This is a genomic window from Mycobacterium sp. NPDC050853, from assembly GCF_040653875.1.
In the GTDB taxonomy this organism is placed as follows: domain Bacteria; phylum Actinomycetota; class Actinomycetes; order Mycobacteriales; family Mycobacteriaceae; genus Mycobacterium.
In genome coordinates this window covers 414323-470743 of record NZ_JBFAGW010000002.1, presented here as the reverse complement: position 1 = coordinate 470743, position 56421 = coordinate 414323, and the positions used below count along the sequence as shown (strand labels likewise).

Here is a 56421-nt window from a genome sequence, read left to right as displayed (position 1 = left end):
CGCGGGCCGCTCGGGCACGGCGGTGTTGTTCGTGTCTCCGCGTGAACGGCATCTGCTCAAGGCCATCGAGAAGGCGACCGGAGCTAATCTTGCCGAGGAGGCGCTGCCATCGGTCGACGATGTCAATGCCCAGCGTGTGACTAAATTCCGCGATGCCATCACGGCCGCGCTCTCGGCACCGGAGGTCGAGCTCTTCCGTCGGCTCGTGGAGGACTACGAACGCGATAACGATGTGCCGGTGGCCGATATAGCCGCCGCGCTGGCGGTGCTTTCGCGTGACGGTGAGCAGTTCCTGCTGAAACCGGATCCTCCCCGCGACCCACGCCAGGAGCGCGGGGAGCGCCCCGAGCGCGGGCCCCGTGAGGCACGTCCAGGAACTCCTGGTCTGGCGACGTACCGCATCGCCGTCGGCAAGCGGCACAAGGTGATGCCCGGCGCCATCGTGGGGGCGATAGCCAACGAAGGCGGTTTGCACCGCAGCGACTTCGGCCACATCACGATCCGGCCTGACCATTCACTTGTCGAGTTGCCTGCCAAAATGTCGCCCAAGACGCTGAAGGCTCTGGAGAGCACGCGGATCTCAGGTGTGCTCATCGAACTGCGCCCCGCGGGCCCGTCCGACGGCGCGGCACGCCCCGACCGCAAATTCACGGACCGCAAGCATTCCGACCGTAAACACACCAGCCACGAGCATTCGGGGGCGAAGAGGCCAAAGCGGTCCCCGAAGAAGCCGTGACGGCGGTGTCCGAGGCCCGTCGCGCCCCGGTAGCCACCGGAGCGGGACGTGTCGCGGCGCTTACCGGGATCCGGGCGGTGGCCGCGACCCTCGTGGTGGCCACCCACGCGGCCTACAGCACCGGGAACTATGTGGTCGATGGGGTTTCCCCATGGCGGGCCTATCTGAATTTGTTGCAGTCTCGCCTGGAGATCGGTGTGCCGATCTTTTTCGTGCTGTCGGGGTTTCTGCTGTTCCTGCCCTGGGTGCGGGCGACCGCCGACGGTAACGCGTCACCCTCGGTGAAACGGTATGCCTGGCACAGGTTTCGGCGCATCATGCCGGCCTACTGGATTCTGGTGGCGATCGCCTACATCTGGTATCACATCCGGGACCAGTACCCCAACCCCGGACACACCTGGCTGGGTCTGTTCCGGAATCTCACGCTCACCCAGATCTACACCTCCAACTACGGATATCGCTATATCCACCAAGGGATGACGCAGATCTGGAGCCTCGCCGTGGAGGCGGCGTTCTATGTCGCGTTGCCCTTCCTGGCGTGGCTGCTCGTCAAGAAACTCTGTGGGGGACAGTGGCACCCGGGGCGCCTATTAGGCGGCCTGGCTGTGCTCGCCCTGGTGACTCCGGTGTGGATGACGCTGGTGTACACCATTAGTGCTTTTCCGGATGGGTCGAAGCTGTGGCTGCCGGCCTATCTGTCGTGGTTCGTGGGCGGCATGATTTTGTCCGTTCTGTCTGTCATGGGTGTGCGCTGCTACGCGCTGGTGACGGTGCCGCTGGCGATCATCTGCTACCTCATCGTGTCGACGCGGATCGCGGGAGATCCCACCACCTCACCGTGGGCGCTGCCGCAGGCGTTGACGAAATCGATCTTCTACGTGGTGATCGCGACGCTGTTGGTCGCTCCTGCGGGGCTCGGCGACACCGGCTGGTATGTGAGGTTCCTGGCCTCGCGGCCCATGGTGTGGCTGGGTGAGATCTCCTATGAGCTGTTCCTCATCCACATGATCCTGCAGGAGATCGTGATGGTCGACCTGCTGCACTATCACGTCTACACCGGGTCGGTGGTGATCGTGTTCCTGGTATCGATGCTGGTCAGCGTGCCCGCTGCGTGGCTGATCCACCGGACCGTGCAGGTGCTGCTGAGGTGGGGTTCACGTCTGAGGCAAGCAGCGGCGCAACGAACTCGGTGATCAGCGTCCGCTCGTCCTCCGGATTGTCCTCGGGGTGGGCGAGCAGTGAGATGATCACCCGGACATACCATTTCGCCTTGAGGTGAGTTTCGGTGGTGACGCCGTCGGCTGCCACGAATGCCGACACCATGGCGTTGATGACCTCGGAGTGCAAGCCAAGCGATCCGCCGAAGTACTCACCGGGCCGGAACCAAGCCGATAACGCGGGATTTTCTCGCACCAGTTGCAGTGAGATGAGCATCGCTTCCACCAGACGCTCCGTCGGATCGTCGACTCCGGCGACGGCCGTGGCGACCTTCCCGGTGATGGACCCGGCTTCACGGTGCACATACGCAATATGCAGCGCCTCGCGATTCTCGAAATACCGGTACAGCGTTGCGCGGGAACACCCAGCGGCCTTGGCGATTTCGTTCATGCCGACGGTAGCGACGCCGTCGCGCACGAACAGCTCGGCGGCGGCGTCGAGAATCTTCTCCGCGGCCACCGACGAGCGGGTATCAGCCAGCCAACTCACAAGAGGATCATCGCACGCGGATGGGCACCGTCAGGGGCCTCCGCACGTACGAGCCGTCCGCCCAGGTGACCCCGTCGAGGTCGATCTCGAAATCGGGTATGCGGGTGAGAAGTTCTTCGAGTGCAATGCGCGATTGCATACGCGCCGCCGCGGCGCCCAGGCAATGGTGATTCCCATGGCTGAAGGTGAGGATATTGCGCGGCTTCCGGAGGACGTCCAATTCGCCTGCATCATTGCCATATTCACGCTCGTCCCGGTTGCCACTGCCGTAGAGCAGCAGCGCGCGCCTTCCCGCCGGGATGGTGGTATCGCCGATGGTGACGTCACGGGTTGCGGTACGTGCCAAGCCCTGCACCGGAGAGGTGAGGCGCAGGAATTCCTCCACCGCGCCCGGGATAAGCGATTGATCGTCGATCAGCCGCTGGCGCTGCTCCGGGTTTTGTTGCAGCAGTTGTATTGCGCCGCCCAGCATTCCGGTAGTGGTGTCATTACCTCCAGTGACCATGGTGAAGGCGAAGCCGAGGATCTGGAGCGTCCCGCTGATGTCACCGTCGGCGCCGACTCCTGCGGCGACCAGGTGTGAGACGGTGTCGTCCTCGGGCTTGGCGCGTCGCCGCTCGATGAGCCCGGTGAAGTACATCATCAGCTCGCCGATGGTCTGTGCGACCTCGCCTTGCATGGCCTCGATGTCGATGGCGCCGCCGGATGCCGCCGCGACGATGCCGTCGGTCCAGATATCGAACTGTTGGCGGTCCTCTTCGGGCACCCCTAGATAATGTGCGACGACCATCGAGGGCAGCGGTTTGAAAAGTTCGACGACGATATCGCCCTCGCCGCGTTCCTTAAGGCGCTCAAGGCGTTCCACCACGAACTCGCGCACCTTGGGTTCGACGGACGTGACCTGACGCGGCGTGAATCCGCGGGATACCAGCTTGCGGAAGTCGGTGTGTGTGGGCGGGTCCTGCATCACGAAGGGCGGATTGTCGCCCATTCCGGTCTTTTCCAGGTCGCCATACATGATGGTGAGGCCCTTCGCGGAGGAGAAGGTCTCCCAGTCGCGAGCGGCCTCGTAGATATCGGAATGCCGGGTGAGCACGTAGTAGTCGTCTGTCGGCGCGTGCTCGGGCACCACGTGGTGCACCGGATCGTGATCGCGGAGCGCCGTGTACATCGGCCATGGATTGGTCCAGTTGTCGGAGGCCCCGGGGATGTAGCGCGGCACAACGGTATGAGACACATCAACTGACATGTCTTATGTGTAAGGCATATCAGTGAAAGTGTCAATACCGGTTTTCCTCGCGAGCAGACGCTTAGTGCACAGAAAGCCCTGGTGGGGTGTGCACTAAACGTCTGCTCGCGAGAACTAGATCAGCGTGCCCGGGTTGAGGATGCCCTCAGGGTCGAGTGCTTGCTTGATGCGGCGGTTGACTTCCAGCACCTCGGGGCCGACCTGATTGCCCAGCCATGGCTTCTTGAGCCGTCCGACTCCGTGCTCGCCGGTGATGGTGCCGCCGAGCGATATCGCCAGATCCATGATCTGGCCGAACGCGGTATGGGCGCGTTGGGATTCATCGGGGTCATTGGGGTCGTGCACGATGAGCGGATGCGTGTTGCCGTCGCCGGCGTGCGCGATCACCGAGATAAGCAACCGCTGTTGTGCGGCAATGGCTTCCACGCCTTCCACCAGCTCGGCGAGCCTTGGCAGTGGGACGCCCACGTCCTCGAGTAGCAACGGACCCTTGGCCTCCACCGCCGGGATCGCGAACCTTCGTGCTGCAACAAATGCTTCCCCCTCGCCCGGATCGTCGGTGGAGAAGACCTCGGCGGCATGGTGATCGGTGAAGATCTGGCTCATGAGCTGTGCATCGTCGGCGGAGGCGCGCCCACGCTCGTCCGAGCGGGCCACGAGCATGGCGGCGGCGTCGCGGGCCAGCCCCATTTTCAGTTTGTCCTCGACGGCGTTGATCGCCACCGAGTCCATGAACTCCAGCATCGACGGCCGGATCTGCGCGGTGATCGTGAGCACCGCATCGGCGGCCTCTGTCACCGAATTGAACGTCGCCACCACGGTGCACGGTGGCGGCTGCGGGGGCAGTAGCCGCAGCGTGACCTCGGTGATAACACCCAATGTGCCCTCGCTGCCCACAAAGAGTTTGGTAAGGCTCAGTCCGGCAACGTCTTTGAGCCGTGGGCCGCCAAGTTTCAGGATCGTGCCATCGGCCAACACAATGTGCATGCCCAGCACGTAGTCGGTGGTGACGCCGTACTTCACACAACACAGTCCGCCGGCATTGGTGGCGATATTGCCGCCGATACTGCAGATCTCGAATGACGACGGGTCCGGCGGATACCAGAGCCCATGCTCGGCGGCGGCCGCCTTGACCTCGGCGTTGAGGGCTCCGGGCTGTGCAATGGCCACCCGGGTGGTGGTGTCGATCGCGATGGTGCGCATCCGTTCGGTCGACAGCACGATGGCGCCGTCCTGGGCGGTGGCACCGCCCGACAACCCCGTTCCGGCGCCACGAGGTATGACGGGGATGCGATATGCGCTGGCCCAAAGCAGTGTCTGCGAAACCTCTTCTGTGCTGCCAGGACGCACCACCGCCAGCGGCGAACCCGCTTCCGGATCGAAGGCGCGGTCCTGCCGGTAGGAGGCGGTGATATCGGGATCGGTGATGACCGCCCCCTCGCCGAGGGTGGTCGCGAGCTCGTTGAGGGCGGTCTGGCTCATATCATCCGTGCCGTCGCGCCGGCGTCGATCGGCAGCACGGTGCCGGTGATATGCGAGCTGCCTTCGTGGGCCAAGAACAGCACGGCACGGGTGACTTCCTCGGGTTTGAGGAAGGGTGCGTATTGCAGGTGCAGCGAGGCGAAGACGGACTCGACATCCTTGAGGGTGGGCTTCTCCAGATCGGGTCGCATGATTCCGAACACGAAATCGTTTTGCGTCATGGGGGTTTCGATATTGCCCGGTGCGACGGCGTTGACGGTGATGCCATATCCCACGAGGTCGTGCGCGGCGACCTTCGTCAGTCCGATGACACCCCATTTGGACGAAACATAAGCGGCCTGAGCCCATGTCGCGCTGTGCCCGAGCATCGAGGAGACGGTGATGATCCGGCCGTAGTTGCGTTTGATCATCCCGGGCGCGACCGCCGAGATGGTGTTGAAGGTTCCGGTCAGATTGGTGCCGATCACCTCGTCCCATTGCGCCGATTCGACATCCGGCAGCAGCGCGATGGTGCTGACCCCGGCATTGGCGATCGCGATATCGATACCGCCGAGCGAGTCTTCGACCTCGGCAACAAACGATTCCAGCGCCGGTCGGTCGGTGACGTTGAGCTTCGCGGAGATACACCGGCGTCCGGTGGCTTTCACCAATTCGACCGTCTCGGCGAGGTCGGCCTCGGTCGCCAGCGGATACCCGACGACATCGCTGTTTTCGCAGCGGTCGCAGAGCGCGATATCGGCGCCCGCCTGGGCCAGAGCGAGGGCGTGTGAGCGGCCCATGCCGCGCGCGCCGCCGGTGATCAGTGCAATTTTTCCCTCGAAGTCAGCCACGGAGCCGACCCTACCGAGTCGGCTTCTATTGGGGCCGCTGTTCCTCCCGGTCCAACTCTCGCAAGACGGGCATGCGGATGCTGGCGACCGCGATGAGCAGCATGGGCACCCCGAGGATGGTCAGGGTCGAGGCGACGCTGAACTTGTCGGCGATGGGTCCGGCAAGCATGAACCCGAGCGGCCCGGCGCAGTACGCGGTGGACGTCATGACACCCACCACCCGCCCGCGCATGTGTTCGGGGGAGCGGGTCTGCATCACGTAGTTGGCGATCGGTGCCACTGGCCCATAGATGAAGCCCAGGCATGCGCCGAGCACCAGCAGTACGGCAATCGGCGGGAGGAGCGACATGCCCAGTGTGGTGATGCCGGCGGTGAAGGTGGCGCACACCATGATGGTGCGGCGTTGGACGTGGCGCACCATGGTGGCGTACCCGAGAGCGCCGAGCAGCCCGCCGACAGAGATCGCCATGAGTATCCAGCCGAGCTGCTGGGGTGTCCCGGCATCGCTGAAGTGCTTGGGCAGCAGCACACTTTCGATCGGCAGATACAACGCCGTGATGGCCATGTCGATGAGCGCCAAGGTGCGCAGGATCTTGACGTTCCAGACGAATTTCAATCCCTCGACCACACCGCTGACGACGCCGGTGGGCTTGGTTTCGGCGGCCGGTTTCCCGGCACCTTCGACCTTGAGGAAGGCGATTGCCAGGGCGGACACGACGAAGGTCGAAGCAGTGGCCCACATGGTGTTGACGCCGCCGATGGAGGCGATCAGCAGACCGCCCAGACCGGGGCCCACGATGTACGCGACGTTGAATACCGCCTCGTACATGCTGTTCATCCGGTCGAGCGACCAGCCGGCAGCCTTCGCGGCGGCGGGCAGCATCGATTCGCGTGCGGTGATTCCGGCGGGATCGAAGATGGCGCCGATTGCGGCGAGGGCCGCGAGCAGAGGCACGCTGAGTCCGGTCGTCATGGCCAGAATCGGTATGGCTGAGACGGATAACAGAGAAAGGACATCGGAGATGATCGACATCTTGCGGCGTCCGAAGAAGTCGACTGCGGTTCCCGAGATCAGGGTGGAGAAGACCAGCGGCAGGGTTCCGGCGGCGGCAACGATGGCGGCATCCGCAGCGGAGCCGGTGCGCTGCAGGACCAGCCAGGGGAGTGCGACGATCGACACGCCGTTGCCGATGGCGGCCACAACGGATGCGAAGAGCAGCAGGAAGACCGGCCGGCGATTCACCTGATCGATTGTCGGCGAATCCGCCGTCGGAGTGGACATGTCGCCGAAAACGTAGCAGCGGCCGGTGCGGCCGGTCGAGCGATTTTTCTTTGGTTGGACCGGCGCCTGGCTAGTTGGCGTGCACTGCCTCGCGGATGATGCGGGCGGTCCCTTCCAGGTCAGGATCACGACGGACGACGAATCCCTTTGCGAAGGCCAGTTTGTCGCCGCCGCGGCGGGGCACCACATGCAGGTGTGCGTGCATGACCGTTTGGAATGCGACACGGCCATCGTTGAGCGCCAGGTTGGTGCCGTCACTGCGTAGTTCCGAACCCCGGATGGCGTTGGCGATGCGCTGGCCGACCGTCATGATGGCGGCGGCGTCATCGGGCTTCAGGTCCACGAGGTCCTGTGCATGGGCCTTCGGGATCACCAGCGTGTGCCCGCGGGTGATGGGGCGAATGTCGAGGAAGGCGAGCGTGGCCTCGTCCTCGTACACGCGGAACGACGGGGACTCGCCGGCGACAATGGCGCAAAAGACACACGACATGAGCACACCGTAGCGGGGCGTCGGTTGGCCAACTATGTCGGCCGATTCCCGCCAGCGCACTTGCCGCGGCGTTTCTAGCGTTGCCGCCATGGATACCGAGTTACGTCCTCCGCCCGCCGCCATCGTGCTTTCTCGCCCCACGGTGTGGTTCATGGCCCTTGCGGCTGCTGTCGGTACTGCCGCGATCTATCCGCTTCAGCCGGCCATCGCCACAGTGGCGGGGTCGGTCCATGGCTCGATCACCGACGTCGGTGTGGCTCTGGCTTGCGGTCCGGTCGGCTACCTGATCGGCCTGGCGGTCTTGGTGCCGCTGGTCGATCGATTCGCACCCCGAAAGGTCGTGTGTCTTCAGTTCGTGGTGATGGCGCTGGGTTTGGTGATGAACGCGGCCGCAGGACGCGCGTGGATCCTTGGGATCGCCATCGGTGTGGTCGGGGCCGTGTCATCGGTTGGGGCCCAGCTCAGTTCGGTGGCTGGGCGTTTCGCCGAAACCCGTCGTCGCGCCACCGACCTAGGAATCGTTACTGCCGGAATCTCGGCTGGAATTCTCGCCGGCCGAATCGTCGGAGGCTGGCTGGTAGAACTGATCGGTTGGCGCGGAATGATTCTGGTGTTCGCGTCCGCCTGTGCAATTCTTGCGGTCGCCGCGTTGGTTGTGCTGCCGGGCGCGTCCGGAACTGTGAACACGGGGTATCTCGCGACCCTGCGGGGCATTCCCGGGCTTTACCTTCGATGGAGTGCGCTGCGGCTTGCGGCAGGGCGGGGCGCCTTGTGGTTCTTCGCTTTCTGCGCGATCTGGTCGGGGTTAGCCGTAGCGCTGTCCCAGCCGCCCTACTCGTTTTCCCCGGAACAGATCGGTCTCTATGCTCTCGCCGGGCTGGCCGGGATTGGCGCGACACGGATTGCGGGGGCATGGACCGACCGCGTCGGGGCACACCGGGTCGTCGTCATCGGCTTGGCGATGGCTCTTGTTGCCTCGCTGGGGCTTTGCGTGGCGCTGTCCAACAGTGCGGTGGTGTTCGTGTGCCTTGGTCTTTTCGACGCTGGACTGTTCGCGGCTCAGGTGGCGAACCAGAGCACCGTGTTGGCCATCCAGCCGAACGCGCCGGCGCAGTTCAACAGCGCCTACATGGTTGTCTACTTCGTCGGCGGAAGCATCGGCACCGCGTTCGGCGCCACCGCGGTCGAATGGTTCGGATGGGCGGCCACTGCCGCCGTCGCGGCGGGTGCGATTGCGTTGGCAGAGTTGATTACCGTTGCGGCCCGCTCCCTTGCGGCTCGCTAATTCACTTCTGTCACACCGTTTCAGGCGTCGGGGGCTTGTCGGTGGGTCAAGTTATTATTCGAACATGGGTTCGATTGGGGTGTTGGAGGCGGCGGCCGATGCCTTTTGTGCTGAGTCGGTTGAGGAGCTGACCGCCGTTGAGGCGTTGGCGGTGATGGCGCGGTTGGAGGTGGTGCAGCGTCGGTTGTCTTCGCATGGGTTGGGTTTGGTTCCCGCGGTGACAATCCAGGCCTGCCCGGTGGAGCTGGGCGGCACTTCGTATTCGGAGGTGATTGCGCGACGGCTGCATATCGGCAGGGGTGCGGCCCGTCGCCGGATCGCCGACGCGCAGCAACTGGCCCCGCGGCGTGCGTTGACCGGGGAGCGGCTAGAACCGGTGCTACCGAATGTGGCTGCCGCACTGGGTCGAGGTGAGGTCGGTGAGGAACACGTGCGGATTGTGCGCTCGTTTTTTGATCGGCTGCCGGTGCTGGTCGACATGCCGACCCGCGAAGCCGCCGAAGAACAGCTCGCCGTGTTGGCGGCCCGGTTCGGTCCCGAATCGTTGCGGATCGCGACCGAGCGGATGATGGCGTTGTTGAATCCCGACGGCGAGTTCTCCGATATCGACCGCGCCCGGCGCCGCGGGGTGACGATCGGGCGACAGGGTTTCGATGGGATGTCGGCGATCTCGGGACTATTGGATCCGGAAACCCGCGCCTACCTCGATGCCGTGTTCTCCAAGCTCGCCGCCCCCGGCATGTGCAACCCCACCGATGAAAGCCCCATCGTGGACGGGGAGGTATCCCCCGAGGCTGCCGAACAAGATCGGCGCACCAACGCCCAACGTGGCCACGACGCCCTGCGCGCCTGTCTGCGCGCGACTCTGGCTTCCGCAGACTTAGGTTCCCACCACGGCTTACCGGTCACCGTCGTGGTCACCACCACCTTGACCGAACTGGAATCAGCAGCAGGTGTTGGCGTTACCGGCGGCGGCACCCTGCTACCGATGCGCGATGTGATCCGGATGGCTACTCACGCCCACCACTACCTGAGCATCGTCGACGACGACGGCCGACCGTTGTATCTCGGACGCACCAAACGCATCGCATCGGCCGATCAGCGGATCGTGCTGCACGCCAAAGACCGCAGCTGCACCCACCCCGAATGCTCCGTCCCCGGATATCTGTGCCAGGTCCACCACATCAACGAATGGGCCACCGGCGGCCCCACCAACATCGACAACCTCACCTTCGCCTGCGCACCACACCACCGACTCCTCAACAACGGCTGGACCACCCAAAAACAACGCGACGGCACCACCAAATGGACACCACCACCACACCTCCAATTCGGAGAGCCAACCACCAACACCCACCACCACCCCGACCGGCTTATCCCAGAACCGTTATGAGTGCGCGCACCTCGCCCACCTGGCATGCTGGTGATATGCCTGGTAAAGAAATCGATAAGCAGCGGGCAAGTGCCGCGCTGGCGGTGATCCGTCAGCACCCCGGGATGGCGCTGTTCGCCGCCGTTCCGGTGTTGGCAGTGCTCGGAGCGGTGTGGTGGATCGCGGGTCTCGGCTGGGCGCTGGTGCTCACCGTCGTCATCGTGCTCGCCGGTGGCGCCGCGATCGTCATGCGCCGCAGCTGATTTAGCTCGCGATTATTGGGTGCGAGCTCGCGCCCAGCTTCTCTCTCGCTGTTCGCTGTAGGCGAACGCCCTGCCGGTTGTAAGTATGTAATCTTGTAATCATGAAACGAGATCAACAATCCGACGCTTCCGACGCCGCGGATTGGTTCGCCGGGCGCCTGCCCGACGGCTGGTTCAGCGGTGACCCCGAAGTGGTCGTTGACCGCGAAGAAATCACCGTCATTGGTCGGCTGCCCGCCGATGAGGACGACAAAGAAAGCGAGGCTCGCGCATCGGGCCGTGCCTCTCGCTTCCGGGAAGAGACTCGCTCTCATCGAATGCGCATCGCCGACGAGGCGCAGGCCCGGTATGGACGCAAGGTTTCCTGGGGTGTCGATGTTGGCGCCGCTGAGGCAACAGAGCGAATCCTGTTCACCCACATCGCCGTTCCGGTGATGACGCGGCTGCGACAGCCCGAGCGTCAGGTGCTCGACACTCTGGTCGAGGCCGGAGTCGCCCGCTCCCGCGCCGACGCGCTGGCCTGGGCGGTGCGGCTGGTCGGTGAGCACACCGAGGACTGGCTGGACAAGCTACGCGGCGCCATGACGGAGGTTCGGGATCTGCGAACCCAGGGTCCGCAGCTCTAGGCCTGCGTCATCGCGAAGTAGGCGCCTCGGCGCGCCAGGAGTTCAGCATGGGTGCCGCTCTCGACGACGCTGCCGCCATCCATCACCACGATCCGGTCGGCATCACGAATGGTGGAAAGCCGATGGGCGATAATGAAACTCGTCCTATCTCGGCGCAGCTCGGCCATGGCCTGCTGGATCCGCAGCTCGGTTCGGGTATCCACCGAACTCGTTGCCTCATCGAGTATTAGCAGCTGTGGACGCGCCAGGAACGCCCGCGCGATAGTGATCAACTGTTTCTCGCCGGCGCTGATGTTCTCACCGTCGTCGGCGATCCTGGTGTCATATCCGTCGGGAAGTGTCTGCACGAACCGGTCCACATAGGCGGCACGTGCCGCTTCCCGAACGTCGTCTTCGGAGGCCCCGGGCCGCCCATAGGCAATGTTCTCGGCAATGGATCCGCCGAACAGCCAGGTGTCCTGCAGTACCATCCCCATCCGCGACCGCAGGTCATGACGGCTCATCATCGAGATATCCACGCCGTCAAGCAGTATTCGCCCTGAGTCGACGTCGTAGAAGCGCATCAGCAGGTTCACCAGAGTGGTCTTTCCCGCCCCGGTCGGCCCGACGATCGCGACCGTCTGCCCCGGTTCGACGGTGAGTGACAGTCCGTCGATCACCGGGGTATCGGGGGAGTAGCCAAAGCTGATGTTCTCGAACTCGACACTGGGAGACCCGACAGGAATCGAGGCCGGAGATACCGGATCCGCCGATTCTTCGTCGGCATCGAGCAGCTCGAAAACCCTTTCGGCGCTGGCGAGTCCGGACTGCAAAGTGTTGTACATGGCGGCCACCTGCGTCAGCGGCATATTGAATTGCCGCACATACTGCGTGAATGCCTGGATGCTGCCCAGGGTCAGATCGCCCGAGGCGACCTTGAGGCCGCCCACCACGGCCACCGCCACATAGCTCAGATTTCCGATGAACGCCGTTGCCGGTGATACCAACCCCGAGAAGAACTGCGCACCAAAGGAACTTCGGTATACTTTGGCGTTTCGATCCGCGAAGATCGCCTCCGCTTCCGCGCGATGCCCGTACGTCTTGACGATGGTGAAACCGCTGTACGTCTCCTCGATATGCGCGTTCAGTTTCCCGGTGTTGGCCCATTGAGCCACGAACAGCCGTTGCGACCTGCGGGCGATCGTGCGTGTCACCCATAGGGACATCGGCACCGTCGCGAGCGTGATCGCGGCCAGCAGCGGCGAAATGCTGAGCATCATTGCCAGCACCGCCACCAGCGTCAACATCGAGCTCAGCAGTTGGTTGATGCTCATCTGCAGAGATGTCTGGATATTGTCCACATCGTTGGTGACGCGACTGAGAATCTCACCGCGCTGCCGGGAATCGAAGTACGACAATGGAAGCCGGTGCAGTTTGTCTTCTACGTCGGCGCGGAGGGCCACCACGGTCCGCTGCACGGTGACGTTGAGAAGCCGCGCCTGCGCCCACGCCAACAACCCGGCCACCAGATACAAACTCAAAGCCATCGCCAACGTCATCCCCACCGCACGGAAGTCGACACCCGTCCCGGGTATGACGTTCATGCCGGACAGCATCTGCGCGAACTGGCCGTCCCCCCGGGCGCGGGCGGCCTCGACGGCCTGTTCCTTGGTGAGCCCCGCGGGCAGCTCCCGTCCGATTACTCCGTTGAACAACAGATCGGTGGCGTGCCCCAGGATGCGCGGCCCGATTACCCCGATCGCGATACCCGTCATCGAGAGGGTAATCACCGCGGCGGTCAGAAGCCGTTGCGGAGCGAGACGCTTCACCATCCGTATGGCGGTGCCGCGGAAGTCTCGGGAACGTTCAGCGGGCCCCTGCTGTACGCCCCGAAATCCGATCGCTCGAGTCATACCTGCAACACCGCCTGCGAGTCGCAGATCTCCCGGTACATTCCGCAGCGCCCCAGCAGCTCGGCATGGGTACCCACCGCGGCGACGCGGCCATCCTCCAGTACTACGATCTGGTCGGCATCCATGATCGTCGAAATACGTTGTGCCACTACGACAATAGTCGCGCTCGAGGAAACGCCGCGCAACGCTTCTCTCAGTCGCGCGTCGGTGCGCACGTCCAGTGCCGAGAACGCGTCATCGAATAGGTAGATACTCGGACGACGAACCACCGCGCGTGCGATCGCAATGCGCTGACGCTGCCCGCCCGAGAAGTTGATGCCGCCCTGCGATACCGGCATCTGTAGGCCTGCGCCATGTGCTCGGACGAAATCCGCAGCCTGCGCAACCTGCAGTGCCTCCCACATCTCATCCTCGGTGGCATCCGCCTTGCCGTAACGCAGATTGCTTTCCACCGTCCCGGAGAACAGGTATCCCCGTTGTGGAACCAAACCGATTACGGTCCAGAGGTTCTCGGGGTCATACCGCCGGACATCGTTACCGCCCACGAGTACCGAACCGGCCGTCACATCGTGCAAGCGGGGGACCAGCGACACCAGCGTGCTTTTGCCGCATCCGGTCGCGCCGACCACGGCGGTGACCGTTCCGGGCCGTGCCGTGAAGGAAACCCCGTCCAGAACAGCGCGTTCGGCGCCGGGATAGCGGAACCCTGCATCGGAGAACTCAACGGTCGGATCCATGGTGTCGACGCGGACAGGATCCGCCGGGGCCGTGATGGATCCGACCGTTTCGAACACTTCGGTAATCCGTTCGGCGCACGCCGATGCGCGCGGCACCATGATGGCGAGCATCGTGAGCATCATCATCGACATGAGGATCTGCAAGAAGTAGGACAGGAAGGCCACCAGCGATCCCACCTGCATCTGGCCCTGGTCGATGCGCAGCCCGCCGAACCAGATCAGCGCCACGCTGGAGGTGTTGATGACCAGCGAGGTGGTGGGCAACATCAGGGCTTGCCACCGGCCCGCAGCTAGGGCCGCCTCGGATACTTCAGCGTTGGCCGCGCCAAATCTGGTGCGCTCCACCGCTTCCCGGGTAAATGCGCGTACCACCCGAATGCCGGTCAATTGTTCACGCATGACTCGGTTGATGCCGTCGATGAGTCGCTGCATTCTGCGGAAGATCGGCAGCATCGACCGCACGATGTACCAGTTGGCCAAACCGAGCGCCGGCATGCTCACGATGAGCAGCCAGGACAGCCCTGCGTTCTGGTGAATCGCCATGGCGATACCGCCGATGCACATGATCGGCGCCGTCACCAGCATGGTGCAGGTGACCTGGACCAGCAGCTGCAGCTGCTGCACGTCATTGGTGGTGCGGGTCAATAACGTAGGTGCACCGAATCCGGCCGACTCCTCGGCGGAGAAGCCGGTGATGTGGTGGAACAGCGCCCACCGCATATCGCGGCCGAACCCCATACCCGTCCTGGACCCGAAATACACCGCGCCGATCGAGCAGACGATCTGCACCAGCGTCACCCCGAGCATTGCCACGCCCAGCCGCATGATCGTGGGCGTATCGCCTTGTGCCACCCCGTCGTCGATGATCGCTGCATTGACGGTCGGCAGATACAGCGACGCCAGTGTGCTGACGATCTGCAGCGTGACGACGACGGCGACCAGGCTGCGGTAGGGGCGGACATAACGTGACAGGAGGGCCCGCAACTGACCCTGAGGCATGGGCACAACTGTCGCACACGACTCCGGCAACAAACCCGCAGCTCAGTGGTTGACTCGGGTTTGTGCCGCTACAGTGCACATGTGAGGTTGGGCCTGGATTCACGCAACGTGTTGAGCAAGTGTGTTGTCGCATTGGCGATGGTCGCACTGGTGTTGACTGCCTGCTCGGGCGGCGATAAGTCCGATCCGCCCAATGGCACCGGGCCGAACGCCACGTCACCTCAGCAGACCAAGTCCAAGGGCGTTGAAGGCCCGATGTTCGCGGAGTGTGGCGGGGTCAGCGACCAGGCAATGATGCAGCTGACCAAGGTCATGGGTCTGGTGGGCACCGCCAAGAATTCTGTGGGCTGTGTCTGGCTCCGGGGTGGCAGCATCGCGGGACCGCACTTCTCATTCAACTGGTATCGCGGCAGCCCTATCGGCCGGGAGCGGGCGACGGAAGAGCGGACGCGCCCGAGCGTCGAAGACGTCGAGATTGCCGGGTACAAGGGATTCATCGCGACCAACGGCTACCCGGGCACCGCGACCACCCTGTGTGAGATCGGCATGGACTTCGGAAACGACTTCATCGAATGGTCAATCAACTTCGAGCCCGGAACCGGTGCCCCCGACTCCTGCGATGTCGCCAAACAGCTGACCGAGACATCCATCAAGGCGGCCAAGAAATGACATATCGGATGACAAAGTCATTGTTCGCGACGTTGTGCGCGGCACTTATCGTGTTCACGTCGGCGGGCTGCGGCGGCACCGTTGACGGCGAGGCGGTAATGCCCGGCAGTGGCGACACGGGGGACGGCACCAACGCCGAGCAGAAGTACCCCAACCTGCTCAAGGAATGTGAAGTGCTCACCACGGACATCCTCGCCAAGGTCGTCGACGCGGACCCCAAGGACATCCAGAGCACATTCGTGGGTGCCGTGTGCCGGTGGCAGGCGATGAGCAAGAGCGGTGGCCTGGTCGATATCACCCGCTTCTGGTTCGAGACCGGCAGCCTCGACGCCGAGAAGGCCACAGCGAACAGCCTGAAATACAACGTCCAGGAACGGGCGATACAAGGAATTCCGTCGATCGTGATGAGGCCGCCGGATCAGCCGGGTGCCTGTGGAGTTGCCAGTGACACCGCAGGTGTTGTTGGATGGTGGGTCAACCCGCAGGGCCAAGGCGGAGACTCATGCACGCAGGCAATCAAATTGATGGAGATGACGCTGTCAGTGAACATCTGACGCGTCATGTTCGCTCGTCCCGGATCGTCGGGATACTTCTGTGTGCCGTGTTGGCCCCGGGAATCCTGTTCAGCGCCGGATGTTCTGGCCACCACCGTGAACTCGGCGGCCACGAGGTAACGACCGCGAATGACGTTCGGGTGGGTCCGGCGTACTCCGAGTGCGGCAGCCTCACCACTCCTGATGTCGCGGCGGTGGTGCGTCGTACCGACCTCAAATTGATTGCGAAAACCCCCGCAGGTTGCACGTGGTCTCCCAGCGGATCCTGGAGCACATTGCCGAACGTCGCTCTCACCTGGTATCGAGGCAGCCCGATTGGGCGCGAACGTGAGGGGGAGGAACGGACGAGGGACGAGGTCAAGGACTTCTCGGCCGGGGGTAAGCGCGGTTTCATCAGCTCGACCTACGGGATGTGCGTCACCGCCCTCGAATATGGGGACGGCCAGTTCTTTGAATTGGCGGTCACCCTGCTCGGCGCCGGTCACGGCACCTCATCAGATGCGTGCCACTGTGCGATGAAGTTGTCCACCCAGGTGGCGGAGAAGGTCTGAGTACGCCTCTAGCGCGGCACGTGGAACGTCGTGAGCGAGGCTCCGCCCAGTTCGAGCCGCGACCACGGCGAACGAGTCGTCAGGACCGCCAATGCCGAGGTCGGAAACTTGGTGGAGATGCGGTTCGCGGCGTCGGCGCTACTCGTACCCGCGTCGGCGAGTGCGAGTGCCAGCTGCGATGTGGTGGGTTCGTGCCCGACGACAAGCACGGTGATCGCGGAATCAGGCACCGCGTTGATCTCGCCGAGGGTGATCCCCACCGTCGAGTCGTACAACTTGTTGCTGAATCTGACGAGTTGACTGTGGACCCCGGTCTGAGTCAGCGTCGCGCGGGTCCGGGTGGCGGTGGAACACAGCACCGCGTCGATCCGATTGAAATTGTCCTGCAGCCAGGTTCCGGCCTGAGTGGCTTGGCGGCTGCCGCGCAGGTTCAGTGGACGCTCGTGGTCGTCCACCCCGGGTGGGTAGGCCGACTTCGCGTGTCGCATCAGGATGAGGGTGCGTTTCACCAACTGGTCCTCCGACATGAGTCGTACCGTAGCCCGGCTACGTGACGAGCACCGGGCAAATGCGCGACCTGTGGATAGGCTGTATTGCAGGGTCCAAGGGATCGGGCGCTGCCTCCCCGGGGTTGTCGGTCGGCGGCCATAGACTTCGGCATGTGAAGTTCCTGCACACCGCTGACTGGCAGCTGGGCATGACGCGGCATTTCCTTGCCGGCGAGGCCCAGCCGCAGTACTCAGCCGCGCGTCGGGAGGCTATTGCCTCTCTTGGTGACGTTGCTGTGGAGCAGGGTTGCGACTTCATGGTGGTGTGCGGAGACGTCTTCGAGTCCAATCAGCTGGCGCCGCGCGTCATCAGCCAGGCGTTGGAGGTGATGCGCGGGGTCGGCGTGGATATCTATCTGCTGCCTGGCAATCATGATCCGTTAGACGCCGCCTCGGTGTACACCAGTGAGCTGTTCCTGGCCGAAAAACCCGCGAACGTCCACGTGCTCGATACCGCCGGGGTACATCGGGTGGCCGACGGTGTGGAGCTGGTCGCGGTGCCGTGGCGATCGAAGGCGCCCACACACGATCTCGTTGCCGAACAGCTGGAGGGACTGCCCGTCGACGGCACCCGACGCATCGTGGTGGCCCACGGCGGTATCGACATACTCGACCCCGACCCGACGAAACCGGCGCTCATCGCGCTGAAGGCCGTCGAGGACGCCGTTGCCCGGGGTGCGGTCCACTATGTGGCATTGGGTGATAAGCACTCCCGTACTCAGGTGGGTGCCAGCGGGCGGGTCTGGTACTCGGGGGCACCCGAGGTCACCAACTACGACGATATCGAGTCCGACCCGGGGCACGCCCTTGTGGTGAATCTGGACGAATCGGGTGCGGTTCAGGTGGATGCCCATCATGTGGGCCGGTGGCGGTTTGTGACGCTGCGACGGTCGGTGGACCACGCGCGCGATATCGCCGATCTGGGACTCAACCTCGAACTGTTGCCGGATAAGGAGCGCACGGTGGTGCGGTTGGCGCTTACCGGCACGCTCAGTGTGACCGATAACGCCGTGCTCGAAGAGTGCCTGGACAAGTACACCCGCCTTTTCGCGAGTGTGCGGACGTGGGAGCGGCATACCGATATTGCGGTGATACCCGTCGACGGCGAGTTCAGCGATCTCGGTGTCGGCGGTTTCGCCGGCTCGGCGATCGCCGAGCTTAAGGAGATGGCGGCCGCCGGTGGGGCAGCGTCCGCAGATGCTCAGGGCGCGCTGTCGTTGCTACTGCGCCTCACCTCTAGTGCTGGACTGGGCGGCCCGGCACTGGGCAGTTCAACGAAAAGAGGGTCGGCGGCGTGAAGCTGCATCGGCTCTCTGTCACCAACTATCGCGGAATCGCACACCGCGACATCACCTTTCCTGATCGAGGGGTGGTGGTGGTGAGTGGTGCGAACGAGATCGGCAAGACGTCCATGATCGAGGCGTTGGACCTGCTGATCGAATCGAAGGACCGCTCCACCAAGAAGGACGTAAAACAGGTCAAGCCCACCTTCGCCGATGTCGGCTCCGAGATTGAGGCCGAGATCAGTTGTGGTCCTTACCGGTTCGTGTATCACAAGCGTTTCCACAAGCGTGCTGAGACACACCTGACGATCATCGAACCGCGACGCGAACAGCTCTCCGGAGATGAGGCGCATCAGCGGGTGCTGGATATGCTCGATCAGTCGATCGACATGAATTTGTGGAAGGCGCAACGGGTTCTGCAGTCAGCGGGGGCGGGTGCGCTCGATTTGTCATCGAGTGATGCGCTGACCCGGGCCCTGGATCTGGCCGCCGGACAATCGGTCGCATTGTCGGGCAGCGAGCCGGACCTGGTGGAGCGGATCGACGCGGAATATGCGCTGTATTTCACCGCGACCGGACGTCCCACTGGCGAATGGGCCAGGGCTTCTGCGCGTCTGACCGCCGCCGAGGATGCCCTCGCCGTCGCTAACGCGGCCGTGGCAGAGGTCGATCAGCAGGTCCGCGAGCATGATGAGCTGACACGGGAGCTGGCCTCGGTCATCGCTGGCCGTGCCGAGGTGGGCCGTCGCCTGGCTCCGTTGGAGCAAGCCTCCCAAGCCGTTTCGGCGCTGGTGCAACAGCACGCCAACGCCACCGTGGTCGCCGAGGCGGCACAGGCCGCTGTGATGGCAGCGCAGCTGAAACGCGATGAGCGGGCTCAGCTGGTCGCCGATACCCACGCCCGGCGAGCCTCGATCGACGGGCTCGCGGAACACGTTGCCGCCGTGGCGGAGTCACACGCGACGGCACAGCAGGTATCCGAGGCCGCTGAGGCCGCCGCGGTCCAGGCGACGCAAACCCTTGACGGTGCCCGTGCGCACGTGGAGTCGGCGCGGGACACGTTGGATCGCGCGCTCGCCCGGGACGAGGTGGATGGGTTGGCGGCCAGGGTGTCGCGTATCGACCTCACCACCCGGCAGTTGGCAATGGCTGGCGCGGAGCTTTCGGCGATGGTGATCACTCCGCAGACCCTGGGCGCGATCGAGACCGCCGCACGCGCTGTCGGGATGGCAGAGGTAGCTCTGGAGACCGCCTCGGCACAGGTCGAGGTCCGGGCGCTCGTCGATGTGGAGATCACCGCCAACGGTCAGCAGCTGCGGGTCGCGGCGGGGGAGCAGTGGGCGAGCGCTGCCTCGGACACCATCGAGATTACTGCTCCCGGTGTGGCGGTCACCCGAATCATTCCGGGGGCCAATGCCGCTCAGCTGCGCGACAACCTTGATACCACCCGCAATACACTGTCGGTCGCATTGACCGCTGCCGGTGTCGCCGATGTAGAGCAGGCGCAGAAGCAGTATGAGCGGCGTACTGAGCTGAGTGCCGAACGCGACCGGTTGACGGCGCTACTCGACGGCCTATTGGCGTCGGAGAATCTTGACGTGTTGCGCGAGAAGCTGGGCCGGTTACGCGAGTTGGCGCCGGAGGCCACCGGATTGTGGGATGCCGTCGATCCGGCGCAGGCCCGCGCCGAGGTCACCAGGTTGGTGGCCGAGGTGGAACGCATGCAGGCCGATGAGGTCACCCACCGCCAGGCGGTCCAGGCGGCGAGTCAGCGGCTCGCTGAGAAGGCCACCGAGGCAACGGTATTGCGGGAGAAGAAAGCCGCCCGCGCGGAGGAGTTGAGCGCCGCCGAGCAGCGTCTTGCCCAGGTGCGGGCCTCGGCTTCCGATGATGCGCTCACAGAGCGCCATGACCAAGCGGTACAGGCGGCAGACCTGACCACTCGGCGTGTCGCCGATCTCGTGAGCCAGTTGGCGAAGCTGGAGGCCGACCGGGTGCGCGCTGAACTCGCCGAGGTTTCCGGGCGGGCGCTCGCATTGGATCAGCGGCATGAGTCACTGCGTCATCAGCTGCGTGACATCTCGGTGCGTCTGGAGGTGTTCGGCAGGCAAGGGCGCAAGGATCAGCTTGATGCTGCAGCCTCTGAGCATGAGTATGCAGCAACGGAATTCACGCGTATCGGTGCGAAGGCCAGGGCCGTCGACACGCTACGATCGGTGATGCTGCGGCACCGTGATGGTATGAGATTGCGCTATGTCGACCCGTTCCGCGCGGAGCTGGAACGGTTGGGCCGCATGGTCTTCGGCCCCACCTTCGAAGTGGATATCGATAGCGATCTGAGTATCCGCAGCCGGACACTCGACGGCAGGACTGTCCCCTACGAGTCGCTCTCAGGTGGCGCGAAGGAGCAGCTGGGGATCGTGGCGAGGCTGGCCAGTGCCGCACTCGTGGCACCTCAGGATGCAGTGCCCGTCATCATCGATGATGCGCTGGGGTTTACCGACAGCGACAGGCTGCAGCGTATGGGCGAGGTGTTCGACGCGGTGGGTACCGAGGCGCAGGTGATCGTGCTGACCTGCAGTCCCGAGCGCTACCACGCGGTCACCGGGGCACAGCGAATTAGCTTGTCAGCCTGAGCAGCCCACACCCCTCAGAAGTATGCGTTCGCGGGCACCGGTGTGCCGTGCAGCAGGTTCTGGCCGATCACGCGGGCCTTGTAGTGCACCGGGTTGTGCAGGCTGATGGTCCGGACATTGCGCCAGTGCCGATCCAGGTTGCGGCTCCGGCTGGCGGCGCTGGCGCCGCCCAGGTCCAGCAGCTTGGTCGTGGCGTCGAGCGCGACGGCGTCGATATGCACCTTGGCCTTGGCGACCGCCAACTGTGCTTCCTCTGCCAGCTCCGCGTCGGGGATTCCCTCTCGCAGTGATGCGGTGGCGGCGCCGACGGCATCTGCCGCCGCAAGAACCACCGCCTCTGCGGCGAACGCGGTTGCGCTCAACTCACCGAGGGTGCGTTGCAGCAGTGGGTCGTCGACGGGGCGTTCAGTGAGAGCGTGGCTGAAATTACGTTGACGGGAGCGGAGCAGCGCCGCGCCGTCATCCACCACTGACCGCAGCACGCCGGCGACAATCGCCAGGATGTAGAGCTGCAGTGACGCATATTGCGTGGTGGGTACCGGGGATGCGTCATACGCTGTGTCGGAAAGGATTTCGTCGGTGTCGACGTCGACCTGGGTGAAGATGGTGGTGCCGGTACCGGTACGTCGCTGGCCGAAGCCGTCCCAATCGTCCACGAGTCGCACACCGTCGCGGTCACCGGGAACGATCACCGATGCGACCGAATCACGGTCGGTGGTGGCGGTGACCGTCAGGTAGTCCGCGAACAACGTCCCGGTGCTGTAGAACTTTTCACCGTTCAGGCGATACCCATTACCGACCGGCAGCAGACGGGTGTTGAACACCAGGCCGCCGACTGCCAATGTGCCCTTCTCGCTGAACGCGTTGGCGAAGAGGTTCCCCTCGTTCACCTTGGTCAGCCAAGCTGCCGAGGCGGCGTCAGGCAGCGTGCGCAGCCGCTCCTCGACGAACCAGAAGTGGGTACGGAAGATGTGCGCGACGATGGGGTCGGCCTGCGCGACATCGATGATGGCGGAAAAGAGTTGCCGCACAGAAAGTCCCGCGCCACCGAGTTCGGCCGGGATGCGCAGCCGCCCAAAGCCGGCCTCCTTCAGCAGGCGAACTTGGTCAAAGGGATTTTCGTCAGCCAGATCACGATCACGCGCCCCGTTCGCAACCTGGGCGAGTAGATTCCGGTAGGTCTCGGTGCCGGGCAGCGCGCGGATGTCGAGGACTGACGAGGCGGAAGTCATGCCTTCGTTGTACGCAGAGTGTCAATTGGCGGCATCGCTTTGAATCACCCAGAACCGAAGCGGCAATATAGGTCACGATGATTCGCACAGTTCTGTCATGGTTTCCGCAGTTCACGCTGCTATGCGCCTTCGCATTCGCCTGTCTGCTGTTGTTCACTCCCGGCGGTACCGTCCCGTCAGGTCCTCCCGGGGCCGACAAGGTGGTGCATTTCCTGATATTCGGGATGTTGGCGGTGTCCTCGCGTTTCGCGAGGATCGGTGAGAAACCCACGTTGGCATGGGTTCTGGCCTTCGCGGCATGCTCGGAGGTGATTCAAGCGTTGTGGATTCCGCACCGTGACGGCAGCCTGCTGGATCTGCTCGCCGATGCGGTCGGCCTGCTTACAGGGCTGCTGTTGTGGCGGAAGGTTCGCCCTGGTCCTCGGGGACGGCGGGCTCCGGAATGACGGTCTTGACGAGGCCGGTGTGAGCCAGACCGCTGGTGACCAGATCTAGCTGACGCAGCGCGCGATTCAGGGCGGCGGCAGCGTCCGCGTCGGTGGGGTGATCGGTGTCGACCAGCATGCCGATCGTGTTGAGGATCGAGCCGGCGATGAGTTCGGCCGCGATCTCGAGGTCCTCGGTGGTGTGGTGGTTCATTGCCGGGTTGCGTGCCAGCTCCACCACCACGTCGTTGGTGAGCATGCGCATTTCGTTGTTGATGGCACGCCGCACCGGAGCCGAGCCACCGTGACGTTCACGCACCAGAAACCGGAAGTTGTTCGCGTGCTCGCTCACGCGGTCGACCATGAGGCCGAGAATCTTGGCGGGGTTGTCACTGCCCGCCTCACGTCGGGCCGAACGAAAGGTGTCACGAAGCGCACGAACACTTTCCTCTGCCAGGACGGTGCCCAGATCCTCCATCGATTCGAAGTGTCGGTAGAAGGCGGTGGGAACCAAGTCCGCAGACCGGGCCACCTCGCGCAGGCTCAGGGCGGCGAAGCCACGGACCTTGAGTAGGTCGAAGGTTCCGTCGAGCAATGCGCGGCGGGTGTGCAGCTTCTTCTCGGCACGGCTATGGCGCATGACCATCAGTGTACGGTCGTGCTCTTATCGATCGACCTATTTTGCTCGATACCCTATTGACGGCCGGTATTGACAGGTTCATCTGTGGTGCGCACACTGAGTTCAGTGCACGATCGTTCACTATTTGGTTACTGAATCCGAAAGGACAGGGCAGCATGGTGGGACCTGTTGAGCGCAACGTCAACATCGTTCAGGAAGTCGTGGAGTCGGTCGGGTCTCGTGTCGGCCGGATTATTCGCATCATCACGCAGACCGTCGGGGAAGTTGGACACGAGCTGAGCGGCGTCGTGGCTGACGGATTTGAGATCGCGGAGGCCAATAAGAGGGCGCGGGCCGATCAGGAACGGTGGGACGCCAAAGACCTGACCGAGGATGAGGACGAGGTTGCTGGCTCGGCAGATGAGGACGATGACGATCTCGAAGACCACGCTGACCTTGAGGATGAGGCCGCCGATGACGGTGAGGTTGTGGCCACGGTGGAAGAGGTGACTTCCGAACTGGAAGGCGTAGCCCGCGAAGACGTGTCCGATCAGGAAAGGGTCTGATGTCGGCTCCAGCGTTGCAGCCCGAATCCCTTTCCGTGCCGACCGTCGCGGCGGCCGGCGGTTGTCCTGTCAATCACGACCTGCATCCCGGTGGGCCCACGTTCTTGCGGTGGCACCATACGAAGGTCGGTTATTTTAAGTCTTGGCGCATCGCGCTGGGCGCCGTGTGGTCGGTGTATCGGCACTCCATCTTCGAGTATGTCTCCGACATGCCAGGCCAAGACGACCTGTTGGTGGCGCGGGCTCCCATGCGCAAGCTCGTCGTCGTCCGCAACCCGGAAATGGCGCGGTATGTGTTGGTGGCCAACCAGGACAACTACATCAAGTGTGCCGAATATGATTTACTTGCAGTCGGTTTCGGCCGCGGTCTGGTCACCGATCTGAACGAAGCGCAGTGGAACCGGAACCGTCGGTTGGTCCAGCCGATCTTCGCTAAACGGCAGGTTGACCTGTTCGCGCCGCAGATGGCCGCGGCTAGCGCCCGGACCCTGGAACGCTGGGACAACCTATATGCCCAGGGCAAGCCGGTGGACATCACCGCCGAGATGAACTATCTGACCATGGATATCGTTGCGCAGACGATGTTCGGGATCGATCTCTCTGGCGATATGGCCGAGCGGATGCGGATCAGCTTCGCGCGGCTGCTCAAGCTCTTCGGTATTGGATTCATAGCGGGCGCGGCACCCCCGCTGCGTTGGATAGTCGACAAGCTCGCCACTCATGGGCCGGACGAATTATCTTCACACACACCGCGATTGGCGATTCGCGCGCTGCGCATCGGAGCCTCGGTGATCGCGCCGCGAACCATGCGTGGATTGCGGTGGATTGAGCACACCATCGATCAGCTTATCGCCGACCATCGAAGCGGGCGCATCACCCGGCAAGACAATCTGCTGGCGCTGCTGATGGCGGCCGAGGACCCGGAGACCGGTGCCAAATACACGGACCTGGAGATCCGCGACGAGCTGATGACGTTCCTGGGGGCAGGTTTCGAGACGACGGCCGCGGCGTTGGCGTGGACCTGGTACCTGTTGTCGCGCAACCCCGAGGCCCGCGTCACGCTGGGCGAAGAAGTCGACCGGGTGCTGCAGGGTCGTTTGCCAACCGCCGAGGATGTCGACAACTTGCCGTGGACCGCCGCAGTGGTCAACGAGGCGATGCGGGTGTGTCCGCCGATTATTGGCGTGGCGCGCACCGCGAAGGAGCGGGATGTGCTGGGGGACTACCCGATCGAGGCGGGAAGCACAGTGGCGATCGTCATCGACAGCATTCATCAGAATGAGCGAGTCTGGGAGAATGCCTCGAAGTTCGATCCCTCACGGTTCCTCAAGGAGAACCTGGAGCCGGAACAGCGTAAGGCGCACATGCCTTTCGGCGCCGGTAAGCGGATGTGCATTGCGTCGGGCTTCGCGAACCTGGAGGCCGTCATCGGAGTGGCGGCGCTGGCCCAGCAATATGAGTTGGACATGCTGCCGGGACAGAATCCGCGCCGCGAGGTGACGTTCACCGGCGGGCCCGAGGGTGAGATGCTCATGAAGCTGCGCCGCCGGCATCCGTGACACTGGTGGAGTGACGATCCTTACCGAGGCCCTGCGCGGCCAGTTGACGGCTCGGTGGCTGCAACCGCACCGGCGCCACCATAACCTCGTGCATCTGCGTGAAGTGCTGGATGCTGTTGACCTGCTCGCTGGTGACGGCATGGTCTTTGACAGGGAGCCCGTCGAATTGGCGGTGTGGTTCCACGATGCGGTGTACGAGATCGGGCATGGCGACAACGAGGTGCAGTCGGCCGCATTAGCGCAGGATCTGTTGCCTCCCAACGCCAGCCGGGAGGTTATCCGCCTGGTTCTGATCACCGAGACGCATCGCGTGGAACCAGGCGACGTCAACGGCGCCGTGCTGAGCGATGCCGATCTTTCGGTGCTTGGGTCCTCTGATGACCGCTACGCGCGGTACGCGGCGGCGGTACGCGAGGAGTACGAGGTGGTGCCGGACCATGTCTTCAATCGTGAGCGGGCGCGGATCCTGGGTGCGTTACTGGAACAGGATTCGATATTCCACACCGAGGCCGGCAGAGTGCGCTGGGAAGCCGCCGCGCGGAGCAATGTCGAGGCGGAGCTGCGCAGACTCACTGCGTGATGCCCGCGTGTCTCAGGTGCGCCGATATACCGTGGCGAGCCCGTTGTCCTTCGGGCATGAGGCGACGCCGCGTGAATGCCACTTCTCGTCGGGAGCGTTGGTGGTCTCAATGGTGAAGTGTCGCAATATGGTTCGCAACACAACGTCCATCTCCATGTTCGCGAACGCGGCCCCAACACAGCGTCGGGTACCGCCGCCATAGGGCACCCAGGAATTACCGGGTTTGGTGTCCGCGAAACGGTCGGGGTCGAAGCGCTCCGGATCAGGAAATGCGGTGGGATCGTCCTGCATGAGGCTGACGCTCACCAGGACCGTCCAGCCATGCGGGATGCGATAGTCCCCAATGTCCACATACGGCGCGAACACATGGCGGCCCGCGAAGTCGATGACCGGCCGGCTGCGCTGTACCTCCAGGATCGTCGCCTGCCGATACTCGTTGTGCTCGGTCTGTGCCTCCTCAACCAGACGCGTGAGTATGCGCGGGTGGCGGCTTATCCGCTCGAGCGCCCACGCCAGGGTAGTGGCCGTGGTCTCATGGCCGGCCGCCAACAGGGTGAGGAGTTCGTCGCCGACATCGCTGCGCGACATTGAGGTGCCGTCGTCGTAGGTCGAGCGCAGCAGTAGCGCGAGAATATCGGTGCGATCTTCGAAATCCGTTGCGGCAAGAGCCCTGTCGATAAGGACGTTGATGACCTTGTCGTAGTGCTTGCGTTTGGTCTCGAGCCGGCCCCACGGGCTGAACCGGCCATAGATGCGTTTGGGCTGCGGGAATCTGGTGACGGCCGAGGCGAGGACAACCCAGGGCGGAATGAGCTTCCGTAGTTGGTCGAGCTCGGCGCCGTCGGCGCCGAAGACCGCGCGCAGGATCGCGTTGAGCGTGATCCGCATCATCGGTTCCATGATTTCGAACTGTTGACCTTCGGGCCATGACGCGCACTCACGCAGCGTCTCTTCCTCGATGATCTGCTCGTACTGAACCATCGCCTTGCCGTGGAACTTTGGTGCGAGCAGCTTGCGGCGGTGCCGGTGTTCCTTGCGTTCGAGCCCGAACACCGAGCCGGACCCCAGTACCTGACTGAGATTCGGCTGGATGTTGCCCAGGGCCTCGGTGCTGGTGCTGAACACCTGACGCGCGAGGTCCGGGTCGCCAACGATCACGCTGCGCCCGTACTTGGGAATGTTGATCGTGTAGATCTTCCCGTACCGCTTGGCCAGCTGGCGGGTTGTCCAGCGGCGCGAGGCCACGAATGCGATGCCCTGAGCCAGCTTGGGGAATGGCACCGTTGGCGGCGGGCTTGGCTCGGACGCAGCCGTTTCCCGGTCGATGGTTGAGGCCTCGGTCACGTCACCCTCCACGGCGTTGTGGTGTTAGTAGACATGTGTCTGATAAAGGATCGTACATCTGTCATGTCGGTCACACCAGGGGGAACTGAGGCCGATTTCTGCGGCGGGTCGACTTGACAGGGGTACCTCTGGCACCATGTACCTCATCTGGCTCAGAAGTCACTGTGGTTTGGAGGACGCATTGATGACTCGATGGACAACCGCGATCGTTGTCGCCGTTGTCTTCGCGTTTGGTGTCCCGGTGTTGGGTACCTCTGGGACCGCGAGCGCCGAACCCATGGCGGCGGGCAAGGATTTCTCGAAACCGGCCGTCGTCATTCTGGGCTACGGACTCAAGCCCGACGGCTCGATGCGGGACAAGCTCTATCAGCGAGTGGCAACCGGCAGAACGATCGCCAACATGTTCCCGAATTCGTTCATCATCGTGACCGGAGGCAATCCGCAGAACGGCGTGTCGGAGGCCGAGCAGATGCGCAACATGCTTGTCGGCCTTGGCTATCCGTCCGACCGGATCGTCGTGGAGCCCCGGGCCAACAGCACGGTGCAGAATGCGCAGTTCTCGGTGCCGCTGGCCAAGCGGGCGGGTGCATCCGGAATCATCCTGGTGACGAACTCGACCCACCAGCAGCGCGCTGACCGGAACTTCACCGACGCGGGTGGCAACGTGCTGGCCACCGCGAGTTTCCCCGACGGGGATGCGCCCACCAATATCGGTCAGTTCATGCGCGACATCATCAGCCCGTTCCGGTAACACGGAAGCGCTACTCTTCACAGAGCAACCGCCCGTCGGGAATGAACCCGCCGGGATCGTTGGTTTACCGATCGTGGCGCTCACCGGTGTGCGCATTCTTCGCATACCGCCCTGGAGCCCATTGATGACTGCCCTTGTCGAAACACCCACGCAGCCCGTGCTGCCGGTGTCGCCGCGAGTCCGGCGAGCCGCCATCTTCGCGCTCGCCATCGGTGGATTCGGAATCGGGACAACCGAATTCGTGGCGATGGGCCTACTCCCCAATATCGCGCATGGCTTCGGTGTCACCGAACCCGAGGCCGGGCACGTCATCAGCGCCTACGCGCTCGGCGTCGTGGTCGGCGCTCCGATCATCGCGGCGCTTACCGCCCGCGCCGCGCGTCGGACGCTGCTCATTGCCCTCATGATCGCGTTCACCATCGGCAATGCCGCCACCATGTTCGCGCCCGGTTATGCGGCGCTCATCGTCTCCAGGTTCGTTTCCGGCCTGCCGCACGGTGCCTACTTCGGTATCGCGGCCTTGGTGGCGGCACACCTGGCGGGTCCCGGCGGACGTGCCAAGGCAGTGGGGCAGACCATGCTCGGTCTGTCAGTGGCCAATGTGGTGGGGGTTCCCGCCGCGACCTGGCTGGGCAACACGGTGGGCTGGCGTGCGGCCTTCGCTGTCGTCGCGGTCATCGGTGTGGTCACTATCGTGGCGTTGCTGCGGTTCCTGCCTGGGCTGACGGACATGACCATCACGAACCCGCTCACCGAGCTCGGGGCACTGCGCCGCGCACAGGTGTGGTTCACCCTGCTGATCGGAATCGTGGGCTTCGGCGGCATGTTCGCCTTCTACACCTACATCAGCACCACGCTCACGAGCGTCTCCGGGCTGCCGAAGGCCGTCGTCCCGCTCGCGCTGGCCCTCTATGGCATCGGCATGGTGACCGGAAACGTGCTGGGCGGCTGGATGGCCGACCGCAGTGTGGTCAGGGCGATCACCGTCGGTCTGGTGCTGGTTGCGGTGATGCTCGTGATTTTCGTGGCTGTATCCGGAAATCCTTGGGCGGCATTGGTGCTGGTGTTCGCGGTAGGAGTATCCGGGACGTCCCTGGTGCCCGCGTTGCAGACGCGCCTCATGGACGTCGGCGAGGATGCACAGACACTGGCCGCTGCGCTCAATCACTCGGCGCTCAACATCGCCAACGCGGGCGGTGCCTGGCTCGGTGGGCTGGTTATCACCGCGGGGTACGGCTACCGGGCCCCCTCGCTCGTCGGGGCGGCGCTTGCCGTGGCAGGTCTCGGGGTGTTGGCGCTCTCGCTGCTGTACGCGCGGTGGAGGTCCGAGCCGCTGCCTGCGGCTGACTAGATCTGCGGCAGGCCGTTGGACCCGATTGTCGGTGGCGGCATGAAACAGGGCGGGACACCGGGTGCATAGGGAGGAACGCACGGCTGCGGGAAACACTGCTGCCCGTTCCAACCCGAGGGCTGGTTGAACGGGCAGACCGGAATCGGGTCGGCATAGGCGGCCGGTGCGCACAGCATCAATACCGCACCGATCACACCGATTACCGCTGCCTTGGACACGAGTTCCATTGTATTGGAATAGCCTTTCGCTATGGCTGTCGTAGGCGAAGCAAGACCGGTGGGCAAGGAGTCGCTCTGGGCCAGGTGGCGGGGGCGCCTGATAGCGGTTGTTGCGCTGCTGCTGGCCCTTCTGGCCGTGTACTTCGCGTTGTCGGCCTTCATCCCACGCTGGTGGGCACAGCGCATCGCCGGCATGTCGGGCCACGGCAGCTTCACCCAGGGGATTTGGAGTGGGTTGGTTCTCGGTCTGGTGTGCACGGGGGTGCCATTGCTGCTCCTGCTCTCCGCGGCGCTTCTATGGCAACGTCGTGGCGGCAAGTTCATGGCCGGGGTGCTCGCGTTGCTCTCGTTGATCCTCGCCTTGCCCAACCTCATGACGCTGACCATCGTGCTCGGAACCAGCAATTCCGCACATGCCGGTGAGCGTGTGCTTGATGTCGAGGCACCGGGGTTTCGGGGGGCGACGGTGATAGGCGCGATCATCGCGTTGGTGATCGTCCTGGTCGTTTCGTTCTTCACGGTGCGTAAGAGGTATCGCCGGGTGAAGACCGAGAAGCAGCAGGCCCGCGAGGCCGCCGCGGCGGAAAGGCCCGCGGCCGAGTAAATGTGTGTGCCCTCGGCAGGAATCGAACCTGCGGCCTTCTGCTCCGGAGGCAGACGCTCTATCCCCTGAGCTACGAGGGCATCAAGGCCCTGACAGCCTAGCGCATCCTGATCGCGGCCCCGGACACCGTTTCGGTCGCGGATAAAGGATTCGGGGCCTGGATACCCCAGCCCATAAGATGATCGCCGTGACTCCCGACGACCTCGCCGACCTGCTACGTTCCACCGCCACCACGGTGCTGGACGAGCGTGGCCTGGACACGTCGGCGCTACCGGCCGTCGTTACTGTCGAGCGGCCCCGTAACCCCGAGCACGGCGACTACGCCACCAACGTGGCCTTGCAGGTCGCCAAGAAGGTGGGTGTCGCCCCGCGCGACCTGGCCGGCTGGCTCGTCGATGCCCTGACCTCCAATGAGGCGATCGCTGCCGCCGAGATCGCGGGACCCGGGTTTGTGAACCTGCGGATCGCCGCCGAGGCGCAAGGCACCGTCGTCACGAACGTCCTGAATGCGGGGGAGGCATACGGCAACTCCGACTCGCAGGCTACGCACACCGTCAACCTGGAGTTCGTTTCGGCCAACCCGACGGGGCCGATCCACATCGGCGGTACCCGCTGGGCGGCGGTCGGTGATGCACTGGGTCGCCTACTGACCCGCCAGGGCGCCAAGGTCACCCGCGAGTACTACTTCAATGACCATGGTGCGCAGATCGACCGATTCGTCCGATCGCTGATCGCGGCTGCCGAGGGCAAAGAAGCCCCGGAGGACGGCTACGCGGGTGATTACATCGCCGATATCGCCAAGCAGGTCCTCACTAAGCGTCCCGACGCGCTGTCGCTGCCCGAAGACGAGAAGGCCGAGGCGTTCCGTGCAGTAGGTGTGGACCTGATGTTCACCCACATCAAGGAGTCGCTGCACGAATTCGGCACGGAATTCGACGTTTTCACCCACGAGGACTCGATGCATACCTCGGGCCGCGTGCAGGAGGCCATCGCGCAGCTGCGTAAGACCGGCAACATCTACGAAAAGGACGGCGCGTCCTGGCTGCGTGCGAGCAACTTCGGCGATGACAAGGACCGCGTCGTCATCAAGAGCGACGGTAACCCCGCCTACATCGCCGGTGACATCGCCTATTACCTCGACAAGCGTGAGCGCGGCTTCGACCTGTGCATCTACATGCTCGGCGCCGACCACCATGGCTACATCGCACGGCTGAAAGCCGTTGCGGCGGCACTGGGTTACGACGCCGACAGTGTCGAGGTGCTCATCGGCCAAATGGTCAACCTGGTGCGCGACGGCCAGCCCGTCCGAATGTCCAAGCGCGCAGGCACCGTCATCACCCTCGACGACCTGGTGGATGCCATCGGGGTCGACGCCGCTCGCTACGCCTTGATTCGGTCCTCGGTGGACACCTCGATCGATATCGACCTGGAACTCTGGGCCTCCGCGTCGAGCGAGAATCCGGTCTACTACGTGCAATACGCACACGCACGGCTCTGCGCGCTGGCGCGCAACGCCGCCGATCTGGGCCTGCAGCACTCGACCGATCATCTTGAACTGCTCACCCACGAGAAGGAAGGTGCGCTGATCCGGGGACTCGGCGAGTTCGGTCGGATTCTGGAGAGCGCCGCGGTACTGCGCGAGCCGCACCGGGTCGCAAGGTATCTGGAAGACATCGCCGGTGATTACCACCGGTTCTACGATTCGTGTCGAGTGCTCCCGCAGGGTGATGAAACGCCGGGAGACCTGCACGCGGCACGGCTTGCGCTGTGCCTGGCCACCCGTCAAGTCATCGCCAACGGCCTGGACATTCTCGGCGTGAGCGCACCGGAGCGGATGTGAGCGCACACCCGGCAGGCCCCCGCCACGCAGAAGGGGAACAGCACACCGTCATGACCGCATCTCCAGAAAACCCGACTCTTTTGGCGCCGAATGTATGGCCCCGTAATGCCACCCGCGGCGCGAATGGTGAGGTGTCACTCGCAGGCCTGACCGTCTCCGAACTCGCCGAGGAGTACGGAACTCCGCTGTTCGTCATCGACGAGGACGACTTCCGCTCGCGTTGCCGGGATATGGCCGCGGCGTTCGGCGGTGCCGCGCGCGTGCACTATGCCTCGAAGGCATTCCTGTGCACGGAGATCGCGCGCTGGATCGCCGGCGAGGGTCTGGGTCTTGATGTCTGCTCGGCGGGAGAGTTGGCCGTCGCGCTACGGGCCGATTTCCCTCCGGAGCGAATCGCGCTGCACGGCAACAATAAATCCGAGGCGGAGCTCGCGCAGGCGGTACAGGCAGGTGTCGGACACGTCGTCGTCGATTCGATGATCGAGATCGACCGGTTGGATCTGATCGCGGGCAACGCCGGTGTGGTGCAAGACGTTCTGGTGCGCGTCACCGTCGGTGTCGAGGCGCACACCCATGAGTTCATCTCCACCGCTCACGAGGACCAGAAGTTCGGGTTGTCCCTCGCGGGTGGCCAGGCGCTCGAGGCAGTGCGTCGCGTCTTCGCCACCGACAACCTGCGACTCGTCGGGCTGCACAGCCACATCGGCTCGCAGATCTTCGATGTCGACGGGTTCGAGGTTGCCGCGCACCGGGTCATCGGACTGCTGCGTGATGTGGTCGCCGAGTTCGGTACCGAGAAGACCGCGCAGCTCAACATCATCGATCTCGGTGGCGGCCTCGGCATCAGCTATGTGCCCTCCGACGATCCGCCCCCCATCGAGGATCTGGCCGCCAAGCTCGACGTCATTGTGCGCACCGAGTCGGCCCTGGTCGGTCTGCCCGAGCCGCGTTTGGTGATCGAGCCGGGCCGTGCCATTGCCGGCCCCGGCACCGTCACGCTGTACCGGGTGGGGACCACCAAGGATGTGATTCTCTCGAACGGCCAGCGCCGATACGTGAGTGTCGACGGCGGGATGAGCGACAACATCCGCACCTCGCTGTATCAGGCCGAGTACCACCCCCAGCTGGTGTCCCGCGATAGCGATGTCGCTCCGGTGTTATCCCGGGTGGTCGGAAAGCACTGCGAAAGCGGCGATATCGTGGTCCGGGACGCGTGGCTTCCCGAGGACGTGGCCCCCGGCGACCTGCTGGCGGTTGCCGCGACCGGTGCGTACTGCTATTCGATGTCCAGCCGGTACAACCTGCTGACCCGTCCGGCGGTCATCGCCGTCAAGGACGGTAAGGCGCGACTGATCCTGCGGCGCGAAACCGTCGAGGATTTGGTGAGTTTGGAGGTAAGTGAATGAGCGAACTCGGTAGGCCAATAGGTGTAGCGATCCTGGGCCTGGGCAATGTCGGTAGCGAGGTAGCCCGCATCATCGAAAGCAGCGCAAGCGATCTCGCTGCCCGCATCGGTGCCCCGTTGGAGATTCGAGGTATCGGAGTGCGCCGCGTTGCCGCAGACCGTGGCGTGCCCGTCGACCTCCTCACCGACGATATCGACGCGCTGGTGGCACGCGATGACGTCGATATCGTGGTCGAGCTCATGGGTCCGGTGGAGCCCGCGCGGCGGGGCATCCTGGGTGCGCTCAACGCCGGCAAGTCGGTGGTCACTGCCAACAAGGCGCTGCTGGCGCAATCCGCCGGAGAGCTCGCGGAAGCTGCCGAGAAGGCAAGGGTTGATCTCTATTTCGAGGCGGCTGTGGCCGGTGCCATTCCGGTTATCCGTCCGCTGACTCAGTCGCTGGCCGGTGACTCAGTGATCCGGGTATCCGGAATCGTCAACGGCACCACCAACTACATCCTGTCCGCCATGGATAACACGGGTGCCGGCTACGCCAACGCCCTCGCCGAGGCCGGGGAGCTCGGATACGCCGAGGCCGACCCGACCGCCGATGTCGAGGGCTACGACGCCGCCGCCAAGGCAGCGATTCTTGCATCCATCGCCTTCCACACTCGGGTCAGTGCCGACGATGTGTACCGCGAGGGCATCACCAAGATCACCGCTGACGACTTCGACTCCGCGCGGGCGCTGCAGTGCACCATCAAGCTGCTGTCCATCTGCGAACGAATCACCGACGAGGAAGGACGCCAACGGGTTTCAGCCCGCGTGTACCCCTCGCTGGTGCCGCTCACTCATCCGCTGGCAAGCGTTAACGGCGCGTTCAACGCCGTCTTCGTCGAGGCAGAGGCCGCCGGCCAGCTCATGTTCTATGGCCAGGGTGCAGGCGGGGCACCCACCGCCTCCGCGGTGCTGGGTGATTTGGTGATGGCCGCACGCAACCGGGTGCAGGGCGGACGCGGTCCCCGCTCGTCCCGCTACGCGCAGCTGCCCATCGCGCCGATCGGTCTCATCCCGACGCGGTACTACGTGCGTATGCGGGTCGCCGACAGGCCCGGCGTGCTGGCCACCGTGGCCGCTGAGTTCTCAAAGCGCGAGGTCAGCATCGCGACCGTCCGACAGGAGGGCGAGGTCGACGAGACGGGCGCCCGGCTGGTGGTGCTCACGCATAAGGCGACCGACGCTGCGCTATCGGAAACCGTTGCCGCACTTGCCGATCTCGATGTGGTGCTGGGTGTCGCGAGCGTCATCCGGCTGGAAGGAACACAAGAGTGACCGTTCACACGCCTTGGCCCGGCCTCATCGCCGCTTACCGAGACCGACTCCCGATCGGTGAGAACTGGGAGCCGGTCACCCTGCGCGAGGGCGGCACCCCGTTGCTGCCCGCGGCGCGGCTCTCCGAGCTCACCGGTTGCACGGTGCATTTGAAGGTTGAAGGCCTCAACCCCACCGGATCGTTCAAGGACCGCGGTATGACGATGGCCGTGACCGATGCGTTGGCCCGCGGCCAGCGCGCGGTGCTGTGCGCCTCGACCGGAAACACTTCGGCTTCCGCCGCTGCCTATGCCGCGAAGGCCGGTATCACCTGCGCGGTGTTGATCCCGCAGGGCAAGATCGCGATGGGCAAGCTCGCCCAGGCCGTTATCCACGGCGCTCGGATCATTCAGGTGGATGGCAACTTTGACGACTGCCTGGAGCTGGCGCGCAAGACCACATCGGACTACCCGACCATTGCGCTCGTCAACTCCGTCAACCCGGTGCGCATCGAAGGTCAGAAGACCGCCGCTTTCGAGATCATGGATGCACTCGGCACTGCGCCCGATATCCATGCGCTGCCCGTGGGCAACGCGGGGAACATCACGGCCTATTGGCGTGGCTACAACGAGTATTACCGTGACGGCCTGTCGGACCGGCTGCCCAAGATGCTGGGTGTTCAAGCCGCTGGTGCAGCGCCGCTGGTGAACGGGGCGCCGGTGGCGAATCCGGAGACCATCGCCACCGCCATCCGGATCGGGTCCCCGGCGTCGTGGTCGGGTGCGGTTGCCGCACAACAGGAGTCGGGTGGCAAGTTCCTCGCCGTCACCGATGAGGAGATTCTCAACGCCTACCGCCTGGTCGCCTCCAGCGAGGGTGTGTTCGTGGAGCCTGCGTCGGCGGCCAGCATTGCGGGCCTGCTGAAATCGGTTGCCGACGGGTGGGTTCCGAAGGGCTCCACCGTGGTCTGCACCGTGACCGGTAACGGCTTGAAGGATCCGGATAACGCACTGAGCGGAATGCCCGAGGTGACCCCCATTCCGGTGGAGGCGAGCGCGGTCGCCGAGGCACTGGAACTCGCGTGAGTGGGATGAGCCTCTCGGGCGAGGGCCATCACGTTCAGCTTCTCCCCGTCGGCCTGTCCACCTCCGTGGTGGTGCCCGCGTCGAGCGCGAACCTGGGCCCTGGCTTCGACAGCCTCGGCATCGCTCTGTCCCTGTATGACGAGATCGAGGTCAACACAATCGCATCCGGTCTCAAGGTGGCCGTTGAAGGTGAGGGTGCGGGTGAGGTTCCGCTTGATGGCAGTCACCTCGTCGTGCGGGCCATCGAACGCGGGCTTGCCACCGGCGGGGTCGCCGCCCCGGGTCTGATCGTTCAGTGCCACAACAAAATTCCGCATTCGCGTGGGCTGGGTTCTTCGGCCGCCGCGGCGGTGGCGGGTCTTGGGGTCGCGAACGGATTACTCGCCAAGGCGGGGCGTCCGGTGCTCTCCGACGACATGCTGGTGCAGCTGGCCTCGGAGTTCGAGGGGCATCCCGATAACGCGGCGGCCAGTGTGCTCGGGGGAGCGGTGGTGGCCTGGATGAGCCGCTCGCGCGAAGATAATCAAGTCTGGATGAGCCGCTCGCGCGAAGATGGACAACCGTTATCGGAGACCGCGGGCGTGACCACCGCCTATGCGGCGGTTCGTCTCGATGTGCACCCGGATATCAGGATTGTTGCCGCCATCCCGGAGGAACAGTCTTCTACTGCGCACACTCGGGTGTTGCTACCGGAATCTGTCACCCATGTAGACGCAAGATTCAATATTAGCCGAGCGGCATTGCTCACTCTCGCGCTGACGTCGCGGCCGGATCTGCTGATGATCGCCACCGAGGATCGTCTCCATCAGCCGCAGCGCGCACCCGCTATGCCGGCGTCCGCGGAGGTTCTCGGGTACCTGCGCAGCCAAGGGATTGCGGCGGTCCTTTCCGGTGCTGGACCTGCGGTGTTGGCGCTGACCACCGGCGAGCTTCCCGACTCGGCAGTGAAATACGCTGAAGATCAAGGATTCTCAGTCGTGGCGATGTCCGTGTCGGAGGGTGTGTCGGTTCGATAATCGACGTTATGGCTGGTGAGCGGGGGACTCGCCGGGGGGCGCTGGTTGCTTGATGCTCACCTGAGGGTTATCCTCGGTATCAGTCCCAGCAATTGCAGCTTCTGCGCACCTGCGCCGAGAACGAGGACGATCACAAATTCTTCCTAATGTTTCAGTCGTCGCCGACAGGCGGCGATATTGGGCAAGGTCAATGGTCAGCTGCCATTTCTCAGGACCTCGCGCGGCCCTATCTGTGTGGGCCCGCAGCATGAACTTCGCGGCCAGCAACCTGTCTGGCCGAAGTGAGACCCCTCGCCCCATGTTTGGCGGGGGAAGGAAAGGAAATCCGTGACCGATACGGACCTCATCGCGACCGAAGCCGCCCCGGAGACCCCGGCGGCGCCCACCACAGCTTCCTCTGATCGCGCCGGCAAGGAGCGCCGAGGGGACGAGCTGGGTGCACTGTCGACGATGGTGTTGCCGGAGCTGCGCGCCCTGGCTGGCCAGGTAGGCGTCAAGGGCACCTCCGGAATGCGTAAGGGCGACTTGATTGCCGCCATTCGTGAGCATCAGGGCGCGCTCGGCGCACCGAAGAACAACCAGGCGGCTACGCGGACTCAGCAGCCCCAGGCTTCCTCTGCCCCAGCCGAGCCCGCGCAGAAGGAGTCGGCTCAGCCCGAGCCGACCCAGACGGCGCTGGATCTGCCGTCCGAGACGCCGAAGTCCGCCCCGGAGACCAACTCCGCCCAGGACGCTGAGGGCGCTGAGGGTAAAGACGCCGATAAGGCCGGCGCGCCCCGCGAGGGCCGCGGCGAGCGGCGTCGCAACCAGAATCAGAATCAGAACGCCGAGGGCGAGCGCAAGCAGCAGGATGGCGGTCGCGAAAACAGCGGAAACTCGAACAACTCCGCCCGCGACGGCGGCCAGGACGGCCAGAACCAGGACAACAACCAGAACCGTGGCGACGATGGCGATGGCCGTGGCCGTCGCGGCCGTCGCACTCGGGAACGGCGCCGCGGTCGTGACCGCAATGGCAACGAAAGCGGTGGCGGCGAGACCGAGCAGCTGCGCGAGGACGATGTCGTCCAGCCCGTAGCCGGCATTCTCGATGTGCTCGACAACTACGCCTTCGTGCGGACGTCCGGCTACCTTGCGGGCCCGAACGACGTGTATGTCTCGATGAACCTCGTGCGCAAGAACGGGTTGCGTCGTGGTGACGCGATTACCGGCGCCGTGCGGGTGCCGCGGGATTCGGACGCGTCCAAAGAAAATCAGCGGCAGAAGTTCAACCCGCTGGTGCGTCTCGACACCGTCAACGGCGGCCCGGTCGAGGACGCCAGGAATCGCCCCGACTTCAACAAGCTGACCCCGCTGTACCCGAATCAGCGGCTGCGGTTGGAAACCACCACCGAGAAGCTGACCACTCGGGTAATCGACTTGATCATGCCGATTGGTAAGGGCCAGCGCGCGCTGATCGTGTCCCCGCCCAAGGCCGGTAAGACCACGATCATGCAGAACATCGCCAATGCGATCTCGGCCAACAATCCCGAGTGCCATCTGATGGTGGTGCTGGTCGACGAACGGCCTGAAGAGGTCACCGATATGCAGCGTTCGGTGAAGGGTGAGGTCATTGCCTCGACCTTCGATCGCCCGCCGTCAGATCACACTCAGGCCGCGGAGTTGGCGATCGAGCGCGCCAAGCGTCTGGTCGAGCAGGGCAAGGACGTGGTGGTGCTGCTGGACTCGATCACCCGCCTGGGCCGTGCGTACAACAACGCCTCGCCCGCCTCGGGTCGCATCCTCTCCGGTGGTGTCGACTCGACCGCGCTGTACCCGCCCAAACGATTCCTGGGCGCGGCGCGCAATATCGAGTTCGGCGGCTCGCTGACGATCATCGCCACGGCCATGGTCGAGACCGGCTCCACCGGTGACACCGTCATCTTCGAGGAGTTCAAGGGCACCGGTAACGCCGAGCTCAAGCTCGACCGCAAGATCTCCGAGCGTCGGGTGTTCCCGGCTGTCGACGTCAACCCGTCGGGTACCCGTAAGGACGAGCTGCTGATGAGCGGCGACGAGTTCGCGATTGTGCACAAGCTGCGCCGCGTGCTGTCGGGCTTGGATTCGCATCAGGCCATCGACCTGCTGATGAGCCAGCTGCGCAAGACCAAGACCAACTACGAGTTCCTGGTCTCGGTCTCGAAGAACACTCCGGGCAGCAACGGCGCCGACGAGCCGCAGTACAGCTAGAGCGTGTCCACGGCCGTCACGCAGTAGGTGCGGGGCGGCTGTGGGTAGGCGATCGGCGTCGTGTCGTCCGGGCATGGCGCACCGTCGGTTTCGGTCCGACTCTGCACCCGGAACGGGTTTGATGAAGCCAGGCCACTGCAGCTGTTGTTGAGCTTGGTGATCTTGGTGAGCAGTTCTTCTTCGTAACAATGTCCGGGCGTGAGGTTCTCGACCAGACACAGCTTGCCGGCGCTCTTTGAGCCCACCTCATAGCTGTACTCGACGTAGTTCTCGTTGGGGCACTTCGCATTCGCATCGATACGGCTTGCCACGGTGTAGCTGGGATCGCGATCACAGGGTGTGTCGGCGGCGTCAACGCTGCCGATCCCCGTGCCCGATTTGGTCAGCACCACACACTGGCCCACGGTGTACTTGTCCAACTCCTTGCGTGCCGCGGACTCGGTGTTCTTTTCGCTCATCCAATGCCGCACGAAGATCGCGATGACACCCACCACGAGTGCGAGTGCGATCCGCATCAGGAATCCACGCCACCAGGGTTTGCGCGCGTCTGCCATTTTGCCCCCGTTGTGATCCAGTTTTGCCAGAGTGTGCGCACAGTATCACCGATACGGATCGGTGACCTCCCGCAGCTTTGCCAGGGTGGCCGCGAGTTGGCCGTATTCCTTGGTGCTCAAATGCTTTCGCCATTCGGCGTGAACCTTGGTGACCTCGCGCCGCGCGATATCGCGCTGCTTCTTTCCGTGCGCGCTCAGCACCACGAGCCGGGCCCGACCGTCGGTCGGGTCGGGTTTGCGCTCGACGTCATCATCCACGCGCAGGACATGGAGATACCGCTCAACCCGGCGCGCGGTTTTTCTTTCGGGCGACCGATTGCGAGTTCACGATTGGGTAGGGCCCTGAGGTGGTGGGACCCATTCGGGACATCGTCCTTCTGCTGTTACGCCGACAGGCGGAACCGGTTCAGCCCACCGAAGCCAACGGAATCCAGATGCCGAGGAGCCAGAAACCCCAGGTGCGGAACCCGTCATCCCAGACCGGCTGTACCCGATATCCCCAGTAGTCGATGGACCGCGGGGGTGGACCCCAGCGGTCGGGGAGCGGACCGCGCCATTCCGCGCGCGGCGGCGCGGCCCAGCCCCAGGGCGGGCGCTGGTTGTAATGCCATGGGTTATCGCGCCATTCCCTACGGTCGTCCTGCCACCGATGGTCATCCCGCCGGTCCTGGTCGCGATCGCGCCAATTGTCATTACCGCGCCAACCGTCGTTGTAGCGGTAACCGTCGTGATCACCCCAGTCGTCATCGTCGTCGCCGTGGGGGCGATTCGGATGATCCTGGATGTAACCGGGCGGACCTGCGGGCTGCGCATAAGCCGGTATGGCACCGAGTCCAAGCGTGCCGACGGTCAGCGCGCTGATCATGGCGCCTTGGATCACAACGCTTTTCAGATTCATGTGCGACTCCTGTCCGATTATCTCGGCGGTTCGCCCCGACTCGACCGAAGGTGCTGATACTCAACAGCGGCCCCGCGGTGGTTATGCCGCGGCTGCCCAATTGGATATCGACAGGATGTCAATCGCCGTTACGTGCCCGTGCTCAGGCGGGCGTCACGGCTGTGGGATGGGCGGAATCTGTGGGATCTGCGGAATCGGAGGTGCCTGGGGCACCTCCGGAACCGGGGGCGCCTGGGGGATAGGTGGTGGTGGCGGAGGCGTGATGGGGTCGGCGTAGGCCAGGCCTTGCGCGCCCGCGAAGGCGGCCAATCCCATTGCCGCAGCGGATGCGCCTGTGACGATCAATCTCTTGATGTTCATGCGTTTCCTTTCCGAATCGGCGTACTGCCACCCAACGTACGCCGCGGCTAGGAAATGGGAATACTGCGCTGGTCGCTGCCGTTTAGGTTCTACGTAATTGAGCTGGCATAATGGCCTCTCAGTCTTTGACGGGTTCCGGTTCACGTCGCAACGCAGGCGACCCGGCGACCACTACACGAAGAGGAATCACCATGAAATCGGGTATCCACCCCAAGTATGTCGAGACCAATGTGGTCTGCGGCTGTGGCAACACTTTCGCCACTCACAGCACTAAGGACAGTGGCCACATCGTGGTCGAGGTCTGCTCGCAGTGCCACCCGTTCTACACGGGCAAGCAGAAGATCCTGGACAGCGGCGGTCGCGTCGCCCGGTTCGAGGCGCGGTACGGCAAGCGCAAGGCCGCAGCCGACCAGTAGCTTCCATGCCGACGCCCGTTCTGCTGATGCAGACCGGGCGTCGGTTTTTTTGTAGTGAACGTCTGAGGAGGGTGCATGGGCGAGACGCCACTGATCGAGGCGATGCTGGCTGAGCACGCTGAGCTGGAGAAGCAACTGGCCGACCCCGCGTTGCATGCTGATCCGGGCGCAGCGCGCAAGGCCGGACGTCGGTTCGCGATGCTGTCGCCGATCGTCGCCACCCACCGCAAGCTCTTCGCCGCCCGCGACGATGCGGCCACCGCCCGTGAGCTGTCGGCGGACGATCCTTCATTTGCCGATGAGCTGATCGAGTTGGAATCGTCCATCGCGGAGTTGGAAACCCAGCTCTCGGACATGCTCGCACCTCGCGACCCCCATGACGGCGACGACATCCTCCTCGAAGTGAAATCCGGTGAAGGCGGCGAGGAATCGGCGCTATTCGCTGCCGATCTGGCCCGCATGTACATCCGCTACGCCGAGCGGCATGGCTGGAAGGTCACGATTCTCGACGAGACCGAGTCTGATCTCGGCGGCTACAAGGACGCCACGCTGGCCATCGCCAGCAAGGGCGACAGCGCGGACGGCGTCTGGTCGCGACTCAAGTTTGAAGGTGGGGTGCACCGCGTACAACGTGTTCCCGTCACCGAATCCCAAGGGCGCGTGCACACCTCGGCGGCTGGCGTGTTGGTGTACCCCGAGCCCGAAGAGGTCGAGGAAGTCCAGATCGACGAATCGGATCTGCGAATCGATGTATATCGCTCCTCAGGCAAGGGCGGCCAGGGCGTCAACACCACCGACTCCGCGGTCCGCATCACCCATCTGCCGACGGGGATCGTGGTGACCTGCCAGAACGAGCGCTCACAGCTGCAGAACAAGGCCCGTGCCATGCAGGTGCTGGCGGCGCGGCTGCAGGCCCTCGCCGAGGAGCAGGCACAGGCCGACGCATCGGCGGGCCGTGCGAGCCAGATCCGCACCGTCGACCGCAGCGAGCGGATCCGCACCTACAACTTCCCTGAGAACCGGATCACCGATCATCGCGTCGGATTCAAGGCCCACAACCTGGATCAGGTGCTCGACGGTGACATGGATGCGCTGTTCGACGCACTGGCCGTTGCGGACCGGAAGGCGCGCCTGCAGGAGGCGTGATGAGCCGCTTGCGCGAAAGAACTGGGGGCTAGATGAGCCGCTTGCGCGAACTGATCGCTGAGGCGGTCGAATCACTTTCCCGGACAGGGGTTTCCAGCCCGCAGGTAGACGCCGAAGAGCTCGCCGCGCACCTGCTCGGCGTCCCGCGGACGCGGCTGCGCTTTACCGAGATCACCCCGGGTTTTCCCGAGAGGTACCGCGACCTGGTGGTGCAGCGGGCGCGGCGGATCCCGTTGCAGCATTTGATCGGCAACGCGGCCTTCGGCCCCATCGAGGTGTCCGTGGGTCCTGGAGTGTTCATCCCGCGCCCGGAGACAGAGTCGCTGTACGCCTGGGCGGCCGGCGAGTTGGCGCCACACGCGACGGTCGTCGAGCTATGTGCCGGATCGGCGGCTCTCGCGATCGCCCTGTCACATGACGAGCCGACCGCCCGTGTCCTCGCCGTTGAGCTCGACGGCGAGGCGCTGATATACACGCGGCGGAATACCGCCGGAACTCCGGTCGAGGTGGTCCAGGCCGATGTGACGATGCCCGCGCTGCTGACCGATCTTGATGGCACGGTCGATCTGATCGTCGCCAACCCGCCCTACATCCCTGAGAATGCCGAACTGGAGCCCGAAGTGGCGCAGCATGATCCGCCGCTGGCGCTGTTCGCGGGCGCGGACGGGCTGTCAGTCATCGCGCCCATCGTGACGGCAGCAGGTCGACTGCTCGCTCTGGGAGGCTGCATCGGCGTAGAGCACGATGACAGCAACGGAGATGGAACGTGCGAGCTATTCACGGCAAGCGGCTTATTCGATGACGTCACACAGCGGCAAGATCTTGGGGGCCGGCCGCGATTCGTCACCGCTCGCCGGAAAACGTCCTCGTCATAGACTTGTCCGGTGACCGTCGTCTATGACTGCCAGGATGCAGCGACCCGCCAGGAGGGGATCGACGCGGCGGTGAGCGCGCTCAAGGCAGGCGAATTGGTGGTTATGCCCACCGACACTGTCTACGGATTGGGTTGTGACGCATTCGATTCCAACGCGGTATCGGCGCTGCTTGCAGCCAAGGGGCGGGGGCGGGATATGCCCGTCGGGGTGCTCGTCGGGTCGTGGCACACCATCGACGGACTGGTGTTCGCCGTTCCGCCCGCTGCCCGCGAGCTCATCGAGGCATTCTGGCCGGGACCGCTGAGCATCATCGTGAGGCACGCGCCATCGCTGTCCTGGGATCTGGGGGATGCCCGGGGGAGCGTCATGCTGCGTATGCCCCTGCATCCGGTGGCGATCGACCTGCTGCGTGCCGTCGGTCCGATGGCGGTCTCCAGTGCCAATGTCTCGGGGCAGCCTGCGGCGCTCACCGGCACAGAGGCGCGCGATCAATTGGGTGACAGGGTGGCGGTGTATCTGGACGGCGGCACGGCGGAGCTGGGTGCGGCGTCGACGATCGTCGACCTCACCGGGCCGGCGCCGATGATCGTGCGGGAAGGGCCGATCACCCGGGACCAGATCGTCAGTGTCATTGGCACTGCGATCGGACCTGCCGATGGCGCAGAACCCACAGGATCTTGAAGTACGGTCAGATGCGTGGATTTCGGTGAGCCCAGATTCGGTGAGCGCCGTGGCCAGTGAACTGTTGGCGCTTGCTGATCGAGGTGCGGGCGTACCGCTGCGAGAGCTTGTCCTTGTTGGTCTGACCGCCGCCATCACGACGTTCTTCTGCACTGGTGGAGTGCGGCTTTTTGCGACCCGTGTGGGTGCGGTGGCCTACCCGCGCGAACGCGATGTCCACCTGCAGCCGACACCGCGGATGGGCGGTCTCGGGATCTATCTAGGTGTGTGCGCCGCGATCTTCCTGGCCTCGCAACTACCGGCCCTGACAAGGGGTTTCGTCTATTCTTCGGGCCTGCCGGCGGTAGTGGTCGCAGGCGGCATCATCATGGTCGTCGGTCTGATCGACGACAAATGGGGCCTGGACGCGCTGACCAAGTTCGCCGGCCAGGTCACCGCCGCCAGCGTTCTGGTCACCATGGGTGTGGCCTGGAGCATGATCTACATCCCGTTCGGCGGGGTGGGGACCATTGTGCTGGACCAGATGTCGTCCATCCTGGTCACGCTGGCGTTGACGGTGTCGATCGTGAACGCCATGAACTTCGTGGACGGGCTCGACGGCCTGGCTGCCGGTTTGGGCTTGATCACCGCGGCCGCCATCTGCATCTTTTCCGTCGGGCTACTGCGCAGCCATGGCGGCGATGTCCTGTACTACCCACCCGCGGTGATCTCGGTGGTGCTGGCCGGGGCGTGCCTGGGTTTTCTTCCGCACAACTTCCACCGGGCCCGGATTTTCATGGGCGACTCGGGGTCGATGCTGATCGGCCTGATGCTGGCGGCGGCGTCGACGACGGCCGCGGGCCCCATCTCGCAGAGTTCTTACGGTGCCAAGGACATGTTTGTCTTGCTGTCGCCGTTCCTGCTGGTGATCGCGGTCATGCTGGTACCGGCGCTGGATGCCTTGCTGGCGATCATCCGGCGGACCCGGGCGGGCCGTAGCCCCTTCAGCCCGGACAAGATGCATCTGCACCATCGGTTGCTTCAGATCGGGCATTCGCATCGCAAGGCGGTGCTGATCATCTACCTCTGGGTGGCCATCATCGCGTTCGGAGCGGCCAGCACCATCTTCTTCGAACCCCGATACGCGGGAGCGGTGGTGTTAGGCGCGATCGGTATCGCGATTGTCGCGACGGTCATCCCACTGTTGCGCCGTGAATCCGATCGGCCGACCGTGGCAGCTGCAGTGGTGTCGGATGTCGAATCGGACCCCAGTCCGCCAAGGGAACCAGCCGTGTACGACGAAAAGTAGTAGGGGTGCATTAACGGCCTCTACCATGTGATACCGTTCTGGCATACCCGAAAACTCACGGGTGCCGGCCACACCGGATCGGCGGGATTCTGAGAGCATTTGTCCGAATGTTCCAGGTGCCACCGGACCGATCAACTGACCGACAGAGAGCTGTCCTTTGAGGTGAGTTCCGCGAGCCCGCGGACCTCCGATAGGGTCTGACACCGACGAACGCAATTTTTTGTATCGCCACCCCGACAAAGATGTGAGGTGACACCCCAGATGACCGCGCCCCAGGCAAACCCCAATGCCCCGTTTGTACTCCCGGCATTGGCGTTCCGCCCGTTGCGTCTGACGGTTCTCTGTGGCGTTCTCGGCGCCCTGGCTCTGCTGGCCTCTGCACTTCTGGGGCATTGGGCGATCGGCGTCTTCTTCGTTACCGGGCTTGGACTCGGACTGGTGAACGCTCTCCTCGTTCGCCAGTCCGCGGAAGTCATTACCGCGCAAGACAATCCAAGCAAGCAAAAAATGGCCATCAATTCCGCTGCGCGGTTGATGGTCATTACCGTCCTTGCCCTGGTTATCGCGTTCGTTTTCCGCCCCGATGGTCTTGGGGTGTTCTTCGGAGTTGCGTTGTTCCAGGTGCTGCTGGTGTTGACCACCGCTGTGCCGGTGTGGAAAGGGATCCGTTCAGTGAATCAGGCGGAGGTATAGCCGACCATGAGCACCACGACTTTTCTGGCCGAAGGCGCCATCGAAGTTGGCCACCACACTCATGCGCATTGGCCGCTCATTGGTGAGGTCAACACCGACACCATCCTGGCCTCTGCCATTGCCGGCGTGATCGTCATCGCGCTCGCGCTCTTCCTGAGGGCCAAGGTCACCTCGACCGGTGTGCCCAACGGTGTGCAGCTGTTCTTCGAGGCCGTGACCGTCCAGTTCCGCAACCAGGTCGAGGCCGCAATCGGCATGAAGATCGCGCCGTTCGTGCTGCCGCTGGCCGTGACGATCTTCGTCTTCGTGCTGGTGTCCAACTGGATCTCGGTGCTGCCGGTGCAGTACACCGACGCCAACGGCGCCACCGCCGAACTCCTCAAACCGCCTGCCTCGGATATCAACTACGTGCTGGCCCTGGCATTGTTCGTGTTCCTCTGCTATCACGCCGCAGGGTTCATGCGGCGTGGCCTCATCGGTCACCCGATCAAGGTGATCAAGGGACACGTTCCGGCCTTGGCGCTCATCAACATCGTCGAGGAGATCGCCAAGCCGATATCGCTATCGCTGCGGCTCTTCGGCAACATGTTTGCCGGTGGCATCATGGTCGCGCTGATCGCGCTGTTCCCCGCGTACATCATGTGGGCGCCCAACGCCATCTGGAAAACGTTCGATCTATTCGTCGGTCTGATCCAGGCCTTCATCTTCGCGCTGCTGACAATCCTGTACTTCAGCCAGTCGATGGAAACCGACGAACACCACTAATTACATAGACCAACCTGAAAGACCCTGGTAGCACAGCTACCACTTAATAAGGAGGAAAGAGATGGCGGACCCGACAATTGTTGCTGGTGCCCTCATTGGCGGTGGTTTGATCATGGCCGGCGGCGCGATCGGTGCCGGTATCGGTGACGGTATCGCCGGTAACGCCCTGATCTCCGGTGTAGCTCGCCAGCCCGAGGCTCAAGGCCGGCTGTTCACGCCGTTCTTCATCACCGTCGGTCTGGTTGAGGCCGCGTACTTCATCAACCTGGCCTTCATGGCGCTGTTCGTTTTCGCTACTCCCGGCGCTAGCTAATCGGCATGGGTGAATTGCAGAGCGTCGTCGTGGCGCAGGCCGCCGAAGAGGGTGCGGAGAAGTCGAACTTCCTCATCCCCAACGGCACCTTCTTCGTCGTCCTGGCGATCTTCCTGATCGTCCTAGCGGTCATCGGGACCTTTGTGGTGCCGCCGGTCCAAAAGGTGCTCACGGCACGCGAGGACATGGTCACCAAGACGGCAGAGGACACCAAGAACGCCGCCGAGCAATTCACCGCCGCCGAGGCCGACTACAAGGATGAGCTGGCCAAGGCGCGCGGTGCCGCGACAGCGGTGCGCGACGAGGCCAGGGCCGAGGGACGCGGAATTCTCGAGGACATGCGTCAGCGGGCCAATGCGGAAGCCAATGCTGTGTCATCAGCGGCGGCCGAATCGTTGACCCGTCAGGGCGAGGCAACTTCGGGAGAGCTGGCGGCGAACGTCGACAGCCTGTCCCGAACCCTCGCCGAACGCGTTCTTGGCGTGAGCCTTTCGGAACCAGCGAATGCAGGGCGAGGCTAGGTACAGATGTCGACATTTATCGGGCAGCTCATCGGTTTCGCTGTCATCGTGTTCCTGGTGGTCAAGTTCGTGGTGCCACCGGTGCGCACGCTGATGGGCAAGCAGCAGGACGTGGTGCGCCAGCAGCTCGCCGACAGTAAGTCGGCTGCGGCCAAGCTCGTCGAGGCCGAGGGTGCACATGCCAAGGCGATCGAAGACGCCAAGGCCGACGCCGCCGAGATCGCCGAAGAAGCCAAGGCCGATGCCAAGCAGATCTCCAAGCAGCTGCGCGAGCAGGCCGACGCCGAGGTCGAGCGGATCAAGGTGCACGGCCAGGAGCAGATCCTGCTGCAGCGCCAGCAGCTGATCCGTCAGCTCCGCGGTGATCTCGGTACTGAATCCGTGAACCGTGCAGGCGATTTGGTTCGTTCACATGTCGGTGACCCGACAGCGCAATCCGCCACCGTCGACCGGTTCCTGGATGAGCTGACCCAGATGGCCGGCAGTGTCAACACCGAACGCCGGCCGTTGGCAGTCGGGGGAGCAGGTCTGCACGCCGCCAGCCGCGAGTCGCTCGCCGAGCAGGTATCCGCTTTTCAAGCCAACGCGGTCTCGCTCGACAGCCTGACGCTCAACGCACTGGCCGATGATCTGACCGCGGTCGCCGAGCTCCTCATCAAGGAGTTGGTGCTGCGTAAGCACTTGTCCGAGCCGGTCGACGCCAGCGAGCTGTCCGCCAAGATCACCTTGGTCGACTCGATATTCACTTCCAAGATCGGACGGCCGGCGCTCGAGGTCGTGCGCTCGGCCGTTACCGCCCGCTGGTCTGCCTCCGGTGATCTGATCACCGCGATCGAACACATCGCCCGCCTCGCTCTGTTGGAGCGGGCCGAACGCGACGGTCAGATCGACGATGTCGAAGACCAGTTGTTCCGCATCAGCCGCGTCCTCGACGGCGAGCCGCAGCTGAGCTTGCTGCTGAGCAACACCGCCGCGCCTACCGCCGATCGCGTGACGCTGTTGAAGAACGTCCTCGCCGGTCGTTCCAACCTGATCGTGACCAGCCTGCTGGCGCAGACCGTGCGTCTGTTGCGCGGTAAGCGCGCAGATATCGCAGTACTTGATGTCGCCGAATTGGCGGTTGCCCGGCGCAACGAGTCGGTCGCTCACGTGAAGTCGGCCGCCCCGATCAGCGATGCTCAGAGCACACGGCTGGCCCAGGTGCTCGGGCAGATTTACGGCCGCACCATCGCGGTGCAGCTGGATGTGGATCCCGAACTGCTGGGCGGGCTCGTCGTCAACATCGGTGACGAGGAGATCGACGGCAGCCTGTCCACCCGGCTTTCCGCGGCCGCCCTCCACCTGCCCAACTAAGCAACCACCAGACTTACCCCGCAAGAAGAGCCAGGAACAGGAAGACGAGAAAAGCCATGACAGAGTTGACGATCTCCTCGGCGGACATCTCCGGCGCGATCGAGCAGTACGTCGCGACGTTCTCTGCCGACCCCGCCCGCGAAGAAATCGGCATCGTCGCCGACACCGGTGACGGCATCGCCCACGTCGAGGGTCTGCCTTCGGTCATGACTCAGGAGCTCCTCGAGTTCCCGGGCGGCGTGCTGGGTGTGGCGCTAAACCTGGACGAGCGCAGCGTCGGCACCGTTATCCTCGGCGACTTCCACGGCATCGAAGAGGGCCAGCAGGTCAAGCGCACCGGCGAGGTCTTATCGGTACCGGTGGGCGACGCCTTCCTCGGTCGCGTCATCAACCCGCTCGGTCAGCCGATCGACGGCCGCGGCGACATCGAGGCCGAGACCACTCGCGCGCTCGAGCTCCAGGCCGCCAGTGTGGTCGAGCGTCAAAGTGTTGCGGAGCCGCTGCAGACCGGCATCAAGGCCATCGACTCGCAGACCCCCATCGGTCGCGGCCAGCGCCAGCTGATCATCGGTGACCGCAAGACCGGCAAGACCGCCGTCTGCGTCGACACCATCCTGAACCAGAAGCAGGCCTGGGACAGCGGCGATCCGCAGCAGCAGGTGCGCTGCATCTACGTCGCCGTCGGACAGAAGGGCTCGACCATCGCTGCGGTGCGCCGCACCCTGGACGAGGCCGGCGCGCTGGAGTACACCACCATCGTGGCCGCCCCGGCCTCCGATGCGGCGGGCTTCAAATGGCTTGCGCCGTACACCGGCTCGGCCCTCGGCCAGCATTGGATGTACCAGGGCAAGCACGTCCTCATCGTGTTCGACGACCTCACCAAGCAGGCCGAGGCCTACCGCGCCATCTCGCTGCTGCTGCGCCGTCCGCCGGGCCGCGAGGCATACCCGGGTGACGTCTTCTACTTGCACTCGCGTCTGCTGGAGCGTTGCGCGAAGCTGTCCGACGCGCTGGGTGCCGGCTCGCTGACCGGTCTGCCGATCATCGAGACCAAGGCCAACGACATCTCGGCCTACATCCCCACCAACGTCATCTCGATCACCGACGGACAGTGCTTCCTGCAGACCGACCTCTTCAACCAGGGCGTACGCCCGGCCATCAACGTTGGTGTGTCGGTGTCGCGCGTGGGTGGTGCCGCACAGATCAAGGCAATGAAGGAAGTAGCCGGCTCGCTGCGGTTGGAGCTCTCGCAGTACCGCGAGTTGGAGGCCTTCGCGGCCTTCGCCTCGGACCTGGATGCCACCTCGAAGGCCCAGCTGGAGCGTGGTGCGCGCTTGGTCGAGCTGCTCAAGCAGTCGCAGAACTCGCCGTACCCGGTCGAGGAGCAGGTCGTGGCGATCTACCTCGGCACCGGTGGACACCTCGACTCGGTGCCGGTCGGTGATGTCATCCGGTTCGAGCAGGAATTCCTCGACCACGTGCGCGGCTCACACGCCGACATTCTGACCGATATCAAGGAGACCAAGAAGTTCTCGGAGGACACCGAATCCAAGCTCACGGCCGCGATCAACGCGTTCAAGAAGAGCTTCGCCGCCACTGATGGCAGCTCGGTGGAGGTCAAGGACGTCGCGGCCGAGGCGCTCGACGAGTCCGAGGTCGGTCAGGAGACCGTCCAGGTCCGCAAGCCGGCTCCGGCAAAAAAGTAGAGCAGTAGGACCTCCAGAAAATGGCTGCACAAATCCGAGAACTGCGCCGGCGGATCAAATCCGCCGGATCGATCAAGAAGATCACCAAGGCGCAAGAGCTGATCGCGACATCGCGCATCTCTAAGGCGCAGGCACGTGTGGTGGCGGCTCGTCCGTACGCGGCCGAGATCACCAACGTGCTTACCGCACTCGCCGATGATGCCGCGTTGGATCATCCGCTACTGGTGGCGCGGGCCGAGCCGAAGCGGGCAGGCGTGCTCATCGTCTCGTCGGACCGCGGGCTGTGCGGTGGGTACAACGCCAACGTGCTGCGTGTCGCCGAGGAGCTGTTCGCGCTGCTGCGTGAGCAGGGCAAGACCCCAGTGATCTACGTGGTCGGCCGCAAGGCGCTGAACTTCTACAAGTTCCGTGGCCGCACGGTCACTCAGTCCTGGACCGGGTTCTCCGAGCGTCCCGAGTACTCACACGCCCAGGAAATCGCCGGCGTGCTGGTGGATGCCTTCCTGGCGGGTGCCGATGACGACGGCGACGAGCCCGGTGCCGATGGCATTCTCGGCGTCGACGAGCTGCATATCGTGTACACCGAGTTCAAGTCGATGCTGACCCAGTCGGCCGTGGCCAAGCGGATCGCGCCGATGGAGATCGAGTACGTCGGCGAGGCCGCCGGACCGACCACCCAGTACTCGTTCGAGCCTGACGCCACAACGCTTTTCGCGTCCCTGCTGCCTCGCTACCTGGCGACCCGGGTGTACGCGGCGCTGCTGGAGGCGGCAGCCTCGGAGTCGGCATCCCGCCGGCGCGCCATGAAGGCGGCCACGGATAACGCCGATGACCTCATCAAGGGACTCACCCTGGAAGCCAACCGTGCTCGCCAGGCCCAGATCACCCAGGAAATCAGTGAAATCGTTGGCGGCGTGGACGCGCTTGCCTCGGCCGCCGCAAGCGAACATTAAGAATAGAAAGAGTCGAGCCAGATGACTGCTGCAACTGCTAACAAGACCGTCGGACGAGTGGTTCGCGTTACCGGCCCGGTCGTCGACGTGGAGTTCCCGCGTGGCGCCGTGCCGCCGCTCTTCTCCGCCCTCAACGCCGAGATCACCTACGAAGCGATGGCCAAGACGCTGACCCTCGAGGTGGCACAGCACCTGGGCGACAACCTCGTTCGCACCGTCTCCATGCAGCCGACTGACGGCCTGGTGCGTGGCGTGGATGTCACCAACACCGGTAGCACCATCTCGGTGCCGGTCGGTGACGGCGTGAAGGGTCACGTCTTCAACGCCTTGGGCGACTGCCTCGACGAGCCGGGCTACGGCAGCGATTTCGAGAAGTGGTCCATCCACCGCAAGCCCCCGGCCTTCGACCAGCTCGAGCCGCGTACTGAGATGCTGGAGACCGGCCTTAAGGTCGTCGACCTGCTGACCCCGTACGTGCGTGGTGGCAAGATCGCGCTCTTCGGTGGTGCCGGTGTGGGTAAGACCGTGCTGATCCAGGAGATGATCAACCGCATCGCCCGGAACTTCGGTGGTACCTCGGTATTCGCCGGCGTTGGTGAGCGCACCCGTGAGGGCAACGACCTGTGGGTCGAGCTTGCCGATGCCAACGTGCTCAAGGACACCGCGTTGGTGTTCGGCCAGATGGACGAGCCGCCCGGCACGCGTATGCGCGTCGCGCTCTCGGCGCTGACCATGGCGGAGTACTTCCGCGATGAGCAGGGTCAGGACGTGCTGCTGTTCATCGACAACATCTTCCGGTTCACCCAGGCCGGCTCGGAGGTGTCGACCCTGCTGGGCCGCATGCCGTCCGCCGTGGGTTACCAGCCGACGCTGGCCGACGAGATGGGTGAGCTGCAGGAGCGCATCACCTCGACCCGCGGTCGCTCGATCACCTCGATGCAGGCCGTGTACGTGCCCGCCGACGACTACACCGACCCGGCGCCGGCGACCACGTTCGCGCACCTGGACGCCACCACCGAGCTTTCTCGTGCGGTGTTCTCCAAGGGCATCTTCCCGGCCGTGGACCCGTTGGCCTCGTCGTCGACGATTCTGCTGCCGTCCGTGGTGGGTGAGGAGCACTACCGGGTTGCGCAGGAAGTCATCCGTGTTCTGCAGCGCTACCAGGACCTGCAGGACATCATCGCCATCCTCGGTATCGACGAGCTGTCGGAAGAAGACAAGCAGCTGGTGGGCCGTGCCCGTCGTATCGAGCGTTTCCTGAGCCAGAACATGATGGCTGCCGAGCAGTTCACCGGCCAGCCCGGCTCGACCGTGCCGCTCAAGGAGACCATCGAGGCCTTCGACAAGCTCACCAAGGGTGAGTTCGACCACCTGCCCGAGCAGGCGTTCTTCCTCATCGGTGGTCTGGACGACCTGGCGAAGAAGGCCGAAAGCCTCGGCGCCAAGCTGTAATTCGTCGCTAGCCATCTGAAGGAGGTGCACTGAATGTCCGAAATTGACGTCGAGATTGTCGCCGTCGAGCGCGAGATCTGGTCGGGTAAGGCCACATTCGTCTTTACCCGCACGACCTCCGGTGAAATCGGAATCCTGCCGCACCACATTCCCTTGGTGGCGCAGCTGGTGGACGATGCCGCGGTGAAGATCGAGCGCGAGGGCGCTGACGACCTGTGGTGGGCGATCGACGGGGGATTCCTGTCGATCACCGACACCAAGGTCAGCATCCTGGCGGAGTCCGTGCAGGCACGTGCGGATATTGACGAGGCCAAGGCCAAGGCCGATTCCGGTTCCGACGTTCCACGGGTGGCCGCGCAGGGACGCGCGCGCTTACGTGCGCTCGGACAGACGGTTTAGCATTACCCACCTAGGGATACCGCTTTGAGCGTGACGGCGATGATCGAGATCTCGATCATCGCCGTTCTCGTTTTGGCGGTGGCTGCCTTGAGTTTTCGTCTGCTCAAGTTGCGACATGGCGGGACCGCCGCGTTGTTACGGGATGCTCGACCGGACACCGGCCCAGATGTTCTTCGCGTAAGCGGCTCATCGCAGGAGCGGCGCTGGCGCCACGGCGTCATGCGTTACCGCGAATCTGAGGCGGAGTTCTATCGGTTGTCCAGTATTCGACTGTGGCCGGATCGCCGGCTGTCGCGACGTGATCTCGAGATCCTCGATCGTCGGATTCCGCGCGGCGATGAGTACGACATCATGACCGCCGAAATCGTGGTGCTGCAGCTGCGTGACGGTGCGCGTGAATACGAAATGGCGCTGGATCGCGGTGCGCTGACCGCGTTCATGTCGTGGATGGAGTCGCGGCCCTCGCCGCGGGCAGAGCGCCGCAGCCGCTAGGCATTTCTCGCCGACACGTCGTGTTGCGGTGGTTTCGTACCGCGTGTTTTCGCCACGAGGCGGTATGTCGAGGAGGATCTGAAGGATTTAGGCGGGCTGTGCCGGTCCGCCGGGCTTCCAGAGCGTGTCCTTGCCGCCGTTGGCGACCCGCGACAGGATGAACAGCAGATCCGAGAGCCGGTTCAGATATTTGGCGGTCAGCACATTGGTGCTGTCGGGATACGTATCGATTGCGGCCCAGGCCGAACGTTCCGCTCGACGCGCCACGGTCCGTGCCACGTGCAATAAGCCGGATAGTGGGGTACCGCCCGGCAGCACAAAGGAATTCAGCTTCGGTAGATCCTCGTTGTACTCGTCACACCAGCCTTCTAGGCGGTCGACATACGGCTGCGTGATCCGCAGCGGGGGGTATTCAGGATTGGGCACGACGGGGGTGGACAGGTCTGCGCCGGCGTCGAACAGATCGTTCTGGATCTGCAACAGCACCGAATTGATCGCTTGACTCGGGTTCCCGAGCACCACTGCGACGCCAATAGCGGCGTTGGCCTCATCGCAATCGGCGTATGCGAGGAGCCGTGGGTCGTTCTTCGGCACTCGTGAGAAGTCGCTTAGACCGGTGGTCCCGTCATCTCCGGTCCGGGTGTAGATGCGAGTGAGATGCACACCACTCGATGCTCTCCGCGCACTCTCGGGGTCCCTCTCGCTTGCGGGCGCCTCATCGGTCATGCGTTGAAACGTTACCCGGCTACGCTGTCGGGCGTGAGCGAGCATTTCTTGGTGACCGGCGGCGCCCGGCTTACAGGTCAAGTGGCTGTTACCGGCGCCAAGAACAGCGTGCTCAAGTTGATGGCGGCCGCGCTGCTGGCGGAGGGAGTCAGCACCATCACCAACTGCCCCGACATCCTGGACGTGCCCTTGATGGCCGAGGTGCTGCGCGGATTGGGTGCCACGGTGGAACTCGAAGGCGACGTCGTCACGATCACCTCGCCGGCTGAGCTCAAATACGACGCCGACTTCGCGGCGGTACGTCAGTTCCGGGCTTCGGTCTGCGTCCTGGGTCCGTTGGTGGGCCGGTGTCGACGGGCGAAGGTGGCGTTACCGGGTGGAGATGCCATCGGGTCTCGCCCGCTCGACATGCACCAGGCGGGCCTGCGGCAGCTGGGGGCGGAGTGCACGATCGAGCATGGCTGTGTGGTCGCCGAGGCAAAAGCGTTGCACGGGGCCAATATTCAACTTGACTTCCCGTCGGTGGGTGCGACCGAGAACATCTTGATGGCAGCTGTGCTTGCCGATGGCATCACCACAATCCACAACGCGGCGCGTGAACCAGACGTGGTGGATCTCTGCACCATGTTGGTGCAGATGGGCGCCCAGATAGAAGGTGCTGGAACGTCGACGTTGACGGTTACCGGCGTGCCTCAGCTTCATCCCACCGAGCATCGCGTTATCGGAGACCGAATCGTCGCTGCCACTTGGGGTATCGCCGCCGCGATGACTCGGGGTGATGTCACGGTCACCGGAGTTGATCCAGAGCACCTCCAGCTGGTGCTGCACAAGCTCCACGATGCCGGCGCCACAGTTACCCAGGACGACAACGGATTTCGCGTGGTTCAGTACGAGCGTCCCAAAGCGATCAACGTGGCCACGCTGCCATTCCCGGGATTCCCAACTGACTTGCAGCCCATGGCAATTGGTCTTGCAGCGATAGCCGACGGCACTTCCATGATCACCGAGAACGTCTTCGAGGCCAGATTCCGCTTTGTCGAGGAGATGATGCGATTGGGCGCCGACGCGCGAACAGACGGGCATCACGCAGTGGTTCGGGGTATCCGTCAACTGTCCAGTGCGCCGGTGTGGTCATCGGATATCCGGGCCGGCGCGGGGCTGGTGCTGGCGGGGTTGGTGGCGGACGGCGTCACGGAGGTATACGATGTCTTCCATATCGACCGCGGTTACCCGTTGTTCGTGGAGAACCTCCAGAGCTTGGGTGCCGAAGTCGAGCGGGTCAGCTAGCGCTGGCCAGCCCCGAACCCCGAAGTTGACTCAAGTTCATTGGACTTGGTACAGTGGTGGGGTTGCCCTGAATGAGCGAGGCCGGGACAAGGAAGCGATTCCGAAATTCCGGTCTGGGTTGGTGCGCAGTTGACCAGCTCGAAACCGGGAGTTTGACTCAAGTTCACTGAACTTGATAAGGTTCCCGGGCCGCTTAGATAGAGCAAAAGCCGAAATAGAAGAAGAAATTCAGATATCTCGG

The 56421-nt window shown here is 64.0% G+C and carries 58 protein-coding genes and 1 tRNA gene (1 of these 59 running past the window's edge); 40 read left to right on the top strand and 19 right to left on the bottom strand.

The window, feature by feature from the left end; all coding sequences use genetic code 11:
• Positions 1 to 736, top strand: the final stretch of a protein-coding gene (locus AB0H22_RS10605) for a DEAD/DEAH box helicase (protein WP_180752184.1). It extends 1064 nt beyond the left edge of the window; 736 of the gene's 1800 nt are visible here — the last part of the coding sequence; its start codon lies off the left edge, out of view; it ends in the stop codon at positions 734 to 736.
• Positions 733 to 1929, top strand: coding sequence for an acyltransferase (locus tag AB0H22_RS10600; protein ID WP_180752185.1), 1197 nt, complete (start codon positions 733 to 735; stop codon positions 1927 to 1929). Before AB0H22_RS10605 ends, AB0H22_RS10600 begins: the two co-directional genes overlap by 4 nt.
• Here AB0H22_RS10600 and AB0H22_RS10595 read toward each other — a convergent pair.
• The 6 genes from AB0H22_RS10595 to AB0H22_RS10570 all read right to left on the bottom strand — a co-directional run bounded on the left by AB0H22_RS10595 (position 1832) and on the right by AB0H22_RS10570 (position 7776).
• Positions 1832 to 2443, bottom strand: coding sequence for a TetR/AcrR family transcriptional regulator (locus AB0H22_RS10595; RefSeq protein ID WP_180752186.1), 612 nt, complete (start codon positions 2441 to 2443; stop codon positions 1832 to 1834). The genes AB0H22_RS10600 and AB0H22_RS10595 overlap by 98 nt on opposite strands.
• Before the next feature lie 7 nt (positions 2444 to 2450).
• Positions 2451 to 3692, bottom strand: coding sequence for a cytochrome P450 (locus AB0H22_RS10590; RefSeq protein WP_358146573.1), 1242 nt, complete (start codon positions 3690 to 3692; stop codon positions 2451 to 2453).
• Positions 3693 to 3806: 114 nt separating this feature from the next.
• Positions 3807 to 5174, bottom strand: a complete 1368-nt coding sequence (locus AB0H22_RS10585) for an FAD-linked oxidase C-terminal domain-containing protein (RefSeq protein WP_358146572.1) — start codon at positions 5172 to 5174, stop codon at positions 3807 to 3809.
• Complete coding sequence (locus tag AB0H22_RS10580) at positions 5171 to 6004, bottom strand: mycofactocin-coupled SDR family oxidoreductase (RefSeq protein ID WP_180752189.1); 834 nt, start codon at positions 6002 to 6004, stop codon at positions 5171 to 5173. Before AB0H22_RS10580 ends, AB0H22_RS10585 begins: the two co-directional genes overlap by 4 nt.
• Positions 6005 to 6029: 25 nt before the next feature.
• Positions 6030 to 7286 (bottom strand): MFS transporter, encoded by a 1257-nt coding sequence (locus AB0H22_RS10575; RefSeq protein ID WP_358146571.1) that lies wholly within the window; start codon positions 7284 to 7286, stop codon positions 6030 to 6032.
• A 70-nt stretch (positions 7287 to 7356) separates the two neighbouring features.
• Positions 7357 to 7776, bottom strand: a complete 420-nt coding sequence (locus tag AB0H22_RS10570; protein WP_358146570.1) for an HIT family protein — start codon at positions 7774 to 7776, stop codon at positions 7357 to 7359.
• An 88-nt stretch (positions 7777 to 7864) separates the two neighbouring features.
• Here AB0H22_RS10570 and AB0H22_RS10565 point away from each other — a divergent pair, with 88 nt between their 5' ends.
• From AB0H22_RS10565 to AB0H22_RS10550, 4 genes are all read left to right on the top strand, one after another.
• Entirely contained in the window at positions 7865 to 9061 is a 1197-nt protein-coding gene (locus AB0H22_RS10565; RefSeq protein ID WP_358146569.1) for an MFS transporter, read from the top strand.
• A gap of 64 nt (positions 9062 to 9125) precedes the next feature.
• Complete coding sequence (locus AB0H22_RS10560) at positions 9126 to 10454, top strand: HNH endonuclease signature motif containing protein (protein WP_358146568.1); 1329 nt, start codon at positions 9126 to 9128, stop codon at positions 10452 to 10454.
• A 35-nt stretch (positions 10455 to 10489) separates the two neighbouring features.
• Complete coding sequence (locus tag AB0H22_RS10555; protein ID WP_180752205.1) at positions 10490 to 10696, top strand: hypothetical protein; 207 nt, start codon at positions 10490 to 10492, stop codon at positions 10694 to 10696.
• 101 nt (positions 10697 to 10797) lie between these two features.
• Positions 10798 to 11322: a hypothetical protein gene (locus AB0H22_RS10550; protein WP_180752206.1), complete on the top strand. Its 525-nt coding sequence runs from the start codon at positions 10798 to 10800 to the stop codon at positions 11320 to 11322.
• Here the strand turns inward: AB0H22_RS10550 and AB0H22_RS10545 are convergent.
• The gene (locus AB0H22_RS10545) at positions 11319 to 13214 is read right to left on the bottom strand and encodes an ABC transporter ATP-binding protein (RefSeq protein WP_358146567.1); all 1896 of its coding nucleotides are present in this window, start codon (positions 13212 to 13214) and stop codon (positions 11319 to 11321) included. The two genes, AB0H22_RS10550 and AB0H22_RS10545, sit on opposite strands and share 4 nt — an antisense overlap.
• Complete coding sequence (locus AB0H22_RS10540; RefSeq protein ID WP_358146714.1) at positions 13211 to 14935, bottom strand: ABC transporter ATP-binding protein; 1725 nt, start codon at positions 14933 to 14935, stop codon at positions 13211 to 13213. The genes AB0H22_RS10545 and AB0H22_RS10540 overlap by 4 nt, the downstream gene beginning before the upstream one ends.
• 123 nt (positions 14936 to 15058) lie before the next feature.
• Between AB0H22_RS10540 and AB0H22_RS10535 the strand changes: the two genes are divergently transcribed.
• The 3 genes from AB0H22_RS10535 to AB0H22_RS10525 are packed head-to-tail and all read left to right on the top strand — an operon-like array spanning position 15059 to position 16724.
• Complete coding sequence (locus AB0H22_RS10535) at positions 15059 to 15619, top strand: DUF3558 domain-containing protein (RefSeq protein WP_180752282.1); 561 nt, start codon at positions 15059 to 15061, stop codon at positions 15617 to 15619.
• On the top strand, positions 15616 to 16173 hold the full coding sequence (locus tag AB0H22_RS10530) for a DUF3558 domain-containing protein (RefSeq protein WP_180752208.1): 558 nt from the start codon (positions 15616 to 15618) through the stop codon (positions 16171 to 16173). Before AB0H22_RS10535 ends, AB0H22_RS10530 begins: the two co-directional genes overlap by 4 nt.
• Positions 16174 to 16205: 32 nt before the next feature.
• Entirely contained in the window at positions 16206 to 16724 is a 519-nt protein-coding gene (locus AB0H22_RS10525) for a DUF3558 family protein (protein ID WP_180752283.1), read from the top strand.
• 8 nt (positions 16725 to 16732) lie between these two features.
• Here the strand turns inward: AB0H22_RS10525 and AB0H22_RS10520 are convergent, their stop codons facing one another.
• On the bottom strand, positions 16733 to 17251 hold the full coding sequence (locus AB0H22_RS10520; RefSeq protein ID WP_180752209.1) for a histidine phosphatase family protein: 519 nt from the start codon (positions 17249 to 17251) through the stop codon (positions 16733 to 16735).
• A 134-nt stretch (positions 17252 to 17385) separates the two neighbouring features.
• Between AB0H22_RS10520 and AB0H22_RS10515 the strand changes: the two genes are divergently transcribed.
• A complete protein-coding gene (locus tag AB0H22_RS10515) occupies positions 17386 to 18570 on the top strand; it encodes an exonuclease SbcCD subunit D (protein WP_358146566.1) in 1185 nt (394 codons plus the stop codon).
• Positions 18567 to 21191, top strand: a complete 2625-nt coding sequence (locus AB0H22_RS10510; protein WP_358146565.1) for an AAA family ATPase — start codon at positions 18567 to 18569, stop codon at positions 21189 to 21191. The genes AB0H22_RS10515 and AB0H22_RS10510 overlap by 4 nt, the downstream gene beginning before the upstream one ends.
• A 14-nt stretch (positions 21192 to 21205) precedes the next feature.
• On the opposite strand, the gene AB0H22_RS10505 is transcribed toward AB0H22_RS10510, so the two are convergent.
• Positions 21206 to 22423 carry an acyl-CoA dehydrogenase family protein gene (locus AB0H22_RS10505; protein WP_358146564.1) on the bottom strand — a complete coding sequence of 406 codons (1218 nt, stop codon included), beginning with the start codon at positions 22421 to 22423 and terminating at the stop codon, positions 21206 to 21208.
• Positions 22424 to 22500: 77 nt separating this feature from the next.
• On the opposite strand from AB0H22_RS10505, the gene AB0H22_RS10500 reads away from it, so the two are divergent.
• Complete coding sequence (locus AB0H22_RS10500; protein WP_358146563.1) at positions 22501 to 22869, top strand: VanZ family protein; 369 nt, start codon at positions 22501 to 22503, stop codon at positions 22867 to 22869.
• Here AB0H22_RS10500 and AB0H22_RS10495 read toward each other — a convergent pair.
• A complete protein-coding gene (locus AB0H22_RS10495) occupies positions 22805 to 23488 on the bottom strand; it encodes a TetR family transcriptional regulator (RefSeq protein WP_358146562.1) in 684 nt (227 codons plus the stop codon). The genes AB0H22_RS10500 and AB0H22_RS10495 overlap by 65 nt on opposite strands.
• 155 nt (positions 23489 to 23643) lie before the next feature.
• Between AB0H22_RS10495 and AB0H22_RS10490 the strand changes: the two genes are divergently transcribed.
• The 3 genes from AB0H22_RS10490 to AB0H22_RS10480 are packed head-to-tail and all read left to right on the top strand — an operon-like array spanning position 23644 to position 26172.
• Positions 23644 to 24033, top strand: a complete 390-nt coding sequence (locus AB0H22_RS10490; RefSeq protein WP_358146561.1) for a hypothetical protein — start codon at positions 23644 to 23646, stop codon at positions 24031 to 24033.
• Positions 24033 to 25592: a cytochrome P450 gene (locus AB0H22_RS10485; RefSeq protein WP_358146560.1), complete on the top strand. Its 1560-nt coding sequence runs from the start codon at positions 24033 to 24035 to the stop codon at positions 25590 to 25592. The genes AB0H22_RS10490 and AB0H22_RS10485 overlap by 1 nt, the downstream gene beginning before the upstream one ends.
• A 10-nt stretch (positions 25593 to 25602) precedes the next feature.
• Positions 25603 to 26172 carry a hypothetical protein gene (locus AB0H22_RS10480; RefSeq protein WP_180752217.1) on the top strand — a complete coding sequence of 190 codons (570 nt, stop codon included), beginning with the start codon at positions 25603 to 25605 and terminating at the stop codon, positions 26170 to 26172.
• A gap of 12 nt (positions 26173 to 26184) precedes the next feature.
• Here AB0H22_RS10480 and AB0H22_RS10475 read toward each other — a convergent pair whose 3' ends face one another.
• Positions 26185 to 27528: a cytochrome P450 gene (locus AB0H22_RS10475; protein ID WP_358146559.1), complete on the bottom strand. Its 1344-nt coding sequence runs from the start codon at positions 27526 to 27528 to the stop codon at positions 26185 to 26187.
• Between the two features lie 157 nt (positions 27529 to 27685).
• On the opposite strand from AB0H22_RS10475, the gene AB0H22_RS10470 reads away from it, so the two are divergent.
• Together AB0H22_RS10470 and AB0H22_RS10465 are read left to right on the top strand one after the other, a co-directional pair.
• A complete protein-coding gene (locus tag AB0H22_RS10470; RefSeq protein ID WP_358146713.1) occupies positions 27686 to 28267 on the top strand; it encodes a YdcF family protein in 582 nt (193 codons plus the stop codon).
• Between the two features lie 124 nt (positions 28268 to 28391).
• A complete protein-coding gene (locus tag AB0H22_RS10465; RefSeq protein ID WP_180752219.1) occupies positions 28392 to 29618 on the top strand; it encodes an MFS transporter in 1227 nt (408 codons plus the stop codon).
• Here AB0H22_RS10465 and AB0H22_RS10460 read toward each other — a convergent pair.
• Positions 29615 to 29836, bottom strand: a complete 222-nt coding sequence (locus AB0H22_RS10460) for a hypothetical protein (protein ID WP_180752220.1) — start codon at positions 29834 to 29836, stop codon at positions 29615 to 29617. The two genes, AB0H22_RS10465 and AB0H22_RS10460, sit on opposite strands and share 4 nt — an antisense overlap.
• A gap of 31 nt (positions 29837 to 29867) precedes the next feature.
• Between AB0H22_RS10460 and AB0H22_RS10455 the strand changes: the two genes are divergently transcribed.
• Positions 29868 to 30440, top strand: coding sequence for a permease (locus AB0H22_RS10455; RefSeq protein WP_358146558.1), 573 nt, complete (start codon positions 29868 to 29870; stop codon positions 30438 to 30440).
• A 7-nt stretch (positions 30441 to 30447) separates the two neighbouring features.
• Here the strand turns inward: AB0H22_RS10455 and AB0H22_RS10450 are convergent.
• A tRNA-Arg gene (locus AB0H22_RS10450) sits at positions 30448 to 30520 on the bottom strand.
• A gap of 107 nt (positions 30521 to 30627) precedes the next feature.
• On the opposite strand from AB0H22_RS10450, the gene argS reads away from it, so the two are divergent.
• The 6 genes from argS to rho all read left to right on the top strand — a co-directional run bounded on the left by argS (position 30628) and on the right by rho (position 39302).
• Entirely contained in the window at positions 30628 to 32280 is a 1653-nt protein-coding gene (gene argS, locus AB0H22_RS10445; RefSeq protein WP_180752222.1) for an arginine--tRNA ligase, read from the top strand.
• Between the two features lie 50 nt (positions 32281 to 32330).
• Positions 32331 to 33686: a diaminopimelate decarboxylase gene (lysA, locus tag AB0H22_RS10440; protein ID WP_219603492.1), complete on the top strand. Its 1356-nt coding sequence runs from the start codon at positions 32331 to 32333 to the stop codon at positions 33684 to 33686.
• The gene (locus AB0H22_RS10435) at positions 33683 to 34996 is read left to right on the top strand and encodes a homoserine dehydrogenase (RefSeq protein ID WP_180752224.1); all 1314 of its coding nucleotides are present in this window, start codon (positions 33683 to 33685) and stop codon (positions 34994 to 34996) included. The genes lysA and AB0H22_RS10435 overlap by 4 nt, the downstream gene beginning before the upstream one ends.
• A complete protein-coding gene (thrC, locus tag AB0H22_RS10430) occupies positions 34993 to 36060 on the top strand; it encodes a threonine synthase (RefSeq protein ID WP_180752225.1) in 1068 nt (355 codons plus the stop codon). The genes AB0H22_RS10435 and thrC overlap by 4 nt, the downstream gene beginning before the upstream one ends.
• A 5-nt stretch (positions 36061 to 36065) precedes the next feature.
• Entirely contained in the window at positions 36066 to 37076 is a 1011-nt protein-coding gene (thrB, locus tag AB0H22_RS10425; protein WP_358146712.1) for a homoserine kinase, read from the top strand.
• 327 nt (positions 37077 to 37403) lie between these two features.
• Positions 37404 to 39302, top strand: coding sequence for a transcription termination factor Rho (gene rho / locus AB0H22_RS10420; RefSeq protein WP_180752226.1), 1899 nt, complete (start codon positions 37404 to 37406; stop codon positions 39300 to 39302).
• On the opposite strand, the gene AB0H22_RS10415 is transcribed toward rho, so the two are convergent.
• The 4 genes from AB0H22_RS10415 to AB0H22_RS10400 form a co-directional block, all read right to left on the bottom strand.
• A complete protein-coding gene (locus AB0H22_RS10415; RefSeq protein ID WP_358146557.1) occupies positions 39299 to 39856 on the bottom strand; it encodes a hypothetical protein in 558 nt (185 codons plus the stop codon). The two genes, rho and AB0H22_RS10415, sit on opposite strands and share 4 nt — an antisense overlap.
• Before the next feature lie 45 nt (positions 39857 to 39901).
• Positions 39902 to 40114: a hypothetical protein gene (locus AB0H22_RS10410; protein WP_358146556.1), complete on the bottom strand. Its 213-nt coding sequence runs from the start codon at positions 40112 to 40114 to the stop codon at positions 39902 to 39904.
• 148 nt (positions 40115 to 40262) lie between these two features.
• Entirely contained in the window at positions 40263 to 40754 is a 492-nt protein-coding gene (locus tag AB0H22_RS10405; protein ID WP_180752229.1) for a hypothetical protein, read from the bottom strand.
• Between the two features lie 153 nt (positions 40755 to 40907).
• Complete coding sequence (locus AB0H22_RS10400) at positions 40908 to 41114, bottom strand: hypothetical protein (RefSeq protein WP_180752230.1); 207 nt, start codon at positions 41112 to 41114, stop codon at positions 40908 to 40910.
• 191 nt (positions 41115 to 41305) lie between these two features.
• Between AB0H22_RS10400 and rpmE the strand changes: the two genes are divergently transcribed.
• The 15 genes from rpmE (at position 41306) to AB0H22_RS10325 (ending at position 54167) form a co-directional block, all read left to right on the top strand.
• Positions 41306 to 41530, top strand: a complete 225-nt coding sequence (gene rpmE / locus AB0H22_RS10395; RefSeq protein ID WP_180752231.1) for a 50S ribosomal protein L31 — start codon at positions 41306 to 41308, stop codon at positions 41528 to 41530.
• 75 nt (positions 41531 to 41605) lie between these two features.
• A complete protein-coding gene (gene prfA, locus AB0H22_RS10390) occupies positions 41606 to 42676 on the top strand; it encodes a peptide chain release factor 1 (protein ID WP_180752232.1) in 1071 nt (356 codons plus the stop codon).
• A gap of 32 nt (positions 42677 to 42708) precedes the next feature.
• Entirely contained in the window at positions 42709 to 43551 is an 843-nt protein-coding gene (gene prmC, locus AB0H22_RS10385; protein ID WP_358146555.1) for a peptide chain release factor N(5)-glutamine methyltransferase, read from the top strand.
• Between the two features lie 9 nt (positions 43552 to 43560).
• A complete protein-coding gene (locus AB0H22_RS10380) occupies positions 43561 to 44232 on the top strand; it encodes an L-threonylcarbamoyladenylate synthase (RefSeq protein WP_358146554.1) in 672 nt (223 codons plus the stop codon).
• On the top strand, positions 44207 to 45520 hold the full coding sequence (locus AB0H22_RS10375) for an MraY family glycosyltransferase (RefSeq protein ID WP_358146553.1): 1314 nt from the start codon (positions 44207 to 44209) through the stop codon (positions 45518 to 45520). The genes AB0H22_RS10380 and AB0H22_RS10375 overlap by 26 nt, the downstream gene beginning before the upstream one ends.
• A gap of 261 nt (positions 45521 to 45781) precedes the next feature.
• Positions 45782 to 46213, top strand: coding sequence for an ATP synthase subunit I (locus AB0H22_RS10370; protein WP_180752235.1), 432 nt, complete (start codon positions 45782 to 45784; stop codon positions 46211 to 46213).
• 6 nt (positions 46214 to 46219) lie between these two features.
• The gene (gene atpB / locus AB0H22_RS10365) at positions 46220 to 46978 is read left to right on the top strand and encodes a F0F1 ATP synthase subunit A (protein WP_180752236.1); all 759 of its coding nucleotides are present in this window, start codon (positions 46220 to 46222) and stop codon (positions 46976 to 46978) included.
• Positions 46979 to 47039: 61 nt separating this feature from the next.
• Positions 47040 to 47291: a F0F1 ATP synthase subunit C gene (locus AB0H22_RS10360; RefSeq protein ID WP_005059842.1), complete on the top strand. Its 252-nt coding sequence runs from the start codon at positions 47040 to 47042 to the stop codon at positions 47289 to 47291.
• A 5-nt stretch (positions 47292 to 47296) separates the two neighbouring features.
• Positions 47297 to 47812 (top strand): F0F1 ATP synthase subunit B, encoded by a 516-nt coding sequence (locus tag AB0H22_RS10355; protein WP_358146550.1) that lies wholly within the window; start codon positions 47297 to 47299, stop codon positions 47810 to 47812.
• Positions 47813 to 47818: 6 nt separating this feature from the next.
• Positions 47819 to 49165: a F0F1 ATP synthase subunit B/delta gene (locus AB0H22_RS10350; RefSeq protein ID WP_358146549.1), complete on the top strand. Its 1347-nt coding sequence runs from the start codon at positions 47819 to 47821 to the stop codon at positions 49163 to 49165.
• Between the two features lie 56 nt (positions 49166 to 49221).
• Positions 49222 to 50871 carry a F0F1 ATP synthase subunit alpha gene (atpA, locus tag AB0H22_RS10345; protein ID WP_180752239.1) on the top strand — a complete coding sequence of 550 codons (1650 nt, stop codon included), beginning with the start codon at positions 49222 to 49224 and terminating at the stop codon, positions 50869 to 50871.
• 20 nt (positions 50872 to 50891) lie between these two features.
• A complete protein-coding gene (locus tag AB0H22_RS10340) occupies positions 50892 to 51824 on the top strand; it encodes a F0F1 ATP synthase subunit gamma (protein ID WP_358146548.1) in 933 nt (310 codons plus the stop codon).
• A gap of 21 nt (positions 51825 to 51845) precedes the next feature.
• Positions 51846 to 53276, top strand: a complete 1431-nt coding sequence (gene atpD, locus AB0H22_RS10335; RefSeq protein ID WP_180752241.1) for a F0F1 ATP synthase subunit beta — start codon at positions 51846 to 51848, stop codon at positions 53274 to 53276.
• 33 nt (positions 53277 to 53309) lie between these two features.
• Positions 53310 to 53675 carry a F0F1 ATP synthase subunit epsilon gene (locus AB0H22_RS10330; protein ID WP_358146547.1) on the top strand — a complete coding sequence of 122 codons (366 nt, stop codon included), beginning with the start codon at positions 53310 to 53312 and terminating at the stop codon, positions 53673 to 53675.
• Between the two features lie 39 nt (positions 53676 to 53714).
• Positions 53715 to 54167, top strand: coding sequence for a DUF2550 domain-containing protein (locus AB0H22_RS10325; RefSeq protein ID WP_180752287.1), 453 nt, complete (start codon positions 53715 to 53717; stop codon positions 54165 to 54167).
• An 87-nt stretch (positions 54168 to 54254) separates the two neighbouring features.
• Here AB0H22_RS10325 and AB0H22_RS10320 read toward each other — a convergent pair whose 3' ends face one another.
• Complete coding sequence (locus AB0H22_RS10320) at positions 54255 to 54830, bottom strand: cob(I)yrinic acid a,c-diamide adenosyltransferase (protein WP_180752288.1); 576 nt, start codon at positions 54828 to 54830, stop codon at positions 54255 to 54257.
• A 96-nt stretch (positions 54831 to 54926) separates the two neighbouring features.
• Between AB0H22_RS10320 and murA the strand changes: the two genes are divergently transcribed.
• Positions 54927 to 56180: a UDP-N-acetylglucosamine 1-carboxyvinyltransferase gene (gene murA / locus AB0H22_RS10315; protein ID WP_180752243.1), complete on the top strand. Its 1254-nt coding sequence runs from the start codon at positions 54927 to 54929 to the stop codon at positions 56178 to 56180.
• Positions 56181 to 56421 lie beyond the last annotated feature (241 nt).

What these genes read in the sequence shown, in the direction of transcription:
- AB0H22_RS10590 (WP_358146573.1), bottom strand. Translation starts at nt 3,692, where the DNA reads ATGTCAGTTGATGTGTCTCATACCGTTGTGCCGCGCTACATCCCCGGG.
- AB0H22_RS10585 (WP_358146572.1), bottom strand. Translation starts at nt 5,174, where the DNA reads ATGAGCCAGACCGCCCTCAACGAGCTCGCGACCACCCTCGGCGAGGGG.
- AB0H22_RS10575 (WP_358146571.1), bottom strand. Translation starts at nt 7,286, where the DNA reads ATGTCCACTCCGACGGCGGATTCGCCGACAATCGATCAGGTGAATCGC.
- AB0H22_RS10570 (WP_358146570.1), bottom strand. Translation starts at nt 7,776, where the DNA reads ATGTCGTGTGTCTTTTGCGCCATTGTCGCCGGCGAGTCCCCGTCGTTC.
- AB0H22_RS10565 (WP_358146569.1), top strand. Translation starts at nt 7,865, where the DNA reads ATGGATACCGAGTTACGTCCTCCGCCCGCCGCCATCGTGCTTTCTCGC.
- AB0H22_RS10560 (WP_358146568.1), top strand. Translation starts at nt 9,126, where the DNA reads ATGGGTTCGATTGGGGTGTTGGAGGCGGCGGCCGATGCCTTTTGTGCT.
- AB0H22_RS10555 (WP_180752205.1), top strand. Translation starts at nt 10,490, where the DNA reads ATGCCTGGTAAAGAAATCGATAAGCAGCGGGCAAGTGCCGCGCTGGCG.
- AB0H22_RS10550 (WP_180752206.1), top strand. Translation starts at nt 10,798, where the DNA reads ATGAAACGAGATCAACAATCCGACGCTTCCGACGCCGCGGATTGGTTC.
- AB0H22_RS10545 (WP_358146567.1), bottom strand. Translation starts at nt 13,214, where the DNA reads ATGACTCGAGCGATCGGATTTCGGGGCGTACAGCAGGGGCCCGCTGAA.
- AB0H22_RS10530 (WP_180752208.1), top strand. Translation starts at nt 15,616, where the DNA reads ATGACATATCGGATGACAAAGTCATTGTTCGCGACGTTGTGCGCGGCA.
- AB0H22_RS10520 (WP_180752209.1), bottom strand. Translation starts at nt 17,251, where the DNA reads ATGTCGGAGGACCAGTTGGTGAAACGCACCCTCATCCTGATGCGACAC.
- AB0H22_RS10505 (WP_358146564.1), bottom strand. Translation starts at nt 22,423, where the DNA reads ATGACTTCCGCCTCGTCAGTCCTCGACATCCGCGCGCTGCCCGGCACC.
- AB0H22_RS10500 (WP_358146563.1), top strand. Translation starts at nt 22,501, where the DNA reads ATGATTCGCACAGTTCTGTCATGGTTTCCGCAGTTCACGCTGCTATGC.
- AB0H22_RS10495 (WP_358146562.1), bottom strand. Translation starts at nt 23,488, where the DNA reads ATGCGCCATAGCCGTGCCGAGAAGAAGCTGCACACCCGCCGCGCATTG.
- AB0H22_RS10490 (WP_358146561.1), top strand. Translation starts at nt 23,644, where the DNA reads ATGGTGGGACCTGTTGAGCGCAACGTCAACATCGTTCAGGAAGTCGTG.
- AB0H22_RS10485 (WP_358146560.1), top strand. Translation starts at nt 24,033, where the DNA reads ATGTCGGCTCCAGCGTTGCAGCCCGAATCCCTTTCCGTGCCGACCGTC.
- AB0H22_RS10465 (WP_180752219.1), top strand. Translation starts at nt 28,392, where the DNA reads ATGACTGCCCTTGTCGAAACACCCACGCAGCCCGTGCTGCCGGTGTCG.
- AB0H22_RS10455 (WP_358146558.1), top strand. Translation starts at nt 29,868, where the DNA reads ATGGCTGTCGTAGGCGAAGCAAGACCGGTGGGCAAGGAGTCGCTCTGG.
- lysA (WP_219603492.1), top strand. Translation starts at nt 32,331, where the DNA reads ATGACCGCATCTCCAGAAAACCCGACTCTTTTGGCGCCGAATGTATGG.
- AB0H22_RS10435 (WP_180752224.1), top strand. Translation starts at nt 33,683, where the DNA reads ATGAGCGAACTCGGTAGGCCAATAGGTGTAGCGATCCTGGGCCTGGGC.
- thrB (WP_358146712.1), top strand. Translation starts at nt 36,066, where the DNA reads ATGAGCCTCTCGGGCGAGGGCCATCACGTTCAGCTTCTCCCCGTCGGC.
- AB0H22_RS10415 (WP_358146557.1), bottom strand. Translation starts at nt 39,856, where the DNA reads ATGGCAGACGCGCGCAAACCCTGGTGGCGTGGATTCCTGATGCGGATC.
- AB0H22_RS10405 (WP_180752229.1), bottom strand. Translation starts at nt 40,754, where the DNA reads ATGAATCTGAAAAGCGTTGTGATCCAAGGCGCCATGATCAGCGCGCTG.
- AB0H22_RS10400 (WP_180752230.1), bottom strand. Translation starts at nt 41,114, where the DNA reads ATGAACATCAAGAGATTGATCGTCACAGGCGCATCCGCTGCGGCAATG.
- rpmE (WP_180752231.1), top strand. Translation starts at nt 41,306, where the DNA reads ATGAAATCGGGTATCCACCCCAAGTATGTCGAGACCAATGTGGTCTGC.
- prfA (WP_180752232.1), top strand. Translation starts at nt 41,606, where the DNA reads ATGGGCGAGACGCCACTGATCGAGGCGATGCTGGCTGAGCACGCTGAG.
- prmC (WP_358146555.1), top strand. Translation starts at nt 42,709, where the DNA reads ATGAGCCGCTTGCGCGAACTGATCGCTGAGGCGGTCGAATCACTTTCC.
- AB0H22_RS10375 (WP_358146553.1), top strand. Translation starts at nt 44,207, where the DNA reads ATGGCGCAGAACCCACAGGATCTTGAAGTACGGTCAGATGCGTGGATT.
- AB0H22_RS10370 (WP_180752235.1), top strand. Translation starts at nt 45,782, where the DNA reads ATGACCGCGCCCCAGGCAAACCCCAATGCCCCGTTTGTACTCCCGGCA.
- atpB (WP_180752236.1), top strand. Translation starts at nt 46,220, where the DNA reads ATGAGCACCACGACTTTTCTGGCCGAAGGCGCCATCGAAGTTGGCCAC.
- AB0H22_RS10360 (WP_005059842.1), top strand. Translation starts at nt 47,040, where the DNA reads ATGGCGGACCCGACAATTGTTGCTGGTGCCCTCATTGGCGGTGGTTTG.
- AB0H22_RS10355 (WP_358146550.1), top strand. Translation starts at nt 47,297, where the DNA reads ATGGGTGAATTGCAGAGCGTCGTCGTGGCGCAGGCCGCCGAAGAGGGT.
- AB0H22_RS10350 (WP_358146549.1), top strand. Translation starts at nt 47,819, where the DNA reads ATGTCGACATTTATCGGGCAGCTCATCGGTTTCGCTGTCATCGTGTTC.
- atpA (WP_180752239.1), top strand. Translation starts at nt 49,222, where the DNA reads ATGACAGAGTTGACGATCTCCTCGGCGGACATCTCCGGCGCGATCGAG.
- AB0H22_RS10340 (WP_358146548.1), top strand. Translation starts at nt 50,892, where the DNA reads ATGGCTGCACAAATCCGAGAACTGCGCCGGCGGATCAAATCCGCCGGA.
- atpD (WP_180752241.1), top strand. Translation starts at nt 51,846, where the DNA reads ATGACTGCTGCAACTGCTAACAAGACCGTCGGACGAGTGGTTCGCGTT.
- AB0H22_RS10330 (WP_358146547.1), top strand. Translation starts at nt 53,310, where the DNA reads ATGTCCGAAATTGACGTCGAGATTGTCGCCGTCGAGCGCGAGATCTGG.
- AB0H22_RS10325 (WP_180752287.1), top strand. Translation starts at nt 53,715, where the DNA reads ATGATCGAGATCTCGATCATCGCCGTTCTCGTTTTGGCGGTGGCTGCC.